43 protein-coding genes, 1 pseudogene and 1 riboswitch are annotated in these 49217 nt (G+C 75.2%); of the genes and pseudogenes, 19 read left to right on the top strand and 25 right to left on the bottom strand.

The genetic code is table 11. The annotated features are described in order from the left end of the window. Window positions 1-102 precede the first annotated feature (102 nt). The 3 genes from ABZ861_RS20965 to hypA are packed head-to-tail and all read left to right on the top strand — an operon-like array spanning window position 103 to window position 1670. Window positions 103-699, top strand: a complete 597-nt coding sequence (locus ABZ861_RS20965; RefSeq protein WP_361632177.1) for a NifU family protein — start codon at window positions 103-105, stop codon at window positions 697-699. Further along, the gene (locus ABZ861_RS20960) at window positions 696-1292 is read left to right on the top strand and encodes a DUF5947 family protein (protein WP_361632175.1); all 597 of its coding nucleotides are present in this window, start codon (window positions 696-698) and stop codon (window positions 1290-1292) included. Before ABZ861_RS20965 ends, ABZ861_RS20960 begins: the two co-directional genes overlap by 4 nt. Before the next feature lie 18 nt (window positions 1293-1310). After that, the gene (hypA, locus tag ABZ861_RS20955) at window positions 1311-1670 is read left to right on the top strand and encodes a hydrogenase maturation nickel metallochaperone HypA (RefSeq protein WP_361632173.1); all 360 of its coding nucleotides are present in this window, start codon (window positions 1311-1313) and stop codon (window positions 1668-1670) included. Window positions 1671-1869: 199 nt separating this feature from the next. Here hypA and hypE read toward each other — a convergent pair whose 3' ends face one another. The 6 genes and pseudogenes from hypE to ABZ861_RS20925 all read right to left on the bottom strand — a co-directional run bounded on the left by hypE (window position 1870) and on the right by ABZ861_RS20925 (window position 8506). Beyond that, complete coding sequence (gene hypE, locus ABZ861_RS20950; protein WP_361632171.1) at window positions 1870-2952, bottom strand: hydrogenase expression/formation protein HypE; 1083 nt, start codon at window positions 2950-2952, stop codon at window positions 1870-1872. Continuing rightward, a complete protein-coding gene (gene hypD / locus ABZ861_RS20945) occupies window positions 2945-4132 on the bottom strand; it encodes a hydrogenase formation protein HypD (RefSeq protein ID WP_361632169.1) in 1188 nt (395 codons plus the stop codon). The genes hypE and hypD overlap by 8 nt, the downstream gene beginning before the upstream one ends. 149 nt (window positions 4133-4281) lie before the next feature. Further along, window positions 4282-4554, bottom strand: a pseudogene (locus tag ABZ861_RS20940) (HypC/HybG/HupF family hydrogenase formation chaperone); the annotation flags it as partial. Window positions 4555-4557: 3 nt separating this feature from the next. Then, on the bottom strand, window positions 4558-6924 hold the full coding sequence (hypF, locus tag ABZ861_RS20935; RefSeq protein WP_361632168.1) for a carbamoyltransferase HypF: 2367 nt from the start codon (window positions 6922-6924) through the stop codon (window positions 4558-4560). After that, entirely contained in the window at window positions 6921-7871 is a 951-nt protein-coding gene (hypB, locus tag ABZ861_RS20930; RefSeq protein WP_361632166.1) for a hydrogenase nickel incorporation protein HypB, read from the bottom strand. The genes hypF and hypB overlap by 4 nt, the downstream gene beginning before the upstream one ends. Window positions 7872-7900: 29 nt before the next feature. Next, window positions 7901-8506, bottom strand: coding sequence for a hydrogenase maturation protease (locus ABZ861_RS20925; protein WP_361632164.1), 606 nt, complete (start codon window positions 8504-8506; stop codon window positions 7901-7903). Between the two features lie 238 nt (window positions 8507-8744). Between ABZ861_RS20925 and ABZ861_RS20920 the strand changes: the two genes are divergently transcribed. After that, the gene (locus tag ABZ861_RS20920) at window positions 8745-9140 is read left to right on the top strand and encodes a transglycosylase family protein (RefSeq protein WP_361632162.1); all 396 of its coding nucleotides are present in this window, start codon (window positions 8745-8747) and stop codon (window positions 9138-9140) included. Window positions 9141-9332: 192 nt separating this feature from the next. On the opposite strand, the gene ABZ861_RS20915 is transcribed toward ABZ861_RS20920, so the two are convergent. Both ABZ861_RS20915 and ABZ861_RS20910 read right to left on the bottom strand, forming a co-directional pair. Continuing rightward, the gene (locus tag ABZ861_RS20915) at window positions 9333-10214 is read right to left on the bottom strand and encodes a diacylglycerol kinase family protein (protein WP_361632160.1); all 882 of its coding nucleotides are present in this window, start codon (window positions 10212-10214) and stop codon (window positions 9333-9335) included. 79 nt (window positions 10215-10293) lie between these two features. Further along, window positions 10294-11901, bottom strand: coding sequence for an FAD-binding oxidoreductase (locus tag ABZ861_RS20910; RefSeq protein ID WP_361632158.1), 1608 nt, complete (start codon window positions 11899-11901; stop codon window positions 10294-10296). 525 nt (window positions 11902-12426) lie between these two features. Between ABZ861_RS20910 and ABZ861_RS20905 the strand changes: the two genes are divergently transcribed. Then, window positions 12427-12987, top strand: a complete 561-nt coding sequence (locus tag ABZ861_RS20905; protein WP_361632215.1) for a TetR/AcrR family transcriptional regulator — start codon at window positions 12427-12429, stop codon at window positions 12985-12987. After that, complete coding sequence (locus tag ABZ861_RS20900; RefSeq protein ID WP_361632156.1) at window positions 12984-14636, top strand: glycerol-3-phosphate dehydrogenase/oxidase; 1653 nt, start codon at window positions 12984-12986, stop codon at window positions 14634-14636. Before ABZ861_RS20905 ends, ABZ861_RS20900 begins: the two co-directional genes overlap by 4 nt. A gap of 542 nt (window positions 14637-15178) precedes the next feature. On the opposite strand, the gene ABZ861_RS20895 is transcribed toward ABZ861_RS20900, so the two are convergent. Further along, on the bottom strand, window positions 15179-15715 hold the full coding sequence (locus ABZ861_RS20895; RefSeq protein ID WP_361632154.1) for a hypothetical protein: 537 nt from the start codon (window positions 15713-15715) through the stop codon (window positions 15179-15181). A 447-nt stretch (window positions 15716-16162) separates the two neighbouring features. On the opposite strand from ABZ861_RS20895, the gene ABZ861_RS20890 reads away from it, so the two are divergent. Continuing rightward, a complete protein-coding gene (locus tag ABZ861_RS20890) occupies window positions 16163-16627 on the top strand; it encodes a low molecular weight protein-tyrosine-phosphatase (protein WP_361632152.1) in 465 nt (154 codons plus the stop codon). 206 nt (window positions 16628-16833) lie between these two features. Then, window positions 16834-17652, top strand: coding sequence for a fructosamine kinase family protein (locus tag ABZ861_RS20885; RefSeq protein ID WP_361632213.1), 819 nt, complete (start codon window positions 16834-16836; stop codon window positions 17650-17652). A gap of 208 nt (window positions 17653-17860) precedes the next feature. Here ABZ861_RS20885 and ABZ861_RS20880 read toward each other — a convergent pair whose 3' ends face one another. Beyond that, entirely contained in the window at window positions 17861-19288 is a 1428-nt protein-coding gene (locus tag ABZ861_RS20880; RefSeq protein ID WP_361632150.1) for an alkaline phosphatase family protein, read from the bottom strand. A gap of 993 nt (window positions 19289-20281) precedes the next feature. Between ABZ861_RS20880 and ABZ861_RS20875 the strand changes: the two genes are divergently transcribed. Next, window positions 20282-20977, top strand: coding sequence for a GAF and ANTAR domain-containing protein (locus tag ABZ861_RS20875; protein ID WP_361632211.1), 696 nt, complete (start codon window positions 20282-20284; stop codon window positions 20975-20977). A 378-nt stretch (window positions 20978-21355) separates the two neighbouring features. Here the strand turns inward: ABZ861_RS20875 and ABZ861_RS20870 are convergent, their stop codons facing one another. Next, complete coding sequence (locus ABZ861_RS20870) at window positions 21356-23191, bottom strand: glycoside hydrolase family 15 protein (protein WP_361632148.1); 1836 nt, start codon at window positions 23189-23191, stop codon at window positions 21356-21358. Between the two features lie 355 nt (window positions 23192-23546). Here ABZ861_RS20870 and ABZ861_RS20865 point away from each other — a divergent pair, with 355 nt between their 5' ends. Together ABZ861_RS20865 and sthA are read left to right on the top strand one after the other, a co-directional pair. Beyond that, window positions 23547-23753: a hypothetical protein gene (locus ABZ861_RS20865; protein WP_361632146.1), complete on the top strand. Its 207-nt coding sequence runs from the start codon at window positions 23547-23549 to the stop codon at window positions 23751-23753. Window positions 23754-24282: 529 nt separating this feature from the next. Then, on the top strand, window positions 24283-25686 hold the full coding sequence (sthA, locus tag ABZ861_RS20860; protein WP_361632144.1) for a Si-specific NAD(P)(+) transhydrogenase: 1404 nt from the start codon (window positions 24283-24285) through the stop codon (window positions 25684-25686). A gap of 138 nt (window positions 25687-25824) precedes the next feature. On the opposite strand, the gene ABZ861_RS20855 is transcribed toward sthA, so the two are convergent. From ABZ861_RS20855 to ABZ861_RS20845, 3 genes are all read right to left on the bottom strand, one after another. Then, window positions 25825-26304, bottom strand: coding sequence for a DUF5709 domain-containing protein (locus tag ABZ861_RS20855; protein WP_361632142.1), 480 nt, complete (start codon window positions 26302-26304; stop codon window positions 25825-25827). 97 nt (window positions 26305-26401) lie between these two features. Then, window positions 26402-27565, bottom strand: a complete 1164-nt coding sequence (locus ABZ861_RS20850) for a lysylphosphatidylglycerol synthase domain-containing protein (protein WP_361632140.1) — start codon at window positions 27563-27565, stop codon at window positions 26402-26404. Next, window positions 27565-29061, bottom strand: a complete 1497-nt coding sequence (locus ABZ861_RS20845) for a hypothetical protein (RefSeq protein ID WP_361632138.1) — start codon at window positions 29059-29061, stop codon at window positions 27565-27567. Before ABZ861_RS20845 ends, ABZ861_RS20850 begins: the two co-directional genes overlap by 1 nt. Window positions 29062-29320: 259 nt before the next feature. On the opposite strand from ABZ861_RS20845, the gene ABZ861_RS20840 reads away from it, so the two are divergent. Beyond that, a complete protein-coding gene (locus ABZ861_RS20840) occupies window positions 29321-29677 on the top strand; it encodes a BlaI/MecI/CopY family transcriptional regulator (protein WP_361632136.1) in 357 nt (118 codons plus the stop codon). 33 nt (window positions 29678-29710) lie between these two features. Here the strand turns inward: ABZ861_RS20840 and ABZ861_RS20835 are convergent, their stop codons facing one another. Both ABZ861_RS20835 and ABZ861_RS20830 read right to left on the bottom strand, forming a co-directional pair. Next, window positions 29711-32053, bottom strand: coding sequence for a glycosyl hydrolase family 65 protein (locus ABZ861_RS20835; protein WP_361632134.1), 2343 nt, complete (start codon window positions 32051-32053; stop codon window positions 29711-29713). Continuing rightward, the gene (locus ABZ861_RS20830; protein WP_361632132.1) at window positions 32050-32802 is read right to left on the bottom strand and encodes a beta-phosphoglucomutase family hydrolase; all 753 of its coding nucleotides are present in this window, start codon (window positions 32800-32802) and stop codon (window positions 32050-32052) included. Before ABZ861_RS20830 ends, ABZ861_RS20835 begins: the two co-directional genes overlap by 4 nt. Before the next feature lie 136 nt (window positions 32803-32938). Here ABZ861_RS20830 and ABZ861_RS20825 point away from each other — a divergent pair, with 136 nt between their 5' ends. Together ABZ861_RS20825 and ABZ861_RS20820 are read left to right on the top strand one after the other, a co-directional pair. Then, window positions 32939-33595, top strand: a complete 657-nt coding sequence (locus tag ABZ861_RS20825; protein ID WP_361632130.1) for a nucleoside/nucleotide kinase family protein — start codon at window positions 32939-32941, stop codon at window positions 33593-33595. A gap of 831 nt (window positions 33596-34426) precedes the next feature. Beyond that, window positions 34427-36004, top strand: coding sequence for a phospholipid carrier-dependent glycosyltransferase (locus ABZ861_RS20820; protein ID WP_361632209.1), 1578 nt, complete (start codon window positions 34427-34429; stop codon window positions 36002-36004). Between the two features lie 9 nt (window positions 36005-36013). Here ABZ861_RS20820 and ABZ861_RS20815 read toward each other — a convergent pair whose 3' ends face one another. Beyond that, window positions 36014-36412 (bottom strand): DUF3662 domain-containing protein, encoded by a 399-nt coding sequence (locus ABZ861_RS20815; protein ID WP_361632128.1) that lies wholly within the window; start codon window positions 36410-36412, stop codon window positions 36014-36016. A gap of 172 nt (window positions 36413-36584) precedes the next feature. On the opposite strand from ABZ861_RS20815, the gene ABZ861_RS20810 reads away from it, so the two are divergent. After that, on the top strand, window positions 36585-37532 hold the full coding sequence (locus ABZ861_RS20810; protein WP_361632126.1) for a MurR/RpiR family transcriptional regulator: 948 nt from the start codon (window positions 36585-36587) through the stop codon (window positions 37530-37532). A gap of 213 nt (window positions 37533-37745) precedes the next feature. Next, the gene (locus ABZ861_RS20805; RefSeq protein ID WP_361632124.1) at window positions 37746-38126 is read left to right on the top strand and encodes a hypothetical protein; all 381 of its coding nucleotides are present in this window, start codon (window positions 37746-37748) and stop codon (window positions 38124-38126) included. A 40-nt stretch (window positions 38127-38166) separates the two neighbouring features. On the opposite strand, the gene ABZ861_RS20800 is transcribed toward ABZ861_RS20805, so the two are convergent. Beyond that, entirely contained in the window at window positions 38167-39069 is a 903-nt protein-coding gene (locus tag ABZ861_RS20800; protein ID WP_361632122.1) for a hypothetical protein, read from the bottom strand. A 208-nt stretch (window positions 39070-39277) separates the two neighbouring features. On the opposite strand from ABZ861_RS20800, the gene ABZ861_RS20795 reads away from it, so the two are divergent. Beyond that, window positions 39278-39688 carry a zinc ribbon domain-containing protein gene (locus ABZ861_RS20795; protein ID WP_361632120.1) on the top strand — a complete coding sequence of 137 codons (411 nt, stop codon included), beginning with the start codon at window positions 39278-39280 and terminating at the stop codon, window positions 39686-39688. A gap of 61 nt (window positions 39689-39749) precedes the next feature. Here the strand turns inward: ABZ861_RS20795 and ABZ861_RS20790 are convergent, their stop codons facing one another. The 3 genes from ABZ861_RS20790 to ABZ861_RS20780 all read right to left on the bottom strand — a co-directional run bounded on the left by ABZ861_RS20790 (window position 39750) and on the right by ABZ861_RS20780 (window position 42858). Then, entirely contained in the window at window positions 39750-41018 is a 1269-nt protein-coding gene (locus ABZ861_RS20790; protein ID WP_361632118.1) for a glycosyltransferase 87 family protein, read from the bottom strand. 266 nt (window positions 41019-41284) lie between these two features. Continuing rightward, a complete protein-coding gene (locus ABZ861_RS20785; protein ID WP_361632116.1) occupies window positions 41285-41683 on the bottom strand; it encodes a PPOX class F420-dependent oxidoreductase in 399 nt (132 codons plus the stop codon). After that, window positions 41680-42858, bottom strand: coding sequence for an aminotransferase class I/II-fold pyridoxal phosphate-dependent enzyme (locus ABZ861_RS20780; protein WP_361632114.1), 1179 nt, complete (start codon window positions 42856-42858; stop codon window positions 41680-41682). The genes ABZ861_RS20785 and ABZ861_RS20780 overlap by 4 nt, the downstream gene beginning before the upstream one ends. A 118-nt stretch (window positions 42859-42976) precedes the next feature. Between ABZ861_RS20780 and ABZ861_RS20775 the strand changes: the two genes are divergently transcribed. Further along, entirely contained in the window at window positions 42977-44359 is a 1383-nt protein-coding gene (locus ABZ861_RS20775; RefSeq protein ID WP_361632112.1) for a S1 family peptidase, read from the top strand. Window positions 44360-44651: 292 nt separating this feature from the next. Here ABZ861_RS20775 and ABZ861_RS20770 read toward each other — a convergent pair whose 3' ends face one another. The 4 genes from ABZ861_RS20770 to ABZ861_RS20755 all read right to left on the bottom strand — a co-directional run bounded on the left by ABZ861_RS20770 (window position 44652) and on the right by ABZ861_RS20755 (window position 47822). Further along, window positions 44652-44837, bottom strand: a complete 186-nt coding sequence (locus ABZ861_RS20770) for a hypothetical protein (RefSeq protein ID WP_361632110.1) — start codon at window positions 44835-44837, stop codon at window positions 44652-44654. A 101-nt stretch (window positions 44838-44938) separates the two neighbouring features. Beyond that, window positions 44939-45634 (bottom strand): L,D-transpeptidase, encoded by a 696-nt coding sequence (locus ABZ861_RS20765; protein WP_361632207.1) that lies wholly within the window; start codon window positions 45632-45634, stop codon window positions 44939-44941. 473 nt (window positions 45635-46107) lie between these two features. After that, window positions 46108-46737: an MBL fold metallo-hydrolase gene (locus tag ABZ861_RS20760; protein ID WP_361632108.1), complete on the bottom strand. Its 630-nt coding sequence runs from the start codon at window positions 46735-46737 to the stop codon at window positions 46108-46110. After that, window positions 46737-47822: an S-(hydroxymethyl)mycothiol dehydrogenase gene (locus ABZ861_RS20755; RefSeq protein ID WP_361632106.1), complete on the bottom strand. Its 1086-nt coding sequence runs from the start codon at window positions 47820-47822 to the stop codon at window positions 46737-46739. The genes ABZ861_RS20760 and ABZ861_RS20755 overlap by 1 nt, the downstream gene beginning before the upstream one ends. Before the next feature lie 327 nt (window positions 47823-48149). After that, window positions 48150-48234: riboswitch (ZMP/ZTP riboswitch) on the top strand. Between the two features lie 20 nt (window positions 48235-48254). Between ABZ861_RS20755 and ABZ861_RS20750 the strand changes: the two genes are divergently transcribed. Beyond that, window positions 48255-49103 carry a bifunctional 5,10-methylenetetrahydrofolate dehydrogenase/5,10-methenyltetrahydrofolate cyclohydrolase gene (locus ABZ861_RS20750; protein WP_361632104.1) on the top strand — a complete coding sequence of 283 codons (849 nt, stop codon included), beginning with the start codon at window positions 48255-48257 and terminating at the stop codon, window positions 49101-49103. The last annotated feature ends 114 nt before the right edge of the window (window positions 49104-49217 follow it).

The raw sequence follows: 49217 nt of genomic DNA, 5'->3' as shown, positions 1-49217 counted from the left end.
CCGTCCGCAGCTTCGACCCCTGCCTCCCCTGCGGCGTCCACATGTACCTCGGCAACGGCAGAACCCTCACCACCACCCACACCCCCACCTACGGAGCGGGCATTGTCTGACGTGGAGCAGGACCGTCCGGCCGTGCGGCTCGGTGACCCGGACGTCGAGGAACGGCTCGCCCGCATCGACGCGTTGCTGGCCGGGCTGGAGTCCGCGCCCGGCCCGGCGGCGCCCGCGCTGGAGGCCGTGACGCTGCTGACCGAGGTCTACGGCGAGGCCTTGGCCCGGGTGCTGGAGCAGGCCGACGCGGAACTGGCCGGGCGGCTGGCCGAGGACGAACTGCTGGGTCACCTGATGGTGCTGCACGCGATCCATCCGGAGTCCGCCGAACGCCGGGCCGAGCGCGCGGTCGAGCGCCTGCGGCCCGCCGTGCGCGAGCAGGGCGGCGACGTGGAGTGGGCCGGGGTAGCCGACGCGGTGGCCCGGGTCCGGCTGAGCGCGGGCGGCGGATGCGGCTCGGGGTGCGGCGGAGGCAAGCCCGACTTCGGCGAGGCGGTGCGGGCGGCCGTGCTCGCCGCGGCGCCGGAGCTGAGGGACGTGGAGCCGGTCGAGGACCCCGCCGGTCAGCGCTCGGCGCCTGCCTTCGTGCCGCTGGACTCGCTGACGCGGCGGCCCGGGAACGCCTCTGGCGCACAGGGGGCGGGGTGAGCGCGGACGGGGCGCTGGCCCGCCTGATCCGGTCCTCCTCCGAGCGCGCCGCCGCGGCCGCCACCGAGGTGTGCGAGCTGTGCGCCGCCCCGGTGCCCGACGAGCACCCCCACCTCTACGACACCGCCGAGGCGCAGGTGCGCTGCGTCTGCCGCCCCTGCTCGGTGCTCTTCCCCGGGAACCGCGCGGGCGGCGGAACCCTCCGGCTGGTCCCGAGTCGCCGGAAGCGGCTGCGCGCAGTGGACACCGCGGCCCTCGGAGTGCCGGTCGGACTGGTCTTCTTCGTGCCGCACGCGGACGGCACGGTCACCGCGCAGGGCCCGAGCCCGGCCGGGGCGATGCGGTGGGGGGTGGACGCGGCGGCCTGGCGGCGGACGACCGAGGCGTGCCCGGAACTCGCCGCCATGGAACCGGACGTGGAGGCGCTGCTGGTGAACTCCGCCCGCGGCATGGACCACCACTGGATCGTGCCCGTCGACGACTGCTTCCGCATGGTCGCGGTCGTGCGCCGCGAGTGGCGCGGGCTGTCCGGCGGCGGCCGGGTCTGGCCGGCCGTGCAGGAGTTCTTCGACGGGCTGACGGAACGCGGCTGAGCGGAAGGCGAGCTGAGCGTGCACGAGTTGTCCATCGCGACCGCGATCATCGAACGGACCGAGGAGATGGCCGAGGCCGGCGGGACGGACGCCGTCTCGGCGGTGACCGTCCGGGTGGGCGAGCTGTCCGGGGTCGTGCCCGACGCCCTGGACTTCGCCTTCGAAGTGGCCCGGCAGGGCACTGCCCTGGCCGGGGCGCGGCTCGTCGTCGAGCTGGTGTCCGCACAGGCGTACTGCACGCCCTGCGCGGCGGAGTTCGCGGTGGGGACGCCCCCGTTCTTCTGGTGTCCGCGCTGCGACCGCCCCTCCCAGGAGCTGCGCAGCGGCCGGGAGTTGGAGATCACCGGCATCGAGACGGGGCCGGTGCCGTCGGCCTGACGCCGTGTGGTGCGCAGCACGTCTGACGCCGTAGTGGTGCGGGAGCACGCCTGATGCGGTGGCGGTGCGGGAGTCCCGCCTGGCGCGGCGGTGGTGCGAGAGTCCCGTCTGACTCCGCAGGGGCGCGGGAGCCCCGTCCGACGGGCTTCCGGCACGCGGGGGCCCCGCGGCGCCGGACGCCGCGGGGCTCCTCCACGCGTCAGCAGATGCGGGGCAGTTGCTCGCCGAGCGGCATGTCGACGACCCGGGCGCCGCCGAGGGCGGTGGAGACCACCACCATGCCGGGATGCTCGTCCACGCACTCGCCGATCAGCGCGGCGCCGGCGCCCTGCGGGTGGGCGCGCATGGCCGCGAGGACCGCTTCGGCCTCGGTGGGCGGCACGAAGGCCACCAGCCGGCCCTCGTTGGCGACGTACAGCGGGTCCAGGCCGAGGAAGCCGCAGGCGTTGACGACGGCCTCCGGGACGGGAATCGCCCGCTCCCGCAGCCGCACTCCGGCGCCCGAGGCGCGGGCGATCTCGTTCAGGGACGCGGCGAGGCCGCCCCGGGTGGGGTCGCGCAGCACGTGGACGTCGGGCGTCACGGCCAGCATGTGCGCCACCAGGTCCGCCAGCGGCGCGGTGTCGCTGGCGGTCTCGACGCCGAACTCCAGCCCCTCGCGCACGCTCATGATCGCCACGCCGTGCAGGCCGATCGGGCCGCTGACGATGACGGCGTCGCCGGGGCGGGCCCGCTGCGGCCGGATGTCCACGCCGTCGGGCACCAGGCCGATCCCGGCGGTGGTGACGTACACCCCGTCGCCGTGTCCGGCCTCGACCACCTTGGTGTCGCCGGTGGCCACGGTGACGCCGGCCGCCTGGGCCGCGGCGCCCATGGCCCGCGCGATCCGGTCGACGACGGCCAGTTCCACGCCCTCCTCCAGGACGAAGGCCGCGGAGAGGTAGGCGGGCCGGGCGCCGCTCATCGCCAGGTCGTTGACGGTGCCGTTGACCGCCAGGTCGCCGAGGCAGCCGCCGGGGAAGAACAGCGGCCGCACCACGTAGGAGTCGGTGGAGAACGCGAGCCGGGCGCCGCCCATCCGGAGCACGGCGGAGTCGCCCATGGCGTCGAGCACGGGGTTGCCGTAGGCCGGGGCGAACACGCCGTGGATCAGCTCGGCGGACAGGGCCCCGCCTCCGCCGTGGCCCATCACCACGACCGGCTGGTCGTGCAGGGGGGCGGGGCAGGTCCAGTTCGCGGGGTCGACGGGCGCCTCGGCCGCGGGGGGAGTCAGCTCAGGCAACGGGGTTCCTCTCCTCCGGCGCCGTCCGCGCCTCCTCACCCTCCCGCGGGATGCGGGAGCCGCGCGCCGCCGGGGCGGCCTGCGGGGGCGCGCCGTTCATGCGGCGGTACAGGTAGTAGGCCGCGCAGGCGCCTTCGTTGGAGACCATGGTGGCTCCGAGCGGGGTGCGCGGAGTGCAGGCGTCGCCGAACGCGGCGCACTCGGTGGGCTTGATCAGGCCCTGGAGGACCTCGCCGGCCCGGCACTCGGCGGGTTCCTCGGTGCGGATGCCGGTGACGTCGAAGCGGTGCTCGGCGTCGTAGTCGCGGTAGGCGGGTGAGAGCCGCCAGCCGCTGAGCGGGATGAGCCCGATGCCGCGCCAGGAGCGGTCGGTGACCTCGAAGACGTCCTCCAGCATGCGCAGCGCGGCCGGGTTGCCCTCCTCGCGCACCGCGCGCGGGTAGGCGTTCTCCACCCGGTGCTCGCCGCGCTCCAGTTGGTGCACGGCGCGGCGGATGCCCTCCAGGATGTCCAGCGGCTCGAAGCCGGTGACCACGATGGGCACCCGGTGCCGCTCGGCCAGCTCCGGGTATTCGGCGGTGCCCATGACGCTGCACACGTGGCCGGCGGCCAGGAACGCCTGCACCCGGCAGGCGGGCGCGGTCATGATCGCCTCGACGGCCTGGGGGACCCGCACGTGGGAGACCAGCAGGCTGAAGTTGTCCAATCCCAGACGGCGGGCCTGGTGCACGGCCATGGCGTTGGCCGGCGCGGTCGTCTCGAAGCCGATGGCGAAGAACACCACCTGCCGGTCGGGGTGCCGCTGGGCCAGTCGGAGGGCGTCGAGCGGGGAGTACACCACCCGCACGTCGCCGCCCTCGCCCTTGACCCGGAACAGGTCGCGGTCGGTGCCCGGCACCCGCAGCATGTCCCCGAACGAGCAGAAGACGACGCCGGGCCGTGCGGCGATCTCCAGCGCCTTGTCGATCACCTCCAGCGGGGTGACGCACACCGGGCAGCCCGGTCCGTGGATCAACTCGACCTCTTCCGGCAGAAGTTGGTCGATGCCATGCCGGATGATCGAGTGCGTCTGGCCGCCGCAGACCTCCATCAGGGCCCACGGCCGGGTGACCGTCGCGCGGATCTCGTCCAGCAGCTTCCGGGCGAGCTGGGGGTCGTTGAACTCGTCGATGTACTTCACCGGTGCTCGCCCCCGCTCTCCTCGGAGGTCACGACCGCCGGGGCGGGCGCGGGCGCGGGTGCCGGGGCGGAACCGGGCTCAGGGGCGGGCGTGGACGCCGGGGCGGGCGCGGACGCCGCGACAGGGGCGGGCGCCGGGGCGTCTCCCGTTCCGGCCTGGTCGGCCGCCTGCCGCCAGGGATCGCCGAACTCCTGCTCGAGCAGGCCCAGTTGCTCGAACAGCTCCAGCGACGCGCGGGCCGACTCCTCGTCCAGCCGTTGCAGGGCGAAGCCGACGTGGACGATCACGTACTCCCCCACCCGCACATCGGGCAGGTACTCCAGACACGCCCGTTTCTGCACACCGCCGAAGTCGATCAGGCCGGTGAGCGGGTCGGCGCGGTGGTCGATGGACACGACCTTGCCGGGCACGGCCAAGCACATGGGTCACTCCGTCTCGTCGCTGTCTGAGGTCCGCCGGTGCGCCGCGACGGCGAGCTGCCCGAGGGCCAGCCCGCCGTCGTTCGGGGGCACTTCGCCGTGGCGCAGTACGGCGAAGCCGTCGTCGGCGAGCAGGTCGGCGCACTCCTGCTCCAGCAGGCCGTTGGCGAAGACGCCGCCGCTGAGCGCCACGGCGCCCAGACCGGTGGCCGCGCGGGCGCGGCGGCAGATCTCCGCGACGGCCCGCGCCACGCCCCGGTGGAAGCGCCCGGCGAGGACGGGCGCCGGGACGCCGCGCCGCCGGTCCTCCAGGAGCGCCGCGAGCAGGGGCGCGGGGTCGAACACCAGGGGGCCCGGTCCGGCGCTGAAGCCGAAGGGGTAGGCCGCCGCGTCCGCGTCCCGGACGGTGGCGGCGGCCGCCTCCAGTTCCAGCGCCGCCTGAGCCTCGTAGTGGGCGCGGTGGCACAGGCCCGCAAGCGACGACACGGCGTCGAAGAGGCGGCCCATGCTGGACGTGGGCACGCAGGCCGCGTTGCTCGTCAACTGCTGCTTGAGCAGGGTGAGTTCCTGGGGGGCGCAGGCGTCGACGCTGGGCAGGTCCGGGCCCCACGGCAGTCCCGCCGCCCACAGTCGGGCCAGGGCCTGGCGGCAGGGGTTGACCACGCCCGCGTCGCCGCCGGGCAGCGGGGCGCGGGCGAGGTGGGCGAAGCGCCGGTGACCGCGGAAGTCGGCGATCAGGACCTCGCCGCCCCACACGGTGCCGTCGTCGCCGTATCCGGTTCCGTCGAAGGCGACGCCGATCACCGGCGCGGACCCATCCAGTCCATGCTCGGCCATCGCGGAGGCGACGTGGGCGTGATGGTGCTGGACGGTCACGGGCCGGGGCACGGGCAGTCCGGCAGCCCGGTCGCGGGCACGGCGTACGGAGTGGTAGCCGGGGTGGCGGTCGGCGGCGACGAGTTCGGGGGTGACTCCGGTCAGGGTCAGCAGGTGGCGTTCGGCCCGCCGGTGGGCCTCCAGGGCGGCCACGTCGCCCATGTCGCCGATGTGCGGGCCGAACCAGGCGTGCTCGCCGTCGCCCACGCAGGGCGCGTTCTTCAGGTCGCCGCCGACCGCGAGGGCGGGGCGCAGCGCGAACGCCAGCCGCACCGGGCGGGGAACGTAGCCCCGGGAGCGGCGCAGCACCTGCTCGGTGCCGTCGGGGCGCACCCGCAGCACGGAGTCGTCGCACGGGGAGGCGATGGGGCGGTCGTGGGCGAGCCAGGCGTCGGCGAGTCCGGCCAGCCGGGTCAGCGCCTCGGCGTCGTCCGTGACGATGGGCTCGCCGGAGCGGTTGCCGCTGGTCATCACCAGGACGCGGGGTCCCGGCGGGTCGCCGGGCAGGCCGAACAGCAGGGTGTGCAGGGGCGTGTAGGGCAGCATCACGCCGATGTGCGGGCTGCCCGGACAGACCTCGTCGGCCGGGCGGGGCCGCTCGGCCGGCGTGCGCCGGCGCAGCAGGACGACGGGCCGCCGGGGGCTGGTGAGCGCGGCGCGTTCGGCTTCGCCGAGGACGGCGACGCGCTCCGCGGCGGCCAGGTCCGCGCACATCACCGCGAACGCCTTGCCGCCGCGTTCCTTGCGGGAGCGCAGGGCGGCGACGGCGCCCGGGTCGGCGGCGTCGCAGGCCAGGTGGTAGCCGCCGAGGCCCTTGACGGCGACGATCCGGCCCGTGGCGAGCAGCGAGCGGGCCGCGGCCAGCGCCTCGGCGTCCCGGGACGGGCGCAGGCCGCTGCCGGCGGCGGGCAGCAGCCGCAGCCGCGGACCGCAGTCGGGGCAGGCGACCGGCTGGGCGTGGAAGCGGCGGTCGGCGGGGGCGGCGTACTCGCGGGCGCAGGCCGGGCAGAGGGGGAAGCCGGCCATGGTGGTGGCCGGCCGGTCGTAGGGCATCGCGGTGGCGACGGTGAAGCGGGGGCCGCAGTGGGTGCAGGTGATGAAGGGGTGCCGGTGGCGGCGGTCGGCCGGGTCGGCCAGTTCGCGCAGGCAGTCGGCGCAGGTCGCCGTGTCGGGCGGGAGCTGGGTGCGTCCGGCGCAGTGCTCGGTGGGGCGGATGGCGAACGGGGCGGTGGCGCCGGTGGCGGGCACGTCCTCCTGCCCGATGCCGGTCACGGCGGCCAGCGGCGGCGGCCCCGCGGCGAGCCGGTCGCAGAAGCGGGCCACGCCGTCCGGCGGCCCCTCGACCTCGATCAGCACGCCGTCCGCGGTGTTGCTCACGAAGCCGGCCAGCGCGAGATCCGCGGCGAGGCGGTGCACGTAGGGCCGGAAGCCCACGCCCTGCACCGTGCCGCGCACGGTCAGCCGTCGGCGTACCGGACCGGTGGCGGGAGCGGTCACGAGAGCGGGGTGGTCGCCAGGTGGGAGTGCGTGCGGGGGGCGGGTTCGGCGGCGGCGCCGTGCGCGGAGGCGTGACCGCGGCCGCCGTCGCGCTGGGGGCCTCGGTCGTGCGTGTCCTCGCCGCCGTGGTCGTGGTCGTGCTTTTGGCCGTGCACGTGTTCGTCGCCGTGGCCGTGCTCGTCGTCGCCTTGGTCGTGGCTGTGGCCGTGCGCGTGCTCGCGGCCGTGCTCGCCATCGCCGCCGTGGTTGTGGCCGTGCGGGCCGGGGGCGAGAGGCGGACGGTGCCTCGGGGTTCCGGCGCGGGCGGCGAGCACGCGGTCGAGGAGGGCGTCGATGCCGTCGCCGGTGCGGGCGCAGGAGCGCAGGATCTCCACTCCCGGGTTGACACGGTGCACGTTCGCCTGGAACGCGTCCTCGTCGAAGCCGGCCGGCTCGGCCAGGTCCGTCTTGGCGACGACGACCAGGTGCGCGGAGCCGAACGCGGTGGGGTACTTCAGCGGCTTGTCCTCGCCCTCGGTGACGGCCATCAGCACGACGCGCAGGCTCTCGCCGAGGTCGTAGGAGGCCGGGCAGACGAGGTTGCCGACGTTCTCCACGAACAGCACCTGCGTCCGGTCGGGCAGCCAGCCCTCCAGCCGGGTGCGCACCTGGCGCGCCTCCAGATGGCACAGCCCGTCGGTGAGCACCTGCTGCACGGGCGCGCCGGAACGCGCCAGCCTGCGGGCGTCGTTCTCGGTCGCCAGGTCCGCGGTCAGCGCGGCCACGGGGACGTCCCGTTCCACGGCGCGGGCCAGCACGCGGCCGAGGAGTTCGGTCTTGCCGCTGCCGGGGCTGGACAGCAGGTTCACCAGGTACACGCCCTGGCGGGACAGTTCGCTGCGCAGGCCCTCGGCCAAGTCGTCGTTCTTGGCGAGGACGGCCTGCTGGACGTCGACGGACCGGCACATGGCACTTCTCCTCGGTAGAGGTCGGTTCTTCACCGATCCTCGGCCGCGTCGGCCGCCGGAGTCGGCAGCGCAGCCGCGAGCGGGGGTGCGGATTCGTCCGGGCGGCCCAAGGACGGCGTGGCCGCGGGGTCGGCGAGCAGGACCGGGACCATGGCGTGCAGCGCGTCCACGGCCCGGTCGACGGCCTCGCGGACCGGGGCGCTGAGGCCGGGCATGATGTCCTCGTCGCCGCGCGGCACGGTCTCGGGCTCGCAGGCGAGCACCAGTACGCGCGGCAGCGGGCCGTCGCCGAGGTGGGCGGCCAGGGCCAGGACCCGGGCGGGGTCCATGCCGTGGGCCTCCGGCGGGGCGGTGTGCGCCTCAGCGCCGGGGCGTTCGGCCTCGATCAGCGAGAGCGTGCCGGGCCGGTGGCCGCGCGGGGCCGCGTCGACGAGGACGGCGGTGTCGCATCCGTCCAGCAGCGCGTAGGCGAGGTCCATGCCGCGGATGCCGTAGTCCCGTGCCGGCACGCCGGCGGGCAGCGGCCGGGCCGCCAGGGCGCGCAGGACCTCCGGGCCGAAGGCGTCGTCCGCGAGGAAGATGTTGCCGACGCCGGCGACCAGCAGCCGGGTGGAGTGCTCGGGCGGGATGGTCATCGGATTCCTCCGTGGTCGGGACGAGGGCGGTGGCCGGGGTGGGGCACCGGTCACACGCGGGGGTGTCCATGACGCGGCATGCTGTCCGTTGCGCGGGGCGCCGGAAAGGACCGCTCCGGCGTTTCGCCCGGCCCGTGCGGGTCGCTTCGGCCATACGGAGCGCGAGAAGGGTGTCAGTGACCGGACCGACGGTGTGTCACATAGCCATTTTATGCTGATATCATGTACCAAACTTTGCATGATCTGGCGACAGAACATCCACAGGACCGCCGTCTGTCATGACGGGACATCAGGACGTCCCGCATGCCTTCCTCGCCGTCGCGGCCTGCGCGCGGCGCTGCTGGTCGCGGCGACCTCCGCGACGCTGACCGCCGGCCCCGCGGCGGTCGCGCACGCCTCCGGCGCACTGAGCCCGAACTGGGACGCCATCGCCGCGTGCGAGTCCAGCGGCGACTGGCGGGCGAACACCGGCAACGGGTACTACGGCGGGCTCCAGTTCCGCCAGTCGAGCTGGGTCGCGGCCGGCGGCCGGAGGTACGCGCCCCGGGCGGACCTCGCCTCGCGCGCGGAGCAGATCGCCGTCGCCCGGCGGCTGGCCGTCCTCCAGGGGATGTCGGCCTGGGGCTGCTCCTGATCCCGACCGAGAGCGCCCGACGACCCTGACCCGACGACCCTGATCAGACGACCCTGACCAGACGACCCCGCCCCGGCGGCCTGAACCTGCCGCCGGGGCGGGGTCGCCGGCCAGCGGGCGTCAGCCGCAGGCCGCGGCGCCCGGCTCACCGGCTCGCGCGGCCGCCCCGAGGAAGCACTCCCCGCGGCTCGTTCAGCACAGGACGGCGAGTGCGCCGGGGAGCACCCGGGCGGTGACGGGCAGGACCGCGTCGACCTCGCCGTCGGCGCCGTAGGGCACCGGCCGGTCGGCCTCGATCCCTATCTCCCGGCCGTGCAGAATCCGCACCTCGGGCCGGGAGACGTGGGCGCCCGACTTGAGTTCGTTCATCAGGGTGAAGAAGAGCCGGCGCGGCGCCTCGCGGATCAGCACCACGTCGAGCCGGCCGTCGTCCACGCGGGCGCCGGGGGCGATCATCCGCCCGGAGCCGTAGTACGCCGAGTTCGCCGCGACCACGGTGTAGCCGCGGTGCGTGTGCTCCTCGCCGTCCACGGTGACGCGGAAGGTCGCCGTCCGCCAGGTGGCGACGGCCCGCAGCCCGCCTGCGTAGTACGAGGCGGCGCCGCGCAGCAGCCGGGCCTGGTTCGCGTGCCGGTTGGCGAGCGCGTCGACGCCCGCGTACACACTGCCCAGGACGACCGTGCGGGGGCGGCCCGCGGACTCCACCTCGATGGCGTCCACCTGGCGCGGGGGCCGGTGCAGCAGCACGCGGGCCAGCGCCTCCGGCTCGGCGGGGAGTGCGAGCGCGCGGGCGAAGTCGTTGCCCCGGCCGGCCGGGACGAGGCCGAAGAGGGTGCCGGTGCCGCTGAGCGCCCCGCCGATGCCGCCGGCGATGCCGTCGCCGCCCACCGCCAGCACCGCCCGGCCGCGTTCGCCGGCCTGCCGGGCGAGGTCCTGGGCGTGGGCGAGGCTGCGGCTGTACTCCGTCTCCAGTTCGGCGCCCTCCTCCCGCAGCAGCCGGGCCACCCGCAGCAGCGCCGCGGCGCCGGTGGATCCGCCCGCCGTGGGATTGACGATGGCGGTGAACTGTCGCATCGGTGGACCTCCGGGAGCGGACGACGGGAACGGGAAGAGACAAGGCGCCCGGCGGCGAAGGGCGGGGTTAGACGGTATGTCAGTCGAGCGGCAGCAGGACGCCGGGGTTGAGCAGGCCCGAGGGGTCCAGGCGCCGCTTGACCGAGCGCAGGGCCTCGACGCCGAGTTCTCCGGCCTCCCTCACGTACCAGTCGCGGTGGTCGGCGCCCACGCCGTGGTGGTGGCTGATGGTGCCGCCCGCGGCGAGGATCGCGTCGCTGGCGGCGCGCTTGGCGGGCGCCCAGTGCGCCACCGGGTCCTCGCCCTGGGCGGAGACCACGGTGAAGTACAGCGAGGCGCCGTTCTCGTAGACGTGGGAGATGTGGCACATCACCAGCGGCGGGGTGCCGGACTCCGTGAGCGCGGCGGTGAGCGCGCCGCGGACGGCGGCGTACAGCTCGGGGACGCGGGACCAGAAGGCGGCGGTCTCCAGGGTCTCGGCGAACGCGCCCGCGTCCAGCAGCGCGTCGCGCAGGTACGGCGCCGCGTAGCGGCCGTGCGCCCAGCGCTCGCCCGGCGCCTCGCCCAGCGGGGCGCCGCCGCTCGCGCGCAGCACCTCCGCGGCCCGCTCCCTGCGGTACGCGACGTCCTCCGCGGCGCCCTCGTAGCCCGCCACGGCCTGGCAGCCGGCGGGTTCGAGCGCGCCGGAGGCGCCGAGGGCGCCGGGGTCGGCGAGGCCGATCAGCGTCTCGGTCTCGTCCGACAGGCGCAGCACGGTCGGCCGCGGCCCGTCCTGGGCGAGCCGGCGCAGGGCGGCGGCGCCCTCCTCGAACGAGGCGAAGCGCCAGCCCTCGTACACGCGGGTCTGCGGCAGCGGGCGCAGGCGCACGGTCACGGAGGTGATCACGCCGAAGGCGCCCTCGGAGCCGAGCACGAGCTGCCGCAGGTCAGGGCCGGCCGCCGAGCGCGGCGCGCGGCCGGTCTCCAGGGCGCCCTCGGGAGTGGCGAGGGTCAGGCCCAGCACCATCTCGTCGAAGCGGCCGTACCCGGCGGACGCCTGTCCGCTGGACCGGGCGGCGGCGAACCCGCCGATGGTGGCCCACTCGAAGGACTGGGGGAAGTGGCCGAGGGTGAAGCCGTGTTCGGCGAGCAGCGCCTCGGCGTGCGGGGCGCGCAGGCCGGGTTGCAGGGTCGCGGTGCGGGAGACCGGGTCGAGGGCGAGCAGGGCGTCCATGCGGCGCACGTCGAGGGCGACGAACGGGCGCCGACGGTCCGCGGGCTGCCGCGGGGCGAGGCCGCCGACCACGGAGGTGCCGCCGCCGAACGGGACGAGCGCGAGGCCGTGCGCGGCGCAGGCGCGCAGTACGGCCAGCACCTCGTCGTGGGTCGCGGGGAGCACCACGGCCGCCGGGACGTCGCTGACGTCGCCGCCGCGGATCCGCAGCAGGTCGGGGGTGGACTTGCCGCGGGTGCGGCGGATCCGTGACTCGGCGTCGGTGCGCACGTGCGCCTCGTCGCCGACGGCCGCCGCCAGGGCGGCGCGGGCGGCGCCGGTCAGCGGTGACGCCGGGACGCGGATGTCCTCCAGTGCGACCGGGCCGGCGCCGCGGGGCCTGACGCCGAGCAGGTCGCGCAGCAGTCCGGTCACCGTGTCGGGCAGCGGTGCGGCCTTGGCCGGGTCGCCCCAGCCGCTCCACAGCATGTCCATGGGGTTGTTCCTCACCGGTCGGGTCCGCAGGGCGTTACACTGTGACACATGACGCCTATTCGTCACAACAGCGCGGAGAGGGCCGACGGCCCGGACGACACGGGGGGTTCCGGCGGCGCGAACGGCCGGGACGGCGCGCGCGACGCCGCCGGCGGCGGCCGGGAGGGCTCGCCCGGCACGGGCGGCCGGGAGGAGTCGCTCGGAGCGGGCGGCCGAGACGGTTCGCCTGGCGCAGGCAGCCGGGAGGGCTCCCCCGGCGCGGGCAGCCGGGACGGGTCGCCCGGCACAGGCGGCCGAGACAGTTCGCCCGGGGCGGGCGGCCGGGAGGGTTCGCCCGGCGCGGGCAGCCGGGAGGGTTCGCCCGGCGCGGGCGGCCGGGAGGGGTCGCCCGGCGCGGGCGGCCGGGAGGGTTCGCCCGGCGCAGGCAGCCGGGAGGGCTCGCCCGGCGCGGGCGGCCGAGACGGTTCGCCCGGGGCGGGCGGCCGGGAGGGGTCGCCTGGCGCGGGCGGCCCGGTCGGCGATCCCGTGCTCGACGCGGTGCGCGACTGCGTGCTGGCCGTGGGCGTGCGCCGTACGACGCTGACGGACGTGGCCCGGCGCGCGGGCGTCTCCCGGATGACGCTGTACCGGCGCTGGCCCGACGTCCGGTCCCTGGTGGGCGACTTGATGACGCGGGAGTGGGTCGACGTGGCCACACGGGCGATGCCCGAGCGGCGGCCCGGGACCGACGCCCGCGCCCTGATCGTCGACGGTCTGGTGGCCGGGGTGGCCGCGTTCCGCGCGCACCCGCTGTTCCGCAAGATCGTCGACGTGGACCCCGAGCTGCTGCTCCCCTATGTGCTGGACCGGTGCGGCGCCAGCCAGGACGCCCTGCTGGCCCTGCTCGCCGACGCCCTGCGCGAGGGCCACGCCGACGGCTCGGTGCGCCCCGGGCGCCCCGAACGGCAGGCCCGCTCGCTGCTGCTGGTCGTGCAGTCCTTCACGCTGTCGCTGCGCACCATGACCGACGAGGACGATCCCGGCCTCACCGCAGAGGCGTTCCTCGCGGAGCTGCGGACCCTTCTGGAGAGGACCTTGACGCCATGAGCCCCGCCTCCCGTCGACCCGCCCCGCACGCCCCCGCGCACAGCTCCTCGCTGACCGCGGCCCGCCGCGCCCGCGAACTGTCCCGGACCGTCGGCGGCCCCGCCGTGGACGTCCTGGTCGTCGGGCTGGGCGCGACCGGCGCGGGCGCCGCGCTGGACGCCGCGGCCCGCGGACTGGACGTGGCCGCGATCGACGCGCACGACCTCGCGTTCGGCACCTCCCGCTGGAGCTCCAAACTCGTGCACGGCGGACTGCGCTACCTGGCCTCGGGCCAGTTCGACGTCGCCCACGAGAGCGCGGTCGAACGCGGGGTGCTGATGGAGCGGACAGCGCCCCATCTGGTGGGCGCCCAGCCGTTCGTGCTGCCGCTGACCCCGCTGGTCTCCCGCGGTCAGGCCGCCCTCGCCTGGGCGGGCTTCCGCGCGGGCGACGGTCTGCGGCTCGCGGCGCGCACCGCCCGCGCCACCCTGCCCGCGCCGCGCCGGCTGTCCGCCGTGGAGACCCGTCACCTCGCGCCGGCCCTGCGCGGGGCCGGGCTGCGCGGCGGACTGCTGTCCTGGGACGGGCGGCTCGCCGACGACGCGCGGCTGGTCACCGCCGTCGCGCGTACGGCGGCGGCGCGCGGCGCGCGGATCCTGACCCGGGTACGGGCGCTGGAACTCACCTCCACCGGTGCCCGTGTGCGCGACGAACTCACCGGTGAAGAGGGCGAGATACGCGCCCGAGCCGTGATCAACGCCTCGGGAGTGTGGGCGGCCGGCCTGGTGGAGGGCATCCGCATCCGTCCCTCGCGCGGCACCCACCTGGTGCTGCGCTCCGCCCGCCTCGGCGCGCTGCCCGCCGGACTGCACATCCCCGTCCCCGGGGAGACCAACCGCTTCGTCCTGGTCATCCCGCAGGGCGACGGCCGGGTCTACGTGGGACTCACCGACGAGCCCGTCGACGGCGACGTGCCCGACGTCCCCGAGGCGCCCGAGAGCGACATCGGCTTCCTACTCGACGTCCTCGGCTCGGCGCTGGACGCGGAGATCCACCGGGACGACGTGGCGGCCGCCTTCGCGGGACTGCGCCCCCTGCTCGACACCGGGCCCGGCGAGGGGCCCGGCGCCCAGCCCCGCACCGCCGACGTCTCCCGCCGGCACGCGGTGCTCACCTCGCCGGACGGCGTGATCACCGTGATCGGCGGCAAACTCACCACCTACCGGCGGATGGCCGAGGACGCCGTCGACGCGGCCGTCGCCGCCCGCGGTCTGCGGGCGGGCCCCTCCCCCACCGCCTCGCTCCCGCTCGTCGGCGCCGCCTCGCCCCGGGTCCTCGCCGGTCTGCGGGCGCCGCACCGCCTGATCCGCCGCTACGGTGCCGAGGCGCCCGCGGTGCACGCCCTGGGCGACGGCGACCCGGCGCTGCGCGCCCCCGTGGTCGACGGCCATCCCGTCACCCGGGCCGAACTGATCTGGGCCGTACGGCACGAGGGCGCCCTCGACGCGGCCGACCTGCTCGACCGCCGCACCCGCATCGGCCTTATCCCGGCCGACCGCACCGCAGCGCTGCCCGCCGCACGGGAGGCGCTGGAAGAGGCGGGGGCTGCGGTGGACTCGGGGGAGGCATCGGGAGCAGCGGGAGCGTCAGGAGCGGCGGGGAGCCGCTGACCAGCGGAGGCCCGCTGACCGGCCGGGCGCCGTTGGGGCGGGCGGTGGCGGGGCGGCCGGGCGCCGCTGGGGCGGGCGGGGGCGGGGCGGCCGGGCACCGCTGGGGCGGGCGGGGGCAGGGCGGCCGGGCACGCGCTGACCGGGGGCCGGGACTGTCGCGGCGGGACGGCGGGGACGCGCTGACCGAGGGCCGGGGCCGTCGTGGCGGGACGGTGGTCGTGGCGCCGCTCGAACCGCAGCAGCGAGCCGGTGGCCGTGACGCCCGACCGGGGCCGTGACCGCGAGCAGGGCGCCCCACCGGGACCGTGACAGCGAGCAGGTCGTAACGCCTCACTGGAACTGTGACCGTCAGCAAGTCGTACCGCACCATGGGGACTGCGGCAGCCAACAGCTTGTGGCCTCCGACCGGGGCCGTCGCCGCCAGCAGCTCATGGCGTCCGATCGGTGCCGTCGCGACTAGCCGGTCGCCGCGACGGCGCCGGGACCGTTGCGGCAAGCCGGGACCGTCGTGGCCAGCCGGTCGTGCGGCCCGCGGCCGCCGGTCAGGCCGTGAGGGCTTCTCCCGAGTCGAGTCGGTCCAGGAGCTGTGCCCGGTGCAGGGCGGCGACGGGTGCGAGCAGGTCAGGGTGGCGCAGCAGCGCGGCCGAGGCGCGGTCCCGCTCGTCGGGGGCGACCAGGCGGCGGAACTCGACCGGGGTTCCCGTCGGGTACGGCGCCTCAGCCTGCGCCGTCAGCGCCGCCACCGCCCGTCCGGCCAGTCCGGGGTCGGTGAGCAGGCAGGCAGCCCAGCTCGCCACCACCTCGTCCACCCAGGTGCGCCAGGGGGACACCTCCGGGTCGGCGCCCACGGCGCCGTCGGCGCTCGTGACCCAGTCCAGCCGGGCGGAGCCGCCGGGACCCGACATCCGGACGAGGGCCGCGTCCATGGTCGTGGGATAGCGCAGCCAGGCGGCGGCCGTCACCGCCTGGCGGGCCTGCATCTCGCACAGCACGGATCCCAGCGCTCCGCCGGAGGCGGGATACGCGCTGGTGAGCCACTGGGCGGTCGCCGCGATGAGCGGGGAGAGTTCTTCGAGCACTGCCGGACCATTCGAGCTGTCGCGGGCATCGGGACTGCCGAAAACCGTAGCCCGAACCCCGTAGGCGGCCCTGTGGCCCGTGCCTCCTTCGAGGCGTGGCCTTGGCCACAGCCGCCGGACCCTCGTGCGGTGGCCGCCGAGGACTTGCCTCGGCCGCGCCGACCCTGACCGGGCGGGCTGACGGCGGCGGGCAGGGACCGTGCTGTCATGGCGCCGGTGGACGACGGGACCGGACCTTCGTGGCGCCGGTGGACGACGGGACCGGGCCTTCGTGGCGCCGGTGGACGACGGGACCGCCGGGCCGGTGCGGGACCGAGGCGTCGGGGGCGGACGAAGTCCGACCGGCGCGACACGACGCACCGGCCGCCCGTCAGGGCCGCTGCGCTGCCCGCCCGCCGGACCGCGGAGCGCGCCCGCGGTCCGCGTCTCGCCCCCTACCCTGGGCCCGTGCACCTCTGTTTCGTATGTAGCGGGAACATCTGCCGGTCGCCGTCCGCGGCGCTGGTCTTCGCCGAGCGGCTGCGCGAGGAAGGGCTGGACGACGCTGTGCGTGTCACGAGCGCTGGCATCGGGCCGTGGCACGCCGGGGAGGGCATCGACGAGCGGGCCGGGGCCGCGCTGGCCGGGCGCGGCTACCCGGTCGAGCACGTCGCCGCCCAGGTCGGAGAAGAGCACCTTGACGCGGACCTGTTCCTGGCCATGGACCGGAGCCACGAGAAGGCGCTGCGGCGGCTCGTCGGCGACCCCTCTCGGGTGCGGATGCTGCGCTCCTTCGACCCGGACGCGACCGGCGATCTCGACGTGCCCGACCCCTACTACGGCGGTCCCGACGGCTTCGAAGAGGTCCTGGACATGATCGAGGCCGCGACGCCGGGGCTGCTGGCCTGGGTCCGCGAGCGCCTGCCGTCGTGACCCGCGACCCGGCGCCCCACCCGGGCGCGGACGAGCCGGACCGGTGGGGCGCACCGGACCGGCGGGACGCACCGGACCGGCGGGACGAGGGGGCTCAGCAGGACGCGGCGCCCGCGCGGGACGATCACCCGCCTGCGGACGGCCCCGGCTCGGAGGGCCCGGACGGGGCGCCCGCCGGGGACGATCCCGGGGCCGCGGCCGCCCGGCTGACCGGACGGACGGTGACCGCGCTGCGCGCGCTGTCCGCCACGCAGGCGGAGGCGACGCTGGACGACGGGCGGGTGGTGATGGCCAAGCGCGGGCACGAGCCGGGCGCGACGCGCGCCGAGGCCGCGGGGCTGCGCTGGCTCGCCGACGCGGGCGCGGTAGCGGCGCCCGCGGTGCACGGCCACGACCGTTACTGGCTGGTGACCGACTGGGTCCCCTCGGGCAGGCCGAGCGCGGAGGCGGCGCTCCGGTTCGGCCGGGACCTCGCGGCGCTGCACGCCTCCGGTGCGCCCGCGTTCGGGGCCGCTCCCCCGGGCGGCCCCGAACAGGCGTACATCGGGCTCGCCCCGATGCGCAACGCGCCCGGCGGCGACTGGCCGCAGTGGTACGCCGAGCACCGGGTGCTGCCGTATCTGCGCCGCGCGGTCGACGACGGCGTGCTGCGCCCGGCCGAGGCCGCCGTGTTCGACGGCGTCCTGGAGCGGCTGCCCGACCTGGCCGGTCCCGCCGAGCCGCCCGCCCGGCTGCACGGCGACCTGTGGAACGGCAACGTGCTGTGGGGCGAGGACGGACGGGTCCGGCTGATCGATCCGGCCGCGCACGGCGGGCACCGCGAGACCGACCTGGCGATGCTGCGCCTGTTCGGCTGCCCGCACCTGGACCGGGTGCTGGACGGCTACCAGGAGGCGGCGCCGCTCGCCGACGGCTGGGCCGACCGCGTAGGGCTGCACCAGCTCTTCCCGCTGCTGGTGCACGCGGTGCTGTTCGGCCGGGGATACGCCGAACAGGCGATCGAGGCGGCGCGCACCGCCCGGTGACCTGCACGCGGTGATCCCGGTGCGGTGATCTCGGCGCGTTGGCCCCCGACGGCGATCCGGACGCGGTGATCTTGGTGCAGCGGCCTCCCGGCGGTGATCTCCCCGCGGTGATCTCCCTAATCAGCGGCCTTCACCCGGTGACCGTTGCGCGCCCCGGCCGCGCGGCCGACGCCGCGGCGACGCGGCGTACGGCCGTGCGCGCGGTGGCTCACCGGTGCGGCCGGCGTCCCCTCTCCTGGTGCGGGAAGGTCTGGTCGGCCCCGGGCAGGGTCGGCTTGGGCAGCGTCGCCACCTCCTCCTTGGCCTTCTCCAGTTGCTCCGCCGTGTCGTCGGGCAGCCGGGGCGCGCGCGGACGGCCGTGCGAGAAGCGGAAGGCGGACGTGAGGTCGCCGAACGTGTCACGCCGCCAGGCGCTGACGTTGGGCTCCTCGACGCCGGTGAACCGCTCCAGGAACTGGAGGGCCGAGGTGTGGTCGAACGTCTCCGTGGCGACCCAGCCGCCGACCGTCCAGGGCGAGACGACGATCGCCGGCACGCGGAAGCCGCCGCCGATGGGCAGTCCCTTGATGAACTCGTTCGCGGTGCCCGCGGGCGGGGTCGGCGGGGGCACGTGGTCGAACAGGCCGTCGTTCTCGTCGTAGTTGAGGATGAACGCGGTCTTGCGCCACACCTTGGGGTTCGACGCGATGGCCTCGATCTTGGAGGCGACGAAGTCCGCTCCGGCGGACGGGAGGTAGTCCGGGTGCTCCGACTGGTAGCTGGTCGGCATGATCCACGACACCGCAGGCAGGCGGTCGTTGCGCGCGTCGTCCTCGAACGTGCCCTCGGGCTGCGGCCGTACGCCGCGCTCGTACAGGTCCGATCCCGGCTGGGCGTTCTTGAAGGAGGCGAACTGCTCCAGCAGGTTGCAGCCGTAGTCGTCGTCCTGCTGGTACACCTTCCAGCTCACCCCGGCGGCCTGGAGCCGTTCGGCGTAGGTCGTCCAGCGGTACGGCGTGGGCGCGACGTTGCTGGTGATCGGGCCGCCCTGGGCGCCGCCCGGGTCGATCGTGCCGGTCATCCACATCAGGCGGTTGGGCCAGGTCGGGCCGAAGACCGAGCAGAAGTAGTGGTCGCAGACGGTGAAGGTCTCGGCGAGCGCGAACTGGAAGGGGATGTCCTCGCGCGTGTAGTAGCCCATGACGTAGGGGCCGTTGACGCCGTCGGCCTTGCGGTGGGCCGGCAGCCACTGGTCCATCTTGCCGCCGTTCCACGCCTCGTGCTGCACCGACCAGGCGTGGCTGGTGGACGGGATGGCCTGCGCGCTGGACTTGTGGGTGTCGAGGTGGAAGGGGAGCAGGTAGCCCTTGGGGTTCTGGGCGTCCGGCTGGTAGAAGACGCTGCGCCCGTCATCGAGCTTGAGCGCGTGCGGGTCGGCGAAGCCGCGGACGCCGGAGAGCGTGCCGAAGTAGTGGTCGAACGACCGGTTCTCCTGCATCAGCATGACGACGTGCTCGATGTCGCGCAGCGAGCTGCGCCGGGGCGGTCCGGCGGCGACGGCCTTCTGGACGCTCGGTGGGAGGAGGGAGAGCGCCGCGGCGCCGCCCAGCGCGCCCGCGGCCGAACCCAGGAGTCTGCGGCGTGTCAAGTCAGCCATGATTGCTCCTTTTTGAGCGGGAGAAGCTCTCCTGCGCACCGGTCCGGCCGACTGCCGGACGGGCCCGCCCGGAACACTGTGCCCGTCGCGGCACAGGAAGTCAGGGACGACGGATGAACAAGTGGCCAACGCGGGGTGGGGGTTGGCCGCGTCCGGGCCGGGACACCGGGGCGTCGCCCGCCGTTCGTCCTGCGGCGAGGAACGGACGTCCGCGCGGCGGGTGCGGCGGCGCCCAGCCCGGCGCGTCAGTCCGGGGCGTCAGTGCGGAGCGGGGCCGTGCGCCGGTCGCCTCGCCGGCGCACGGGAGGCGCCGCCGGATCGGTTCGACGCCGTCGAAGGAGCCGACGGCGCCTGCCGCGCCCGCGTCCCGGCCGGGCTGGGCAGGACGGGACCGCTCGGGGCCATGCAGGGCGGGACCGCTCGGGGCCGGGCAGGGGGCAGGGAGAGCCTCGGCTTCCGCGGCCGCGACCCGACTGCTGAGCGCCTGCGCTACCGGCTGCGGCCGCCCCCGCGCGGCGCCCGCTAGAGCCGCGCGGTCGGCCAGGCAGAGGGCGGCCGATACAGAGGGCCGGGAGACGGGCGGGTCGGCCGGGGCACGGAGGATCGCGCTGACGCCCGCGCTCCCCGGACCGCCGCCGCACACGCTTCCCGCACCGCTGACACCCGCGCTCCCGGGACCGCCACCGCGCACGCTCCCGGGACCTCTGACGCCCGCGCTTCCCGTACCGCTGACGCCCTCCCTCCCCGGACCACTGACGCCCGCGCTTCCCGCACCGTTGACGTCCGCGCTCCCGGGGCCGCCGCCCGCGCCTGTGGGACCGCCGCGGCCGACTCCCCGGCGCGGTCTGCCGGGGCGTCCGGGCGTTCCGGCCGTGACCGTGCATGATCGGCGCGACGCGATGCGGCGGCGGCCGAACGGTAGGCTGGCCTGGAACTGCGCACGTGACGTCGCCCTCGCTGTAGGCGCCACGGCTGGACGAAGGGCGGGTGGAGATGGACTGGCGCGAGTTCGCCGAGCAGATGGCCGAGCTGGCCCGGCGCCTGCTGGCCCAGGAATCGACCCAGTCGACGCTCGACGAGATCGTCGGGGCGGCGGTCGGCCTGATCGACGGGTGCGACTCGGCGGGGATCCTGGCCGTGCGCAAGGGCCGCGCCGTCAGTCTCGCGGTCCACGGGACCATGGTGGAGGAGTCCGACCGGCTCCAGGGGGAGCTGGGCGAAGGCCCCTGCTTCGACGCCGCCCGCAAGGTGGAGGGCGAGCGGGTGTTCCGGATCTCCGACCTCTCCGAGCCGCAGCCCGCCTGGCCCCGGTTCGGGCCCGCCGCCCGTGACCTGGGCATCGGCAGCATGATGGGCTTCCTGCTGTACACCGAGGACGAGGACTTCGGGGCGCTGGACTGCTACTCCAGCCAGCCGGGCGCCTTCACCCCGGAGAGTGAGACGGCCGGCTGGCTGCTCGCCTCGCACGCGGCCGTCGCCCTCGCCGGCGCCCGGACCGTGGACCAGCTCGAACACGCGCTGGAGACCCGGCACGCCATCGGCGAGGCCATGGGCATGCTGCGCGAGCGCCACCGGCTCAGCGAGGACGACGCCTTCGCGGTGCTGCGCCGCATCTCCCAGCACCACAACGTCAAGCTCCGCGACGTCGCCCAGAACATCCGGGACGAGAACCGGGGCGCCAAGCCCTGACACGGTGGCCGTAGACGCCGTACCCGCCGCTCACCGGCCTCGCGGGCGCGTACACCGCCCCTACGACCTGCACGGGCTGCGCGGACGCCTCCACCCGCACACCGGTCGCCCGCCTCGCCGACGCGGTCGCCCGCGCCGGGTCCGAGCGCCGTCCGGAGGGCCGCCCGAGCCCGGTCCGCGCCGCTGCCGCCTCTCGGGGTCCGGCAGTGCGGACAAGGGTCAGGGCCCATGGTGCGACTTCCGCGCCGAGCCGGCGCCCGCGCGACCAGCCGCGCCGACGGCCCGAGCGCGCAGCCCGCGCCCGGCCCCGCCCGGCGGGCGCGTGGGCGCGCCGACCGCGACGGGCGTCCCGGGCGGCGCGGCGGCGCCGACGGGCCGTCAGCCCAGGGCTCGGTCGAGGTTGTAGGCGGCGCTGATCAGGGCCAGGTGGGTGAAGGCCTGCGGGAAGTTGCCCTGTTGTTCGCCGGTGAGGCCGATCTCCTCGGCGTACAGGCCGAGATGGTTGGCGTAGGTGAGCATCTTCTCGAAGGCGAGCCGGGCCTCGTCCATCCGGCCGGCCCGGGTGAGCGCCTCCACGTACCAGAAGGAGCACATGGAGAACGTGCCCTCGTCGCCGCGCAGCCCGTCGGGGCTGGAGTGCGGGTCGTAGCGGTAGACGAGCGAGTCGGAGACCAGGTCCTCGGTGAGCGCGTCGAGGGTGGACAGCCACTTGGGGTCGGTGGGCGCGATGAACTTCGCCAGCGGCATCATCAGCACGGCGGCGTCCAGCACTTCGCCGCCCTCGTACTGGACGAACGCCTGCCGTGTCGGCGACCAGCAGCGGTCCATGATGCGGCGGTAGATCGCGTCCCGGGACTGCCGCCAGCGGGGCAGGTCGGCCGGCAGGCCGCGCCGGTGGGCGAGCCGGACGGCGCGCTCGATCCCCACCCAGCACATCAGGCGCGAGTACAGGAAGTCCTTCCGGCCGCCGCGGGTCTCCCACACGCCCTCGTCGGGCTGGTCCCAGTTGTCGCAGATCCAGTCCACGAGGCGGCACACGTCGTCCCACTGGGCGCTGGAGATCGGCTGCGCCCACTTGTCGTAGAGGTAGATCGAGTCGATCAGGGCGCCGTAGATGTCGAGCTGGAGCTGCTCGGCGGCGGCGTTGCCGACCCGGACCGGCGCGGAGCCCTCGTGGCCGTGGAGGTGGCCGAGTTCGCGCTCGGGCAGGTGGGTGCGGCCGTCGATGCCGTACATGACCTGAAGCGGACCCTCGGCCCTGCTGTCGCCCGGACTGATGTGCCGGGTGAGGAACCGCATGAACGCCTCGGCCTCGCCCGCGAAGCCGAGGCGGAGCAGCGCGTAGACGGCGAACGCGGCGTCGCGCACCCAGACGTAGCGGTAGTCCCAGTTGCGCTCGCCGCCGAGGCGTTCGGGCAGGCTCGTGGTGGGCGCGGCCACGATGGCGCCGGTCGGGGCGTAGGTGAGCAGCTTCAGGGTGAGGGCGGAGCGGTGGACGCGCTCCCGCCAGCGGCCCCGGTAGCGGGACTGCGCCAGCCAGCGCCGCCAGTACGCCACGGTGCCGGCGAACTGCTCCTCGGCCTCCAGGTGCGGGCATCGGCGAGGCGTCACGTCGCCGCCGACCTGGTCGAGCGCGAAGACCGCCGACTCCCCCTCGGCGAGCTTGAAGTCGGCGCGCACGTCGGCGCCGTCGATCTCCAGGGGCACGGTGGAGGTCAGCGCGAGGGAGAGGCTCTCCGACTCGAAGAAGACCATGCAGCCTTCCGCCCGGAGGGTGTGCGGGTCGGCGCCGTAGTTGAAGCGGGGGGCCACCCGGGCGCGGAACGGGAGGGTTCCGCGCACGCACAGCACGCGCCGGATCAGCCGGTGCCGGTCGATCTCCGCGGCGGCCTCGGTGCTGTCGGTCACCGGCATGAAGTCCTGCACCTCCCCGACGCCGTCCTCGCTGAAGAAGCGGGTGATCAGCACGTTGGTGTCGGGGAAGTAGAACTGCTTGGTGCGCACCGCCTGGACCGCGCCGAGTTCGAAGCGCCCTCCGCGTTCGGCGTCCAGCACGGCGGCGAAGACGCTGGGGGAGTCGAAGGAGGGGCAGCAGTACCAGTCGATCGTGCCTTCGCTGCCGACGAGGGCGACGGTGCGCAGGTCTCCGATCAGCCCGTGTTCGGCGATGGGCACGTAGCGCGGCGCGGACGGCGGACTCTCGGCGTCGGCCATGGCGGCGGCCTCCCTGTCTGGACAGTCCGGCCTCTCGGGCCGGTCCGGGAACGCGGGCGGCGGCGCGAGCGCGTCGCCGCCCGGTGTTCTGGACGCTTCGGCACGTCCAGCTTAGGAGCGCGGGGCCGCAAGAGAGGAGGTTTCCGCGAACGGCGGCCAGGTACCCCGGCGGCGGACCGGGGCTCGCCGGGCGGTACGGCGGGACCGTCTCAGCCGCGTCAGGACGGCGCTCGCCGAGGCGTTTCCGGATGCAGGGTGCGGCCCGGCGGGCAATGGTGGGAGGAGGTCCCGGTCCCTGGCACGGACGGCGCCGTCCGGACCCGGGCAGGGACCCGGCCGGACCCGAGGAGGACACATGTCGACGTCAGAATCCGAAGCATCCCGCTCGTCCGAGGACCGCTGCACCCCGGACGACGTGCTCCACGCCCGCACCGGCATAGACGTCTCGCCCGAGGACGTCGTGCTGGCGGCGGGCCGGGACATCACCCCCCGCAACCTGGAGTGGGCCAAGCGCAAGATCGAAACGGAGGGCCCGGCCGCCCTGGACAAGCTGCTGCCCTAGGCGCGCGGGTGCGTCTGCCCGGGTCCGCCTGTGGGCGCCGGGCGCGCGGGGCGGCGGGAAGGGACCGGAGCGTGCTCGGGCCCGGGACGGAGCGGCGCGCAGCGCGCCGGTCCGTCCCGCCGCTCCCCCGGGTGGCACGGCGCGGCGGCCGTCTCGCTGAGCCGCAGGCGGCAGACTGGCGCCTCGTCCACCGGCCGTTACGGCCCGATGCGGCGGGACGGCGGCCGACGATGCTGATCGTGGCCCCGGACGGGCGGGTCACGGCCCGATGCGGCGGGGGGGCCTGGCAGGGCACGGCGGAGAACGGCACAGCTAGGCAGGGCACGGCGGTGCACGGTACGGCCACGCGCGGCCACGCGCGGCAGGGCGCGGCAGGGCGCGGCAGGGCGGTACCGAGGCCACCTGCTGGACCCGGCCCCGACCGCTTTGCGCGTCCCCGTGAGGGACCGGCCGCCTCGGCGTCCGCCGTTCCCCTCCCGCTCTCTTTACCGCTCTTCCCGAGCGGGCCGAGTGCTGACAGACTCCGAGCGTGCCCGACTTCGACATGCTCGTCATCGGATCCGGACCGGGCGGCCAGAAGGCCGCCATCGCCGCGGCCAAGCTGGGCCGCCGGGTCGCCGTCGTCGACGACCCCGACATGGTCGGCGGGGTCTCGCTCCACACGGGGACCATCCCCTCCAAGACGCTGCGCGAGGCGGTGCTCTACCTCACCGGCCTCACCCAGCGCGACCTCTACGGGCAGAGCTACCGCCTGAAGGAGGACATCACCGTCGCCGACCTGACCGCGCGCACCCGGCACGTGGTCGGCCGCGAGGTGGACGTCATCCGCAGCCAGCTCTCCCGCAACCATGTCGCCCTGTTCGCCGGAACCGGCCGCTTCGTCGACGAGCACACCGTCGGGCTGCGTGAAGCGAGCGGCGAGGAGCGGCAGTTGACCGCCGACCACATCGTCATCGCGAGCGGCACGCGCCCGGCCCGGCCCGACAGCGTGGAGTTCGACGGCCGCACCATCATGGACTCCGACAACGTGCTCGCGCTGGAGCGGGTGCCGAGGTCGATGGTGATCGTCGGCGCCGGCGTGATCGGCATGGAGTACGCGAGCATGTTCGCCGCGCTGGGCAGCCGGGTGACGGTGGTCGAGAAGCGGGCGGGCATGCTCGACATGTGCGACGTCGAGATCGTCGAGTCGCTCCGCTACCACCTGCGGGACCTCGCCGTCACCTTCCGCTTCGGCGAGACGGTGGCCGCCGTCGAGCGGCGCCAGAACGGCACGCTGACGGTGCTGGAGAGCGGCAAGAAGATACCGGCGGACGCGGTGATGTACTCGGCGGGCCGACAGGGACTCACCGACGGGCTGGACCTGGGCAAGGCAGGGCTGTCCGCCGACGCGCGCGGGCGGATCGCGGTGGACGAGCACTACCGGACCGAGGTGCCGCACATCTACGCGGTCGGGGACGTGATCGGCTTCCCGGCGCTCGCGGCCACCTCCATGGAACAGGGCCGTGCGGCGGCGTACCACGCCTACGGTGAGCCGGTCGGGCAGATGCACCGCCTTCAGCCGATCGGGATCTACACGATTCCGGAGATCAGCTTCATCGGGCGGACCGAGGACCAGCTCACCGAGGACCGGGTGCCGTTCGAGGTCGGCGTGTCCCGTTACCGGGAGCTGGCCCGCGGTCAGATCATCGGAGACTCGCACGGCATGCTCAAGCTGCTCGTCTCGCCCGAGGACCGCACCCTGCTCGGCGTGCACTGCTTCGGCACCGGCGCCACCGAGCTGATCCACATCGGGCAGACGGTGATGGGCTGCGGCGGCACCGTGGACTACCTGGTGAACGCCGTGTTCAACTACCCGACGCTCGCGGAGTCCTACAAGGTCGCCGCGCTGGACGCGACCAACAAGCTGCGGCAGATCGACCAGCTCGGCGACTGAGCTGAGTTCCCTCGGCCCGGGGACCGCGCGCCCCGGACGCGAGCGGCCCCAGACGCCGTCGGGCGCGGGCGCGCTCGGGCCCGGACATCGTCGGACGCGAGCGTCGTCGGACGCGACCGGGCGCGGGCCCGGCCGGGCTCAGGCGCCGTCGTCGGGAAGGGCCGCGTCCTCGACGACGTGCACGGCGGCCTCCTCCGCCCCGGCGGCGCCCGCGTCGATGCCGACGTCCTCGGCGACCTCCTCCTTGGTGGTGTCGGAGCGCGCGCCCTCGTCAGGAGCCACCAGACGGCCGGCGCGCTCGGCGCCCGCCTCGGCGTCGACCGGCTCGCCCTCGCCGCCGGGCAGGTCGCCCACGTCGTCGCCCGCCGGGGCCTCCACGTCGGGCTGCTCCTGGGCGAGTCGCTGGTCGAGGGTCTCGCCGTCGTGCTGCTCGGCGGCGGTGGTGCCGTAGCGTTCGGCGCCGAGCGGCTTCTCGGGCGGGGAGTACCCCTCGTCCAGCATGTCGTCGTAGGTGCGCTCCCCCACCGCGTCCTGCATGTCCAGCGGCGCGGCGTCCTGCTGCTCCTCGTTGCTCCCGGTGGGCTGGTAGGCGTCGTCGGCCATCGGGTCGGTGCTCACGGGTGCCTCCCTCGCGGCGGTTCCAGGTGTCATGATCCGCGTATCCCGGGGCGCCCGCTCCAATCCTGCGGGCGCCCGGCCGCGGATGCCGCGCTTCTCACACCGCCCGTCTGCGGATCAGCGCGCCCAGCACCAGCAGGCCGGGGACGAGGGGCAGCCATACGGTCAGCAGGCGGTAGCCGAGGACGGCGGAGGCGGCCGTGGCGGCCGGGGCGCCCGCGGCGGTGAGGGCGACGCCGAGCGCCGCCTCCAGGGAGCCCAGGTTTCCGGGGGTGGGCAGCAGCGCGGCGGCGCTGCTCGCGGCGAGGTAGAGCAGGGCGACGCGGACCGGGGACAGGGACAGTCCGACGGCCTGGGCGACGGCGATCACCACGAGGGAGTGCGCGGCGGCGAAGGCGAGCGAGCCGCCCCACAGGGCGGCGGCCCGGTGCGGTCGCGCGTGCACGGCCCGCACGTCGGTGAGCACCGCGGCGGTCGCCGTCCGGCAGCGGGACCGCAGCGGCCCGCGCGCCGCCGCCAGCACCGCCGCGCACAGCACCGCGGCGGCCAGCGCGGCGGTCACCGCCCCGGCCGGGATCCGCGGCACGCGCAGCACGCCGGGGCAGGTCGCGGCGAGCACGGCGATCAGGACGGCGCGGGTGAGGCCGCCCGCGGCGGCCTTGACCGCGAGGGCGCTGGCCGAGCGTCCGGCGGGCAGTCCGCGGCGCATCAGGAAGCGCAGGTTCACCGCGCCCGCGCCGAGCCCGGCAGGCAGGACGTGGTTGGCGGCCGACGCGGCGAACTGCGCGGCCACGAGCCGGCCCCCGGGCAGGCGTTCGGTCACGGCCCCCTGCTGGGCCAGCGCCGAGCAGGCCCAGGTGGCGACGGCGGCGGCCGCTCCGGCCAGCAGCCAGCCCCGGTCGGCGGCGGCGAGTCTGCCGGCGCCGCTCTCGATCACCGGCCAGTGGCGCCGGCCGAGGTAGCCGGCGCAGAGCAGGACCACGAGGGTGGCCGCGGTGGGCCACCAGGTCCGGCGGCACGTGAGGGCGGGGGCGGTCGGCGGCGGCACGGCCGCCTTCGGCGCACCGGGGGGCGCGAAGGCAGCGGAAGCGGAGGCGGCGTCCGCCGAGGCGGCGGACGCGGCGGCGGCGGGCGCGGCGGCGGACGAAAAGGCCACGGCCTGGGAGAGCGCGGGCTGGGAGGCGACGGCCTGGGAGACCGCGCCCTCAGAGATCACGGGGTGGGAGATCACGGGCTGGGAGATCGCGAGCGGTGAGGTCATCAGTGGCCGGTGCCCTTCTGCGCCGAGGGCGCGATGTACAGTCGCAGGTCGCCGGACCGGTGCGGTGACCAGGCGCGGGCGTATCCGGGCGGGGCGCCGTGGGCGGTGGTGAGGGCCGCGACCGGGACGCGCCGTGCGGCGTCCTCGATCCCGGCCCGGGTGGCGTTGGCGTTGGGTCCGTCGGTGGCGGCGGAGCCGCAGCCGGCGGAGTAGGCGATCGGGAGGGCGTCCTCGCCGGTGAGCAGGCAGGGCGGGCGCACCCCGAGACGGTGCAGTGCGTCGGCGGTGCGGTCCCAGGCGCGGTGGTCGCGGGCAGTCCGCTCGACGGTGGCGGCGAGGACGGCGTACTGGACGGCCAGGTGCCCGGCGAGTCCCACGGCGACCAGGCCCGCGGCCACGGTCCGCCGGACGCCGGCGCATGCCGCGACCAGACCGGTCAGGGCGTCGGCGGCCGGGAGGGCGAGCAGGGCGTACGCGGTGAGCAGGAAGCGGGGGGCCGCGTACCCGATGAGGAACAGGTACGGGAACGCGGCCGAGGCGGCGCAGGCCAGTGCGGTGAGCGAGGGCGCGGCGCGCCGTTCGCGGCGGGCGGCGGCGAGGCCGAGCAGCGCCGTCGCGGGCAGCACGAACCACCAGGCGGTCACCAGCGGGCTGGGCAGCGCGCCGGTGCAGGGGCGGCACAGAGTCGTGCCGCCGAGGCTGCGCAGTTGGTCGACTACGGCGAAGTGCGGGCCCAGTCCCCCTTGGTCGGCGGCGCCGTCGGCGAGGCGCCGCAGCAGCCCTCCGTAGGAGACGTACGCCTCGATCACCCACTCGGCGCAGCCCGCGGCCAGACCGGCCAGCAGCGCGGCCGCCGCTTTGGCCTGACGCCGTGACAGGGCGACGGCCAGGAGCGGGAGCACCGCCCAGACCGCGTCCATGGGCCGCATCAGCGCCATCAGAGCGGCGGCGCCGGTCAGGCCGCACAGCGCCACGCGGTCGTGCCGGTCGGCGCCGGCACGCAGGAAGCAGCCCGTGCAGGCGAGGGCGCCGACGGCGACCCAGTAGTTGGGCATGGCCTGCGGGCCGTAGAACAGCGTCACCCACAGGGAGGCGAACAGGGCGCCGGCGAGGGCCAGGACACGGGCGGGGAACAGGATGCGCCACACCCGCAGGGCCGCGTAGAGGGCGAGGCCGGAGAGCAGGGCGAGGTAGCAGCGCAGCAGGGGGGTGGACGACGACCAGGACGCCACGGGGGCGACGAGCAGCGAGACGCCGCGAGCGCGCGGCGCGCTGAAGTAGGCCGCCGGGGCGCGGACGCCGACCTGGCTGACGTAGACGGTCTCGTCCCAGCCCAGGCCCATGCCGGGGCGGACGAGGAGGAGTTGGGCCAGGACGAAGGCGGCGGCCACGGCCGCGGTCGGGAGGCCGTCGCGGACGCGCGGGCCGGGACCGGGGCCGCGCGCCGCCGCGGCGCGTCGGGGCCCGGCGGGCACGGCGTGCGTGATGTCGGCCATCTCCACCCCTCACCCCTACGCACTGTAGGGTTTCTGCCTCCTCAGTCTGCGGGAGGAATGCGCGGGTCGGGCAAGGCTGCGGGTAAGCGGCGGGGAAGCATGCGGGAAGAGTCGGCCAACTCCCCGGACGGGGGCATGCGGCGACGGGGACAAACTACCCCGCGTCGGGGCGTCACGCCGGACGGCATACCGCCGGAATCCGGATATCACTACGCGCTGTAAGGTTGAGGGCATGGCGGGTGGAGGGCCTCACGGCAGGATGCGAAGGCGCAGCTCGGGCGAGCTGGAAGGCGAGGTTCTCGCCGCGCTGTGGTCGACGGACCGCCCGCTGACGCCGGTCGAGATCCAGCTTGAGATCGGCGGCGGCCTCGCCTACAACACCGTGCACACCATTTTGAAGCGGCTCTGCGACAAGGGCCTGGTGCTGCGTGAGGCCGACGGGCGGCGGGGCGCGTACCGGCCCGCGAAGGACGCGGCCGAACTGACCGCGCAGGCCATGCACGACGCCCTGGACCGGGGGCCCGACCCGATCGCCGCGCTGCGGCGGTTCGTGACCGGCCTGAGCGTCGAGGAGGAGCGCACGCTGCGCGACCTGCTCAGCCGCGGGCCGGTCTGACCCGGCGGCGGGCGCCGCCGGGCCAGGCCGCGGTCAGCCGGCGTTGGGCTGGCGGTGCGGCGGCTGCTCCGGGGCGGGCAGGTGCGTCACCGCCGGGACCGGCAGGACCGTGGGAGCGTCCGGTTCCAGCCTGACCGGCTCGCCGTGGTGGTGCAGCGTCAGCGCCGGTCCGTCCAGCAGGGTGTAGGAGGCGCGCTCCTGGGTGAACTCCACCCGCATCCGGCGGCCGCGGAACTGGAGCATGAAGGCGAGCCGGCTGAACTTCTCCGGCAGGCGCGGCGAGAACTCCAGCCGGTCGCTGCGGCGGCGGAGGCCGCCGAAGCCGGCGACCAGCGCCACCCAGGTGCCGGCCAGCGACGCGATGTGCAGTCCGTCGCGCGTGTTGTGCTCCAGGTCCTCCAGGTCCATCATGGCCGCCTCGGCCGCGTAGTCGTAGGCCAGGCGCAGATGGCCCGCCTGCGCGGCGATCACCGCCTGCACGCTCGCCGACAGCGAGGAGTCCCGGACGGTGAGCGGCTCGTAGTAGGCGAAGTTGCGGGCGACGTGCTCCTCGTCGAAGTCGGCCGCGCAGACGTACATCGCCAGGACCAGGTCGGCCTGCTTGACGACCTGCTTGCGGTAGAGGTCGAAGTAGGGGAAGTGCAGCATCAGCGGGTACTGGTCGGCCCGGGTGTCGGCGAAGTCCCAGCGCTGGAGGCGGGTGAACCCCGCGTTCTGCTCGTGCACCCGCAGCTCGGCGTTGTACGGGATGTTCATCGCCTCGGCGGCGTCCCGCCAGGCCGCGCTCTCCTCGTCGTCGGCGCCGAGCAGTTCGGCCTCCTTCGGATACCGCTCGACCAGCTCGGCGGCGGCGCGCAGGTTCACGCGGGCCATCAGGTTGGTGTACGTGTTGTCGTCGGCGATGGCGCTGTACTCGTCGGGGCCGGTGACCCCGTCGATGTGGAAGACCCCGTGGTGGTCGTGGTGGCCGAGCGAGCGCCACAGCCGGGCCGTCTCCACCAGCAGTTCCAGGCCGGTCTCGCGTTCGAACTGCTCGTCGCCGGTGGCCGCGGCGTAGCGCACGGCGGCCTGCGCGATGTCGGCGTTCACGTGGAAGGCGGCGGTGCCCGCGGGCCAGTAGGCCGAGCCCTCCTGGCCGTCGATGGTGCGCCAGGGGAACGCGGCGCCGCGCAGACCGAGCTGGGCGGCGCGCTCCCGCGCGGCGGGCAGGGTGCTGTGCCGCCAGCGCAGCGCCTCGGCCACGGCCTGCGGCGAGGTGTAGGTGAGCAGCGGCAGCACGAACATCTCGGTGTCCCAGAAGGCGTGCCCGTCGTAGCCCGAGCCGGTCAGGCCCTTGGCCGGGATGGCCCGCTCCTCGGCCCGCGCGCCCGCCTGGAGCACGTGGAAGAGGGCGAAGCGGACGGCCTGCTGGATCTCCTCGTCGCCGTCCACCTCGACGTCGGCGCGCCCCCAGAAGTCGTCCAGGTAGGCGCGCTGTTCGTCGACCAGACCGGACCAGCCGCCGTGCGCGGCGGCGGCCAGCGCGGCGTCCACCTGATCGCTTATCGCCGGCAGCGAGCGGGTCCCGGACCAGCCGTGCGCGACGATCTTCTCCACGCGCAGCGTCTGTCCCGGCTCCAGGACGGAGGCGACGGTGAGCCGGGCCAGGTCCGGGTGGCTCTCGCTGCCCGTGGTGGTCCGCTCGGGTCCCGAGACCACGTGGTCGGCGGCCACGGCCACGCGCAGACCGCTGTTGCGGGTGCAGTGCACCAGCCGCAGCCGGTTGCCGGAGGCGAAGTCCTCCTCCGGCTCCAGCGGCGACTCGAGCGCCATCGAGGCGCGCGGGTCGCCGTTGGACTGCGGAAGCTGCTCGTTGGCGACCAGCTCGGACTGGATGACCACCCGGGTCCGGCAGTCGAGCGGCTCCACCTCGTAGGCCACCGCGCCGATGGACCGCTGGGACAGGGAGACCATCCGGGTCGCGCGCACCCGGATCCGGGTGCCGGCCGGCGAAGTCCACTCGCAGGTCCGCTCCAGCACCCCGCGGCGCAGGTCGAGGACGCGCTCGTGCGAGATGAGCCGCCCGTAGCGCAGGTCGAACGGCTCGTCGTCGACGAGCAGGCGCAGCACCTTGCCGTTGGTGACGTTGATGACGGTCTGGCCCGACTCGGGGTAGCCGTATCCGGCTTCCGCGTACGGCAGCGGGTGCACTTCGTACACCCCGTTGAGGTAGGTGCCGGGCAGCCCGTGCGGTTCGCCCTCGTCGAGGTTGCCGCGCCAGCCGACGTGACCGTTGGACAGGGCGAACACCGACTCGCTCTGGGCCAGCACGGGCAGGCTGAGCTCGGTCTCGCGCACGGTCCACGGCTCCACCGCGTACGACCCGTGAGTGATCACGCGGCGCCTCCCCGTGCGTCGAGCAGGTCGGCCAGGTCGTCGACGACGACGTCGGCGCCGTGCTCGCGCAGCGCGTCGCGCTGGCCCACCCGGTCGACGCCGACGACGTAGCCGAACCGGCCGGCCCGGCCGGCGTCCATCCCGGCCAGCGCGTCCTCGAACACGGCGGCCTGCCCGGCGTCGACGCCGAGGTCGCGGGCGGCGGCGAGGAAGGTGTCCGGGTGCGGTTTGCCGGGGAGGTTCCGCTCGCGGGCGACCACGCCGTCGATCCGCACGTCGAAGAGGCGTTCGGCGTCGATCGAGCACAGCACGTCGAGGGTGTTGGCGCTGGAGGAGACGATCGCGGTCTTCAGTCCCCGGTCCCGCACGGCGTCGATGTAGCGCAGGGTGCCGTCGTACGCCTGCACGCCCTCGGTGCGGATCTTCTCCAGCACGAGTTCGTTCTTGCGGTTGCCGACCCCGTTGACCGTCTGCGCGTCCGGCGGGTCCTCGGGGGCGCCCTCGGGCAGGTCGATGTTCCGGGAGGCGAGGAAGCTGCGCACCCCGTCGGCGCGGGGCCGCCCGTCGACGTACTCGTCGTAGTCGGCGACCGCGTCGAACGGGCGGTAGCCGGCGCCGTCCCGCTCGCGCAGGAACGCGTCGAACGTCTCCTTCCAGGCGGCGGCGTGCACCACGGCCGTCTTGGTGACGACGCCGTCGAGGTCGAAGAGGCAGGCAAGAATTGTCTGGGGCAGACCGAGCTCTGTCATACAGCCACCCTTCCCCACTTCGCCCCGTTGACCGGGTGTCACGTGCCACAACAGGCTTGTTTCCCGTGATTTTCCGACCTTCGGCCGCCCCGGGCGGGCAGGCGCACGCGGCCGGGCGGGTGACAGACTGGGCCGCGTGCCGCCTTCCTTCGACGACCTCCTCGTCCGGGCCCGGTCTTTGGTCCGCCCCGGCGCCCGCGCGATCCTCGGCATCGCGGGCAGCCCCGGCGCGGGCAAGTCGACGCTCGCCGCGCGGCTGACCCGGGCGCTGAACGGCGCGGGCGCTCCCTGGGTCGCGCACGTCCCGATGGACGGCTTCCACCTCGCCGACGCCGAACTCCAGCGCCTGGGCCGCCGGGACCGCAAGGGCGCGCCGGACACCTTCGACGCGGCGGGCTACGCAGCCCTGCTGCACCGGCTGCGGGCGGAGTACGCGGCGGCGGACGGCGGCGAGACGGTGTACGCGCCCGGATTCGAACGGACGCTGGAGCAGCCGTTGGCGGGCGCGATCCCGGTGCCGCCGTCCGCCCGGCTGGTGGTGACGGAGGGCAACTACCTGCTGCTCGGCGCCGGACCATGGGCGCGGGTGCGGCCCGAGCTGGACGAGGTGTGGTTCTGCGAGCTGGACGAGACCGAGCGGGTGCGCCGTCTGGTCGCCCGGCACGAGGAGTTCGGCAAGGCGCCCGCGGAGGCGGTCGCCTGGGTGCTGGGAACCGATCAGCGCAACGCCGACCTGGTGACCCGCACCCGGGACCGCGCGGACCTGGTGGTGCGGGTGTCGGCCCTGGACTGAACCCCGGACCGCCTCGGGCCGTATCGGTGAGTGCGGCGGAAGGCCGCCGCCGCGGCCTGCGGCGCCAGGACGACGGCTGGAGCGGTGGCGCGAGGGATGACGGCACACGAGCGGCACACGGTCGCGGCGCCCGGACCGTCCACCGCCCGCGACGAGCCCGCCGCTTCGGGCGTGCCCGCGGGCGCCGGGAAGCCGGCCGCCTCCAACGGGCCGGCAGACCGCGGCGAGTCCCCCGCCTCCAGCGTGCCCGCGGACCCCGGCGAACTCCCCGCAGGCTCCGGAGAGCCCCCTGCCTCCCACGCGCCTACGGGCGCCGAGAAGCCCCACGCATCCAACCTGCCAACAGGCTCCCAGGAGCCCCACGTCGCCAGCGTGGCCGCAGGCCCCGACGAACTCCCCCTAGGCTCCGGAGAGCCCCCTGCCTCCCACGCGCCTACGGGCGCCGAGAAGCCCCACGCATCCAACCTGCCAGCAGGCTCCCAGGAGCCCCACGTCGCCAGCGTGGCCGCAGGCCCCGGCGAACTCCCCCCAGGCTCCGGAGAGCCCCCTGCCTCCCACGCGCCTACGGGCGCCGAGAAGCCCCACGCCTCCAACCTGCCAACAGGCTCCCAGGAGCCCCACGTCGCCAGCGTGGCCGTAGGCCCCGACGAACTCCCCGCAGGCGCCGGGAAGCCCCGCGCCTCCAGCGTGCCCGCGGGCCCCGGCGGGCCTGCCGCCGGGTCCGCGGCGCTCTCGCCGGAGGCCGTGCGCGAACGGTCGCGCTGGCGGGTTCTCCTGCGGCGGCGTCGGCGGTGGCTGGTCTCGTTCGCCGTGGTGCTGCTGCTGGCGCAGATGGCCGCGGCCATGGTCGTCTCGGCGGCCGGGGAGACCCCGACCATCGACGAGCCGGTCTACGTGGGCACGGCGGCCGACTACCTGCACGAGCACCGCCTCGCCTACAACCCCGAGCACCCGCCGCTCGGCAAGCTGGTGATCGCGGCCGGGGTGGCGGCGGCCGGTCCCCGCTTCGACGCGTCGTTCACCGGCGACCAGGGCCGTCTGGGACGGCACTTGCTGTACGAGTCGGGCAACGACCCCTGGCGGCTGATGCTGTGGGCGCGGCTGCCGGTGATCGCGCTGACGCTGCTGTTCGCCCTGGCGGCGTTCGCCTTCGCCCGGGAACTGGCGGGAGCGGCGGGCGGTCTCACGGCCCTGGTCCTGTACTCCTTCTCGCCGGACCTCCTCGCGCACGGCTCGCTGGCCACGCTGGACGCGCCGGCCGCGGGTTTCGCGCTGACCTCGGCCTGGCTGCTGTGGCGGGCCCGGCGACGGCCCGGGGTGTACGCGCCGCTGGCCGGGGCGGCGGCGGGCGCGGCGGCCGCGACCAAGATGAGCGCACTGCCCGTGCTCCCGGTGGTGTCGGCCCTCGTCCTGGTCTCCGTGTGGGCGAGCCGCCGTCCCGGCCCCGGCCGCGCCGCGCGGGTCCGGACCCTCGCCGCGGGCGCCGGGTGGGCGTCCGTCGCGTGCGCGGCGGCGACCGCTGTCGTCTGGGCCTCCTACCTGGCCGTCGACCCGCGGCTGCGCCGGTCCTACCGGGCGCCCGCGCCCGCCCTGCACGGAGCGCGGGCGGCGCTGGTCGACGCGCTGCCGTTCCCGCGGGCGTACCGCGACGGGATGCGGATGCAGTTCGGGCTGGAGAACCTGCCCTGGCAGGGGTTCCTGTTCGGGCACGTCTACACCGGGGCGCGCTGGTACTACCTGCCGGTCGCGCTGCTGGTGAAGACGCCGCTCGGCGCGCTCGCCCTGTGGGGCGCCGGGGCCGTCGCCTTGGTCGCGGTGCGGCGGCTGCGTCCGGCGGCGCCGTACGTGCTGGCGCCGCCCGCGGTGCTGCTGGCCGCGGCCATGCACTCCGCGCGGGACTTCGGCACCCGGTACGCGCTGTTCCTGCCCATGTTCCTGGCCGTCGCCGCCGGGGCGCTCGGCGCCCTGCGCGGTCTCCTCGGACGCCGCGAGCGGCGCGCGGCCGGCGCCCTGGCGGCGCTGGCCGCGTTCGCGGCGGTGAGTTCGGTGCGCGCTTTCCCCTACTACCTGCCCTATTCCAACGAGGCGTTCGGCGGCCCGGCGCGGACGCATCTGCGCCTGCACGACGCGAACGTGGACTGGGGCCAGGATCTGGGCCGACTGGCGACCAGGCTGCGCACGCGCTATCCGCGCGAGCGGGTCTGGCTCGTCTACAAGGGCAGCGGCGTGCCGTCCTTCTACGGCATCCGCGCCGCCGATCCGCGCGCGGCGCCGCCCGAGCGGGTGCGCGGGCTGCTGGCGGTGTCCGACTCGGCCGCCGCGAAGGCGAGGGGGCGGCTGGCGGCGCTGATCGCGTCCAGCCGCCCGATCGACGAGGTCGGTCACTCGATCACCCTGTACCGCCGGTGAGCCGGTGACTCAGGCCGGGGTCCGGAACGCCTGGGCGCTCACGTGCGGCATGACGCGGCCGACGACGCGGTAGCGGCCGTTGGGCACCTGGCCGGACCGGGTGACGTGCACGGTGAGCGGGCCCGCCCACTCGTACCCGTGGCGTTCGGCGTGCCGGGCCAGGCTGTCGGTGAGCGCCTGGCCCACATGGCTGCCGCGGCGCGTCAGTTCGTCGTGCACGGACTCGGCCAGCTCGACGTCGTAGGCGTTGGGCACCATGATCCGCCGCTGGCTGCACACGACGGCGTTCGCGTCGCACTCGCGGTGCAGGGCGTCGAGGAGTTCGACGGGATCACGGCGGGCGATCCGCGTGCGCAGCGCCTTCCACCGGTTCTCCAGGGCCCGTTCCAGCTCGGTCAGTGCGCTCACGTGTCACGTCTCCTCGAAGTCGTCGGGGCGCCGGGCCGGACCCGGGCGAACCGATGGGCGTTCTCCTCTCCGGTGTCGCGGGTGCCCGCGCGACGCGCTGGTATCCGTGAGCGGCCCGGTCTGTCTTCCGGCGGCCCTGCTCATGACGGTGAGTGAGCTAGGTTGAACTCCTGTGGGAGAGAATGCAGCCGCCGAGACGCCATCGCCGCAGCAGGCTCGCGCGCAGGCGTCCGCGATCGCCTCGGGAAAGACCGCGCCGCAGGCGGAGGCCGCGCCCGCGTCCCAGCTCAGAGCGCTCTTCGACGGGCCCCGGCTGTCTCCCGGGCAGCGCCGCATCGCCCAGTACCTGATCGAGAACATCGCCGAGGCGGCGTTCCTGCCGATCACCGAGCTGGCGGACCGGGTCGGCGTCAGCCAGCCGTCGGTGACGCGGTTCGCCGGCGCGGTCGGCTTCAGCGGCTACCCGGCGCTGCGCGAGAAGCTCCAGTCCATCGCGCTGCGGACGCTCGCGGGCGGGCCGGGCGCGGCCGAGGAGGACCGGGGCAACGCGCTACAGGCGGCGGTCGACGCGGAGATCGGCAACCTGGAGAACCTGCGCCGCGACTTCGCCGATCCCGACCGGGTGATCGCGGTGGGCCGGGAGCTGTCGCGCTCGGCCCCGCTGACGGTGCTGGGCCTGCGCATCTCGGCCTCGCTCGCCGAGTACTTCGCCTACGCGGCGCGGCGCATCCACCCCGACGTCCGGCTGGTCACCCTCGGCGGGAGCGTCGCCTACGACGCCCTGCTCCAGTCACGTGAGGCCGGCGGCGCCTGGGTGCTGGCCTTCTCCATGCCCCGGCACGCGCAGGAGACGCTGACCGCCGTGCGGGTCGCCCGCGGCGCCGGTCTCAAGGTGGCCCTGGTCACCGACCTGGCCCTCGGCGCGGTGGCCGACGAGGCCGACGTCGCCTTCGCCACCGGCACCGGCTCCCGCCTGGTCTTCGACTCCTACGCGGCGCCCAAGGTGATGTGCGCGGCGCTGCTCCAGGCCATGGCCGACGCCGACCCCGAGCGCACGCAGGCCCGCCTGGAGGAGTACGAACAGGTCGCCGACCAGCACCAGTTCTTCCTTCGGGACTGACCGGCCGTAGCTGAATGTTTTCATACGTCTTGCAAACCGGATGACATATATAAATACTGCTCACGGATCGCACCCGGCGTACTCCGGGCGTGAGCCACTGGGCGTCCGGTCGGCCACGGCCGGGCTCACGCCCGCGCGGCGGCTCCGGCCCTCCCCTGGCCGGAGCCGCCCCCCTCGTCGAACCGTCCTCCACGAGGCCGCCCTCCGGAAGCGATGCCCATGCCTGTGACGTCCACGCGCACCGGTCCCGACTGGCCCCGCCAGGTCAAGGCCCCGGGAAGTCACGACTGGGAGCGCTCGGCGGCCAGGTGGCTGCGCGAGCTGGTGCCCGCGCGCTACGGCGACTACCCCGTGCTGGTCCGCCATCCCGTCCTGCTGGCGCGGCACGCGCAGATCCAGGTCCAGCAGGAGATCCGGGTGGCGCGCACCGCTCTGCAGACGGCGCGCTGCGACCTCCCCCGGCTGGGCGTCCCGGAGTCGGTCATCGAGCACTCCATCAAGCTCTACGCGGCGGAACTGCTGCACCTCCAGCACATCGCCCGCAGCGTCCGCGCGGTGACCGGCGCGCTCCAGGGGCGCGCCGGCAGTCGCTGACGCGCGCCCGGAGCGCACCCCTGGGCGTCGGCGCGGCCTCTCACCGCCGCGTCGCGCCGCCGCTCCCGTCGCCGGGCGCGCCATCGGGCACGTCACCGGGCGCGTCGGGCCGGTGCGCGGCGGCGAGGAAGGCCCGCAGGGAGTCCTTCATCGCGGCGACGAAGGCGTCTTGCGCCGATGCGTCGAGCGCGTCCAGGGACAGGTAGGGGTTGAGGTCCTCCAACTCGACCAGCAGCAGGGCGCCGTCGGGCGCGCGGCACGCGTCGACCCGCTGGATGCCGTGCGCGAGGCCGTTCCAGTCGACGAACCCCTGGGCGAACTCCCGGTCCTCGGCGGTGTGCTGGTACGGGCGCAGCTCCCAGCGCCGTTCCGGATCGGGCGCGTAGAGGGCGTACTGGAGGTCGTGGTCGACGAAGTAGAACGAGATCTCGTGCACGAAGTCGACGCGCGGCTGGGCGAGGACGTCGCCGTCGAGGAGGCCGGGCAGCGCGTCGGCCCCGACGACGCGCAGCCCCATCGAGTCGGCGCCCAGCCTGGGTTTGACGACGTACGCCTGCGCGTCGGGGAGGCGGTGCAGGTCTTCGGGCCGGTCGACGGTGGGGATCACCGGGCGCCCGGCGGCGCTCAGGTCGAGGAGGTACTGCTTGCCCGCCATGTCGCCGCGGCCCGTGAGCGGGTTGTAGACCCTGACGCCGCGCTCCCCCGCGCGGGCGCGGAAGTCCTCGTAGGCGTCGCGGTAGCCGAGGACGGGACCGCTGTTGCGCACGACGACGGCGTCGAAGCCGTCCATGAGGGCCGCCGCGTCCCGGGGGTGACACAGGGCCAGGTCGAAGTCGTCGCGGAGGCGGGCGGTGAGCCGGACGTCCTCGTCGCCGTAGCGGCGCCCGCGGGCCGGGTAGGCCAGGTCGGTGACGTAGAGGAGGCGGTGGCGGGCGGGCGGCATACGGGACTCCTGGGGACCGGGCGGCGAGCGGGGGCCAGGCTACTGCGGTCCGGGCGCACTCAGTCGCCATGAATGGTACTCAGTGCCTTTACTCATGGCACTCAGTGCCATACGCTGACGCCGTGCACGGCGGCACAGCGCCCCGCGCACCGGCGTGCGCGCATCGAGCGCGCTGCGGATTCCGGCCGAGCGCAGGGAGTTGACCAGCGTGTACCACCGTTCAGGAAACGCTCCGTCGGGGACCGGCGGCGCCACCGGCCTGCTGGATCCGGCGGCGCGCGACGCGGAGACCCTGTACTTCCAGCGCTGCACCTGGTGCGGGACGGCCGTGTACCACCGGCTGCTGTGTCCGGCGTGCCGGGGCAGCGAGCTGCGGACCGAGCGCAGCGAGGGCGCCGGCACCGTCCGGCATGCCACGGTGGTGCACCGCAACACCCCCTCCGCGCGCAACGTCTCGCTGATCGAGATGGCCGAGGGCTTCGTCGTGCGCGGCCGGGTGACGGGCCCGCTGATCGGCGTCCACGGCGGCGACCGGGTGCGGCTGTCCACCGCCGAGGACCCGGTGCGCGGCGAGCCGGTCTTCCACCTGCTCGACGAGACCTTCGGCGCGTGGACCTGACGTCTCGCCAGGGCGGACGCCATCGGCACGCACGGGTAGCCGACGCCCCGCGCACAGTGCGTCAGGCGGAGACGGAGCTGTCCTTGTCCGAGCGCGCCCGCCGCCGCATCGGTTCGGGAGCGGGGATCTCGTCCTCGTCCGGCGCGGAACCGGCCGCCAGGGCGAGGAAGGTGAGCACCGCGCAGACGGCGTAGACGGTCCCCGGCCAGGCGAGCAGCGCCGGATACGGCGTCGGGCGGCTCAGCCGGTCCTCCACGCTGACCAGGCGCGGCACCAGGCGGGTGACGGTGACGAGGGCCCACACGGCGAGGACGGCCCGGTCGAGCGGGCGCCGGCGTCCGGGGCCGTGGGCGAGCCAGATCATGGCGGGCACGCACCAGACCCAGTGATGGCTCCAGGAGATGGGGCACACCAGCAGCGCGTACAGCTCCACGGTGACGAGCAGGCCGAGCCGGTCCTCCCGCCGCGCGCAGCGCACCAGCGCGCAGACCGCCGCGACGGTGACCAGGGCGAGCACCGCCCACCACAGGGCGGCGCCGGTGACGTCGGGGCCGATCAGCCGGGTGAGCGCGCCGCGCAGGGACTGGTTGCGCACCGTCCACGCCGGACCGACCCGGCGGGTGTCCGTCACGAGCCCCGTCCAGTAGCGCACCGACGCCCCCGGCGCGACCCACCAGCCCACCAGCACGGTCGCGGCGCCGGTGGCCAGCGCCCACAGCGCGGCCCGCCACTGCCGGGTCGCCAGCAGGTACAGCCCGGCGACGGCCGGGGTCAGCTTCACCGACGCGGCGAGTCCTACGGCGGCGCCCCGGCCCGCCGCGGCCCGGGTGAGCGTCAGACCGCCGAGGACGAGCGCGGCCAGCAGCAGGTTGATCTGCCCCTGGTCCAGGGTGTGCCGCACCGGTTCCAGCCACAGGGCGGCCGCGGCCCAGAGCATGGCCAGTTCACGCGTCCGGGGTCCGGAGTCCGGGGCCAGCAGGCGCAGCGCGCAGGCGGTGACGACCAGGAGGGCCGCCACCGAGAGGGCCTGCCAGAGCCCGACCAGCACCGCCCACGGCAGGGGCGCCAGCGGCAGGAACAGCAGCGCGGCGAACGGCGGGTAGGTGAACGGCAGCACCGGGATCGGCGGACCGGTGTGCACGGCGTAGTCGTAGAGGCCGCCGGAGAGCACGTGCGGCGACGCCTCGCGGTAGACGCGCAGGTCGAGCGGGTGCGGCGGGTGCAGGGCGAGGGTGAGCGCGTAGAGGGCCAGGGAGGCGGCCAGGCACCATCCCGCCCTTCGGACGAGCCAACCGCCGACCGTCCGGCACCGGGCCGAGAACGCCTTCACCCCACCAGCTCCGTCACATCCGCGGCGCCTGCCGTGTCCTGCGGCGCCGTCGCCTCAGCGCGGCGCCCGCTCCGTACGCCGGCGCCGGTCGCACTCTCCGCGGCTTCCGTCGCCTGCGCGGCGCCCGTCCGGTTCGCGGCGCCCGCAGCCTAGCCCGGACCGGGACCCGGCGGAGCGCCACCGCGCGGATCGCTCACCGGGACACGCACGTTTCACCCCGGCTTCACCGGCGGGACCGTCCCCGGCCGCGCCGGGGAGGCGCGCGGTCAGCGCCCGGGGGTGAGGGTCACCCGGATGCCGACGGTCCCCCCGGTTCCCCGGCGCAGCCGGCTGCCGAGCAGGGTGAGGCGGCCGATCAGACCGTACTTGCGGGCGATCAGGTCGCGGTAGCGTGCGGTGGCGGCCTGGTCGCAGATCTCCGCGGTCGCCGCGACCTGGTCCCCGGTCGGGTTGCCGCGCACATCGCAGGGGCCCACCAGGACGTCGGCGCGGTTGCGGATCCGCTTCACCTTCCAGGAGTCGGCGGACGTCCACACCCCGAGCGCGTCGCCGTCGCGCACCACCCACACCGGGGTGGCGACCGGCGTGCCGTTCCGGCGGAAGCTGGTCACCAGCAGGTACTTGCCCGCTCCCAGGCGCTCCGCCTGGGCTTCGCCGCCGCTCATCCGACCGCTGCCGTCATCCGCCGCACCGCCTCCGTGATCACGTCTGGTGAGGTTCCCAAATTCAGGCGCACGTGTCCAGCGCCACCCGCCCCGAACGGCAGACCGGAGTTCAGGGCGACCCGCCCCCGGTCGAGGAAGACCTGCGCCGGGTCGTCGCCCAGGCCGAGGCCGCGGCAGTCCAACCAGGCCAGACAGGTGGCCCGGCCGGGGCGGTGGGCGACGGCCGGAAGCCGCGCCGCCAGCAGGTCGGCCAGCAACAGGCGGTTGCGGTCCAGGCCGGCCAGCAGCGCGTCCAGCCAGCGACCGCCCTCGCGCAGCGCCGCGGTGTGCGCGATGACGCCGAGATGGCTCGCGCCGTGGCCGACCTCCTCGGGCATCCGGGCCAGGTCGGCGGCGGCCGCGGGACCGGCGATCGCCACGGCGGCCTTCAGACCGGGCAGGTTCCAGCCCTTGCTCGCCGACATCAGCGACAGCCCGTTCTCCGCGCCCGGCACACTGAGATACGGCGTGAACTCCGCGTCCGCGGCGAGCACCGGCGCGTGGATCTCGTCGGCGACGACCCGCACCCCGTACCGGTCGGCGAGGGCGGCCAGCGCGGCGAGTTCGTCCGCGGTGTGCACGGTGCCGGTCGGGTTCTGCGGGCTGCACAGCAGATAGGCGGCCCGCCCGCCGCGCGCGGCGGCCCGCCCGAACGCCTCCTCCAGCGCGTCCGGGTCCAGACGCAGGTCCGCGCCGAGCGGCGCCTCGACGACCTGCCGGTCCATGTGCTCGATGAACTGGAAGAACGGCGGATACACCGGCGAGCTGACCACCACGGGGTCCCCCGGTCCGGTCACCAGCTTGAGCATCTCGACGGCGCCCAGCATCACGTCGGGCGCCAGCGCCGTGCGCGCGACGGCGAGTCCGTCCCAGCCCCAGCGCTCCGCGGCGAAGGCGGCGAGCGCCTCGGCGTAGGCGGAGCCCGCCGGGTAGCCGGTGTCCCCGAGGGCGAGGGCGTCGGTGACCGCGCGCACCACCGGTTCGGCGACCGGCACGTCCATCTCGGCCACCCACAGCGGAAGGACGTCGGCGGGGTGGGTGCGCCACTTCATGCTCGTACGGCGGCGCAGGTCGTCGAGGGTGAGGACGCCGAGGGGATCGGGTTCGCCGGACGGGTCGTGCGGGATCCTGGCCATGGGCACACGATAGGGCGCTGAACACCTTGGCGCCGCGGAGCGTATGGACGGTGAGGGCTACGAGGTCCGTGCGGATGCGGGGTGTTGGGACGGTGTGTCGGTTGTTCGGGAGCCATCCATGAGGCACGCGCGAGGACGGGCCGTCCGGCGGGCGACGCGGCTGACGGCCGTGGCGGGACTCCTCCTGGGCACGGCGATGATCGCGCAGGGGGCGATGGCGGGCGAGGCCGCCCCGCGCGGCCCGGCCGAGTCGCCGGCCGTGCGGGCCGCCGCGACCGGCGCCGATCTGGTGGACCGGCTCGGGACGGCGCGCACGGCGGGCAGTTGGATCGGCGCCGACGGGCGCGCGGTGGTCGCCGTCACCGACGCGAAGGCGGCGGACGCGGTGCGCCGGGCGGGCGCGGAGGCGAAGACCGTGCGGCACAGCATGGACGAGCTGAGATCGGCCGCGGCCGCCCTGCGCGCGGCCCCCCGGGTGCCCGGCACGGCGTGGGTGACGGACTACCGCACCAACCGGGTCACGGTCGAGGCGGACGGCGGCGTCTCCGCAGCGGACTGGACCCGGATGAGCCGCGTCGCCCACGGCATCGGCGCGTTCGTGCGCATGCAGCGCACGCCGGGCCGGTTCACCACGCGTCTCAACGGGGCGCAGCCCATCCTGTCGACCGGCGGACGCTGCTCGGCCGGTTTCAACGTCACCGACGGGCGCACCGACTTCATCCTCACCGCCGGGCACTGCGGGCCCACCGGGAGCATCTGGTTCGCGGAGGGTCAGGGCGGCGGGCGACTGGGGCGCACGGCCGGCAGCAGCTTCCCGGGCCATGACTTCTCGCTGGTGCGCTACGACTCCGGGCGGGCCGGGCAGGGCGCCGACGTGGTGGCGATCGGCGGGGGCAACGGTGTGCGGATCACCGGCGCGGGCGAGGCGGCCGTGGGGCAGCGGGTGTTCCGCAGCGGCAGCACCAGCGGGCTGCACGAGGGCGAGGTGACCGGCCTGAACGCCACGGTGAACTATCCCGAGGGCACCGTCACCGGGCTGATCCAGACCACCGTGTGCGCGGAGCCGGGCGACAGCGGGGGCCCGCTGTTCTCGGAGGGGATCGCGTTGGGCGTGACCTCGGGCGGCAGCGGCGACTGCACGACGGGCGGCACGACGTTCTTCCAGCCGGCGCCCGAGGCGCTGACCGCGCTGGGCGTGAAGCTGATCGTGACGACGCCGCGGCGGGGCGCCGCCCAGGGGGCCGCCCCCACGGGCGGGTCCTCGGGGGCGCCCGCAGGCGGCGCCGGGACGCCCGCAGGCGCCTCGCCCGGGGCGTCGGCGGCCGTGACGGGCGCCACGACCGCGAGGACCCTGCTCGCCCGCCTGTCCAACCCGGCGAACATCGGTCCCGGGCTGCTGGTGATCGGGGGGAGTCTGATCGCGCTGGTGGCCACCCGGTGGATCCGCACCGAACAGGACCGGCGGGCGTTCCGTCGGCACCACGCGTCGATGTGGGGCTGACGACGAACGGGCCCCGGCGGGGGCTGACGACCGGGCCGAGGCGGTCCGGGCGCCCCGAGCCGGGCAGCGCACGGCGGTCCGCGCGCCGGGGGCGTCCCGCCGCGCGGAGGAGTCTGCGACGCCGTGGCGGACGGCGGGGGGCCGCTGGGAGGGGAGGCCGGTGGGAGAGGAGGCCGGTTCGAGGGGAGACGGCGATGCCCGGCCGGAGGACGACGGGCCGGAAGGCGGCGGGCCTGGAGCGGGCTGGACCGTGGCCGCCCCTTCCCGTCCGGCGGGAGGGGGCAGACGCGGGCTAAGCGGCTTGGTCCGCCTGCGGGGCGGCCGCGGCCCACTCCAGGACGAGGCGCTGGTACTCCTCGCGCTGCTCGGTGGTCAGTGTCCCGCCCGACCGGCGCCACAGCGCCCGGATCTCCTCGTTGACCTCCGCGGCCGATCGCTCGGAAGCGGCTTCAACAGTGGTGGACATGCTGTGAAGCATAGGCCGACCGGCGTGAAGGCGTCGTGAGTAAGTACGACCGATGCGGGCATATCGGACCGTGTCGCTCATCACGTCGTCCCGCTCAACCCCCTTGACCTGTCTCAGGTTCCGGGCTTACGGCCGTACACGAAGACGTCGTCGCCCGTCTTCAGCAGCGACCAGTACCGCTGGGCGTCCTTGCTGGTCATGTTGACGCAGCCATGGGAGCCCGGCGGGTTCCACATGCTCAGGGCGACCGAGTGGAACGCCTCGCCGCCGTCGAAGAACTGGCTGTACGGCATCGGGACGTCGTACAGGTTCGAGACGTGGTGCAGATCACGCCAGTAGATCCTCTTCAGACCGGTGCGGGTCTCGTAGCCGTCGCGGCCGGTGCGCACCGGAACCGGGCCGTACACCAGCCTGCCGCCGTCCTGTATCCAGCTCAGTTGCAGCGTCAGGTTGACGCAGGCGATACGGCCTTTGTTGGTGGGGCACTTGCCGTCCCTGTTCGGCTTGTTCCCCACGGCTCGCTGGCGGCTCACGAGATCCATCACGCCCCAGGTGACGGGTCCGGCGTAGCCGATGGCGGGCGTGACGCCGTGCGTGGTCTGGAAGTTGCGGATCGCCGAGCAGTCGGCGGCCGACTGGCGTCCGTCGACCGGGCGCCCGAGGAACTTCTCCGCCTGCTTCTGATAGGGGCCGGTCCGCGTCGTGCAGCTCGCCGCCTGCGCCGGCGCGGCGCCCAGCGCGAGCGTGAGCGGCGCCACCAGTCCGGTGACGCCGAGGACGACGGCCCCTCGTCCGCCTATGTGTCTCATCATGGTCCCCTCTCCCCCACGGTGTCCGGGCGCGGTCGCGCGCTCGAAGCCTTAGACGGCCGAGGGGGCGCAGCGGTTGTGACGCGTCTCGGGAAAGTCCGAAAAGGAGACATTCGGCGTCGCACGGCCGCACAGGAGGACGAACGGGGCCGTCCGGGCGTTCGAAGGGCCATGAGGCAGCCGGTGTTGAGCGCAGTGAGACCGCCGACCACGGCCAAAGCGGCGGCGACGACCCGGGCGGCACCGGTGATCCAGGCCGCGTCGTGGGAGGCGAGGAGGGCCGCGGCGGGGCTGCGGCGCTGCGCGGCTGCGGGGCGCACGGGCCGTCTTCGGCCGGTGCGGCCCCGCTCGTCGTCTCGTGCTGTCCGCCCGCGGCGTACGGGCGGTGCGCGTCGTACGGGCCGCCCGCGTCGTAGGGCAGGTACGCGCCGTGGAACGCGTCCGCGCCGTGGAAACGCGTCCGCGGGCGGAGTTCAGTGCCCGCGGGCGATCCACTCGTCGAGGTGCGGGGCCTCGGCGCCGATCGTGGTGGGGTCGCCGTGGCCGGTGAGCACCTTCGTCTCGGGCGGCAGCGTCAGCAGGCGGTCGCGGATCGAGTCGACGATCGTCGGGAAGTGCGAGTAGGAGCGGCCGGTGGCCCCCGGGCCGCCCTGGAACAGGGTGTCGCCGGTGAAGACGACGCCCAGCCCCGGATCGTGCAGGCACACCCCGCCGGGCGCGTGGCCGGGCGTGTGGAGGACCTTCAGGTCGGCGCCGGCCGCCTCGATCACCTGGCCGTCCGCCAAGTGCTCGTCCGGCTCCCGGTCCGGGTGGGTCATCCGCCACAGCGGCAGGTCGTCGGGGTGCAGCCAGATGCTCGCGCCGGTGAGGTCCGCGAGCGCCGGCGCGGCGTTCACGTGGTCGTTGTGGGCGTGGGTGCACACGATGGCGGTCAGTCGGCGGTCGCCCACCGCGGCGGCGACGGCCTCGGCGTCGTGGGCCGCGTCGATGACGACGGCCTCGTGGTCGTCGCCGACGATCCACACGTTGTTGTCGACGTCCCAGGAGCCCCCGTCGAGCGTGAACTGACCGGAGGTGACAAGGCGTTCGATGCGGGCGGCCATCAGAACACCACCACCGAGCGCAGCACGTCGCCCTGCTGCATCCGCTCGAACGCCTTCTCGACCTCGTCTAGTTGGATGGTCGAGCTGACGAACTTGTCCAGCGGCAGGCGGCCTTGCAGGTGCAGGTCGACGAGCATCGGGAAGTCGCGGGAGGGCAGGCAGTCGCCGTACCAGCTCGACTTGAGCGCGCCGCCGCGCCCGAAGACGTCCAGCAGCGGCAGTTCGAGCTTCATCTCGGGCGTGGGGACGCCGACCAGGACGACGGTTCCGGCCAGGTCGCGGGCGTAGAAGGCCTGGCGGTAGGTCTCCGGGCGGCCGACCGCGTCGACGACCACGTCGGCGCCGAATCCGCCGGTCAGCTCGCGGACGGCCTCGACCGGGTCCTTCTCGCGGGAGTTGACGGTGTGCGTGGCGCCCATCTCGCGGGCGGTGGCGAGCTTACGGTCATCGATGTCGACGGCGATGATCTTCGCCGCGCCCGCCAGGTGCGCCCCGGCGATCGCCGCGTCGCCGACGCCGCCGCAGCCGATGACGGCGACCGAGTCGCCGCGTCCGACGCCGCCGGTGTTGATCGCCGCGCCGAGGCCCGCCATCACGCCGCAGCCGAGCAGCCCGGCGACGGCCGGGGAGACGGCGGGGTCGACCTTGGTGCACTGCCCGGCCGCCACCAGCGTCTTCTCGGCGAAGGCGCCGATGCCGAGAGCCGGCGAGAGTTCGGCGCCGTCGGTGAGCGTCATCCGCTGGCGGGCGTTGTGGGTGTCGAAGCAGTACCAGGGGCGCCCGCGCAGACAGGCGCGGCAGGCGCCGCACACGGCACGCCAGTTGAGGACGACGAAGTCGCCGGGCGCGACGTCGGTGACGCCCTCGCCCACCGACTCCACGACGCCGGCGGCCTCGTGGCCGAGCAGGAAGGGGAACTCGTCGTTGATGCCGCCCTGTTTGTAGTGCAGGTCGGTGTGGCAGACGCCGCAGGCCTGGACCTGGACCACGGCCTCGCCGGGCCCCGGGTCCGGCACGACGATCGTCTCGACCCGCACCGGCTCGTCCTTCCCGGGTGCGATCACGCCGCGCACTTCCTGGGCCATGGTGGCTGTCCCCTTCCGTCGACCGTCGGCCGTCCCGTCGACCCTACGCCGTGGCTGATCGGAAACGGAGCGCATGGGCGCGGACCGGGTGCGCGCCGGGCGCCCGCGCCCAGAGCCGCCGTCCGGCGTCCCGTACGTGCGCGGACGGAGTGCGCGCCGGGCGCCGGTCCGCGTCGGCTCGGCGCCGCGGACGGCGGGGACCGGTCCGCACCGCGGCGAGACCGGGCCGGTGACCTGGTTAAGGACGGGCTTCGTCCGCTCGCCGGGATCACGCGGACCGGGTTCGGCGAGGCCCCTCCATGCGGCGACGAGTGAGTGAGTACGCTGGGGCGGGGCCGTGACTGGCGCTGAGGTGGAGCACCACCGGGGAGCGGCCCTCATCGAGTCGTAGCCGCGCGCCTGGGCGATCCATCGCACGCTCAGGAGCAGCACATGTCCCCAGCACGCCTCATGGACGGCGCCGCGCTCGCCCGGCAGATCGTCGAGAAGACCGCGCAGCGGGCCGCCGACCTCACCGACCGCACCGGCACGGCCCCGTGCCTGGCGACGGTGCTGGTCGGCGAGGATCCCGCCTCCGTGACGTACGTCCGTATGAAGCAGAACCGCTGCCGCGCGGCCGGGATCGACTCCCGGCGCGTCGCCCTGCCCGCCACGACCGGCACCGAGGAGCTGGTCGGCACGCTCCGGTCGCTGTCGCAGGACCCGTCGGTCCACGGCATCCTGCTTCAGCACCCCGTGGGCGAGCACGTCGACGAGCGGGCCGCGTTCGAGGCGATCGCGCCCGAGAAGGACGTCGACGGCGTCACCTTCGCCTCTTTCGCCACGATGAGCTTCGGCCTGCCGGGCTTCGTCTCCTGCACGCCCGGCGGCATCATGCGGCTGCTCGACGCCTACGACGTGGACCCCGCGGGCAAGCGCGCCGTCGTGGTCGGGCGCAGCGCGATCCTCGGCAAGCCGGTGGGCATGCTGCTGCTGGCGCGGAACGCCACGGTCACCTACTGCCACTCGCGGACCGCGGATCTGGCGTCCGTGGTGCGGGAGGCCGACATCGTCGTCGCCGCGGTGGGCCGGCCGCGGCTCGTGCGCGGCGAGGACGTCAAGCCCGGCGCGGTCGTGATCGACGCGGGCTACAACGAGGGCAACGTCGGCGACGTCGACTTCGACTCGGCGGCGGAACGCGCCTCGCTCATCACGCCGGTGCCGGGCGGAGTCGGCCCGATGACCATCGCGACGCTCCTGGAGCAGACGGTGGAGGCAGCCGCCCGGCAGCTCGGGGCGTGATCCGGGCGGCTGGGCGCGCAGGCGGGTGACGTCTGGGCCTAGGTGTCGTCGTCGGCGGCGCCGTCATCGGCGTCGGCGCCGGGCCGGGAGCGGGCGTCTGGGAGCAGAGCGGGC

This window comes from Streptomyces sp. NPDC046985 (assembly GCF_040644415.1).
In the GTDB taxonomy this organism is placed as follows: Bacteria; Actinomycetota; Actinomycetes; order Streptomycetales; family Streptomycetaceae; genus Streptomyces.
This window is presented reverse-complemented; position numbering and strand designations above follow the sequence as displayed.

Bases quoted from the DNA above. Each gene is read 5' to 3' on its own strand.
- ABZ861_RS20925 (WP_361632164.1), bottom strand. From the start codon at position 8,506: ATGACCATCCCGCCCGAGCACTCCACCCGGCTGCTGGTCGCCGGCGTC.
- hypB (WP_361632166.1), bottom strand. From the start codon at position 7,871: ATGTGCCGGTCCGTCGACGTCCAGCAGGCCGTCCTCGCCAAGAACGAC.
- ABZ861_RS20785 (WP_361632116.1), bottom strand. From the start codon at position 41,683: ATGAGCGGCGGCGAAGCCCAGGCGGAGCGCCTGGGAGCGGGCAAGTAC.
- ABZ861_RS20750 (WP_361632104.1), top strand. From the start codon at position 48,255: ATGTCCCCAGCACGCCTCATGGACGGCGCCGCGCTCGCCCGGCAGATC.
- ABZ861_RS20775 (WP_361632112.1), top strand. From the start codon at position 42,977: ATGAGGCACGCGCGAGGACGGGCCGTCCGGCGGGCGACGCGGCTGACG.
- ABZ861_RS20870 (WP_361632148.1), bottom strand. From the start codon at position 23,191: ATGGCCGACGCCGAGAGTCCGCCGTCCGCGCCGCGCTACGTGCCCATC.
- ABZ861_RS20800 (WP_361632122.1), bottom strand. From the start codon at position 39,069: ATGCCGCCCGCCCGCCACCGCCTCCTCTACGTCACCGACCTGGCCTAC.
- ABZ861_RS20830 (WP_361632132.1), bottom strand. From the start codon at position 32,802: ATGACAGAGCTCGGTCTGCCCCAGACAATTCTTGCCTGCCTCTTCGAC.
- ABZ861_RS20875 (WP_361632211.1), top strand. From the start codon at position 20,282: ATGGACTGGCGCGAGTTCGCCGAGCAGATGGCCGAGCTGGCCCGGCGC.
- ABZ861_RS20915 (WP_361632160.1), bottom strand. From the start codon at position 10,214: ATGCGACAGTTCACCGCCATCGTCAATCCCACGGCGGGCGGATCCACC.
- ABZ861_RS20820 (WP_361632209.1), top strand. From the start codon at position 34,427: ATGGCCGCGGCCATGGTCGTCTCGGCGGCCGGGGAGACCCCGACCATC.
- ABZ861_RS20755 (WP_361632106.1), bottom strand. From the start codon at position 47,822: ATGGCCCAGGAAGTGCGCGGCGTGATCGCACCCGGGAAGGACGAGCCG.
- ABZ861_RS20900 (WP_361632156.1), top strand. From the start codon at position 12,984: ATGAGCCCCGCCTCCCGTCGACCCGCCCCGCACGCCCCCGCGCACAGC.
- ABZ861_RS20840 (WP_361632136.1), top strand. From the start codon at position 29,321: ATGCGAAGGCGCAGCTCGGGCGAGCTGGAAGGCGAGGTTCTCGCCGCG.
- ABZ861_RS20850 (WP_361632140.1), bottom strand. From the start codon at position 27,565: ATGACCTCACCGCTCGCGATCTCCCAGCCCGTGATCTCCCACCCCGTG.
- ABZ861_RS20770 (WP_361632110.1), bottom strand. From the start codon at position 44,837: ATGCTTCACAGCATGTCCACCACTGTTGAAGCCGCTTCCGAGCGATCG.
- ABZ861_RS20865 (WP_361632146.1), top strand. From the start codon at position 23,547: ATGTCGACGTCAGAATCCGAAGCATCCCGCTCGTCCGAGGACCGCTGC.
- ABZ861_RS20760 (WP_361632108.1), bottom strand. From the start codon at position 46,737: ATGGCCGCCCGCATCGAACGCCTTGTCACCTCCGGTCAGTTCACGCTC.
- ABZ861_RS20880 (WP_361632150.1), bottom strand. From the start codon at position 19,288: ATGGCTGACTTGACACGCCGCAGACTCCTGGGTTCGGCCGCGGGCGCG.
- ABZ861_RS20780 (WP_361632114.1), bottom strand. From the start codon at position 42,858: ATGGCCAGGATCCCGCACGACCCGTCCGGCGAACCCGATCCCCTCGGC.
- ABZ861_RS20765 (WP_361632207.1), bottom strand. From the start codon at position 45,634: ATGAGACACATAGGCGGACGAGGGGCCGTCGTCCTCGGCGTCACCGGA.
- ABZ861_RS20845 (WP_361632138.1), bottom strand. From the start codon at position 29,061: ATGGCCGACATCACGCACGCCGTGCCCGCCGGGCCCCGACGCGCCGCG.
- ABZ861_RS20805 (WP_361632124.1), top strand. From the start codon at position 37,746: ATGCCCATGCCTGTGACGTCCACGCGCACCGGTCCCGACTGGCCCCGC.
- ABZ861_RS20910 (WP_361632158.1), bottom strand. From the start codon at position 11,901: ATGGACATGCTGTGGAGCGGCTGGGGCGACCCGGCCAAGGCCGCACCG.
- ABZ861_RS20920 (WP_361632162.1), top strand. From the start codon at position 8,745: ATGATCTGGCGACAGAACATCCACAGGACCGCCGTCTGTCATGACGGG.